This window comes from Kribbella sp. CWNU-51 (assembly GCF_054073265.1).
This window is the reverse complement of sequence record NZ_JBSXMZ010000004.1, coordinates 115,344-173,014: the sequence shown is the minus strand read 5'-3', so window position 1 is coordinate 173,014 and position 57,671 is coordinate 115,344. Positions and strand designations below refer to the sequence as shown.

48 protein-coding genes (2 of these 48 cut by a window edge) are annotated in these 57,671 nt (G+C 68.9%); 33 read left to right on the top strand and 15 right to left on the bottom strand.

What is annotated here, in order from left to right:
* Together ACXC9Q_RS02855 and ACXC9Q_RS02850 are read left to right on the top strand one after the other, a co-directional pair.
* On the top strand, positions 1 to 463 hold the 3' portion of the coding sequence (locus tag ACXC9Q_RS02855; protein WP_457054895.1) for a hypothetical protein. 269 nt of this gene lie to the left of the window's left edge; the window shows 463 of its 732 coding nt (coding positions 270-732); its start codon lies off the left edge, out of view; it ends in the stop codon at positions 461 to 463.
* Between the two features lie 15 nt (positions 464 to 478).
* Entirely contained in the window at positions 479 to 2,164 is a 1,686-nt protein-coding gene (locus ACXC9Q_RS02850; RefSeq protein WP_457054894.1) for a S8 family peptidase, read from the top strand.
* A gap of 4 nt (positions 2,165 to 2,168) precedes the next feature.
* Here ACXC9Q_RS02850 and ACXC9Q_RS02845 read toward each other — a convergent pair whose 3' ends face one another.
* From ACXC9Q_RS02845 to ACXC9Q_RS02835, 3 genes are all read right to left on the bottom strand, one after another.
* Positions 2,169 to 2,300, bottom strand: coding sequence for a hypothetical protein (locus ACXC9Q_RS02845; protein ID WP_457054893.1), 132 nt, complete (start codon positions 2,298 to 2,300; stop codon positions 2,169 to 2,171).
* 56 nt (positions 2,301 to 2,356) lie between these two features.
* Positions 2,357 to 4,897, bottom strand: coding sequence for an ATP-dependent helicase HrpB (hrpB, locus tag ACXC9Q_RS02840; RefSeq protein ID WP_457054892.1), 2,541 nt, complete (start codon positions 4,895 to 4,897; stop codon positions 2,357 to 2,359).
* Between the two features lie 166 nt (positions 4,898 to 5,063).
* Positions 5,064 to 5,768, bottom strand: coding sequence for an NUDIX hydrolase (locus tag ACXC9Q_RS02835; RefSeq protein ID WP_457054891.1), 705 nt, complete (start codon positions 5,766 to 5,768; stop codon positions 5,064 to 5,066).
* 75 nt (positions 5,769 to 5,843) lie between these two features.
* On the opposite strand from ACXC9Q_RS02835, the gene nadC reads away from it, so the two are divergent.
* The 3 genes from nadC to nadB all read left to right on the top strand — a co-directional run bounded on the left by nadC (position 5,844) and on the right by nadB (position 9,277).
* The gene (nadC, locus tag ACXC9Q_RS02830) at positions 5,844 to 6,716 is read left to right on the top strand and encodes a carboxylating nicotinate-nucleotide diphosphorylase (protein ID WP_457054890.1); all 873 of its coding nucleotides are present in this window, start codon (positions 5,844 to 5,846) and stop codon (positions 6,714 to 6,716) included.
* Between the two features lie 78 nt (positions 6,717 to 6,794).
* Positions 6,795 to 7,769, top strand: coding sequence for a quinolinate synthase NadA (gene nadA, locus ACXC9Q_RS02825; RefSeq protein ID WP_457054889.1), 975 nt, complete (start codon positions 6,795 to 6,797; stop codon positions 7,767 to 7,769).
* Complete coding sequence (gene nadB / locus ACXC9Q_RS02820; RefSeq protein WP_457054888.1) at positions 7,766 to 9,277, top strand: L-aspartate oxidase; 1,512 nt, start codon at positions 7,766 to 7,768, stop codon at positions 9,275 to 9,277. The genes nadA and nadB overlap by 4 nt, the downstream gene beginning before the upstream one ends.
* A gap of 423 nt (positions 9,278 to 9,700) precedes the next feature.
* Here the strand turns inward: nadB and ACXC9Q_RS02815 are convergent, their stop codons facing one another.
* The 3 genes from ACXC9Q_RS02815 to ACXC9Q_RS02805 all read right to left on the bottom strand — a co-directional run bounded on the left by ACXC9Q_RS02815 (position 9,701) and on the right by ACXC9Q_RS02805 (position 11,083).
* Positions 9,701 to 10,030, bottom strand: coding sequence for a cupin domain-containing protein (locus ACXC9Q_RS02815; protein WP_457054887.1), 330 nt, complete (start codon positions 10,028 to 10,030; stop codon positions 9,701 to 9,703).
* Between the two features lie 268 nt (positions 10,031 to 10,298).
* Positions 10,299 to 10,538 (bottom strand): hypothetical protein, encoded by a 240-nt coding sequence (locus ACXC9Q_RS02810; RefSeq protein WP_457054886.1) that lies wholly within the window; start codon positions 10,536 to 10,538, stop codon positions 10,299 to 10,301.
* 422 nt (positions 10,539 to 10,960) lie between these two features.
* Positions 10,961 to 11,083, bottom strand: coding sequence for a hypothetical protein (locus tag ACXC9Q_RS02805; RefSeq protein ID WP_457054885.1), 123 nt, complete (start codon positions 11,081 to 11,083; stop codon positions 10,961 to 10,963).
* A 36-nt stretch (positions 11,084 to 11,119) separates the two neighbouring features.
* Here ACXC9Q_RS02805 and ACXC9Q_RS02800 point away from each other — a divergent pair, with 36 nt between their 5' ends.
* A complete protein-coding gene (locus ACXC9Q_RS02800; protein WP_457054884.1) occupies positions 11,120 to 11,464 on the top strand; it encodes a VOC family protein in 345 nt (114 codons plus the stop codon).
* Between the two features lie 136 nt (positions 11,465 to 11,600).
* The gene (locus tag ACXC9Q_RS02795) at positions 11,601 to 11,996 is read left to right on the top strand and encodes a nuclear transport factor 2 family protein (protein WP_457054883.1); all 396 of its coding nucleotides are present in this window, start codon (positions 11,601 to 11,603) and stop codon (positions 11,994 to 11,996) included.
* 3 nt (positions 11,997 to 11,999) lie between these two features.
* Here ACXC9Q_RS02795 and ACXC9Q_RS02790 read toward each other — a convergent pair whose 3' ends face one another.
* From ACXC9Q_RS02790 to ACXC9Q_RS02775, 4 genes are all read right to left on the bottom strand, one after another.
* Positions 12,000 to 12,182, bottom strand: a complete 183-nt coding sequence (locus ACXC9Q_RS02790; protein ID WP_457054882.1) for a hypothetical protein — start codon at positions 12,180 to 12,182, stop codon at positions 12,000 to 12,002.
* A gap of 316 nt (positions 12,183 to 12,498) precedes the next feature.
* The gene (locus ACXC9Q_RS02785; protein ID WP_457054881.1) at positions 12,499 to 13,134 is read right to left on the bottom strand and encodes a hypothetical protein; all 636 of its coding nucleotides are present in this window, start codon (positions 13,132 to 13,134) and stop codon (positions 12,499 to 12,501) included.
* 5 nt (positions 13,135 to 13,139) lie between these two features.
* Positions 13,140 to 13,592 (bottom strand): hypothetical protein, encoded by a 453-nt coding sequence (locus ACXC9Q_RS02780; protein WP_457054880.1) that lies wholly within the window; start codon positions 13,590 to 13,592, stop codon positions 13,140 to 13,142.
* A 584-nt stretch (positions 13,593 to 14,176) separates the two neighbouring features.
* Positions 14,177 to 15,037 carry an MBL fold metallo-hydrolase gene (locus ACXC9Q_RS02775; RefSeq protein WP_457054879.1) on the bottom strand — a complete coding sequence of 287 codons (861 nt, stop codon included), beginning with the start codon at positions 15,035 to 15,037 and terminating at the stop codon, positions 14,177 to 14,179.
* 367 nt (positions 15,038 to 15,404) lie between these two features.
* On the opposite strand from ACXC9Q_RS02775, the gene ACXC9Q_RS02770 reads away from it, so the two are divergent.
* A complete protein-coding gene (locus ACXC9Q_RS02770) occupies positions 15,405 to 16,010 on the top strand; it encodes an ankyrin repeat domain-containing protein (protein ID WP_457054878.1) in 606 nt (201 codons plus the stop codon).
* Positions 16,011 to 16,487: 477 nt separating this feature from the next.
* Entirely contained in the window at positions 16,488 to 21,500 is a 5,013-nt protein-coding gene (locus tag ACXC9Q_RS02765; protein WP_457054877.1) for an eCIS core domain-containing protein, read from the top strand.
* 77 nt (positions 21,501 to 21,577) lie between these two features.
* Here the strand turns inward: ACXC9Q_RS02765 and ACXC9Q_RS02760 are convergent, their stop codons facing one another.
* On the bottom strand, positions 21,578 to 22,384 hold the full coding sequence (locus ACXC9Q_RS02760; protein WP_457054876.1) for an AfsR/SARP family transcriptional regulator: 807 nt from the start codon (positions 22,382 to 22,384) through the stop codon (positions 21,578 to 21,580).
* Positions 22,385 to 22,398: 14 nt separating this feature from the next.
* Complete coding sequence (locus tag ACXC9Q_RS02755; RefSeq protein WP_457054875.1) at positions 22,399 to 23,649, bottom strand: prolipoprotein diacylglyceryl transferase family protein; 1,251 nt, start codon at positions 23,647 to 23,649, stop codon at positions 22,399 to 22,401.
* A 121-nt stretch (positions 23,650 to 23,770) separates the two neighbouring features.
* Between ACXC9Q_RS02755 and ACXC9Q_RS02750 the strand changes: the two genes are divergently transcribed.
* Genes ACXC9Q_RS02750 through ACXC9Q_RS02650 form a run of 21 tightly spaced genes read left to right on the top strand, consistent with a single transcriptional unit; the run spans position 23,771 to position 51,718 of the window.
* The gene (locus ACXC9Q_RS02750; RefSeq protein ID WP_457054874.1) at positions 23,771 to 24,385 is read left to right on the top strand and encodes a DUF4255 domain-containing protein; all 615 of its coding nucleotides are present in this window, start codon (positions 23,771 to 23,773) and stop codon (positions 24,383 to 24,385) included.
* Positions 24,382 to 25,275 carry a hypothetical protein gene (locus tag ACXC9Q_RS02745; RefSeq protein ID WP_457054873.1) on the top strand — a complete coding sequence of 298 codons (894 nt, stop codon included), beginning with the start codon at positions 24,382 to 24,384 and terminating at the stop codon, positions 25,273 to 25,275. The genes ACXC9Q_RS02750 and ACXC9Q_RS02745 overlap by 4 nt, the downstream gene beginning before the upstream one ends.
* Positions 25,276 to 25,326: 51 nt before the next feature.
* The gene (locus ACXC9Q_RS02740) at positions 25,327 to 27,222 is read left to right on the top strand and encodes a phage tail sheath family protein (RefSeq protein ID WP_457054872.1); all 1,896 of its coding nucleotides are present in this window, start codon (positions 25,327 to 25,329) and stop codon (positions 27,220 to 27,222) included.
* 28 nt (positions 27,223 to 27,250) lie between these two features.
* The gene (locus ACXC9Q_RS02735; RefSeq protein ID WP_449833530.1) at positions 27,251 to 27,712 is read left to right on the top strand and encodes a phage tail protein; all 462 of its coding nucleotides are present in this window, start codon (positions 27,251 to 27,253) and stop codon (positions 27,710 to 27,712) included.
* On the top strand, positions 27,685 to 29,703 hold the full coding sequence (locus ACXC9Q_RS02730; RefSeq protein ID WP_457054871.1) for a hypothetical protein: 2,019 nt from the start codon (positions 27,685 to 27,687) through the stop codon (positions 29,701 to 29,703). Before ACXC9Q_RS02735 ends, ACXC9Q_RS02730 begins: the two co-directional genes overlap by 28 nt.
* Positions 29,703 to 31,169 (top strand): eCIS core domain-containing protein, encoded by a 1,467-nt coding sequence (locus tag ACXC9Q_RS02725; RefSeq protein ID WP_457054870.1) that lies wholly within the window; start codon positions 29,703 to 29,705, stop codon positions 31,167 to 31,169. Before ACXC9Q_RS02730 ends, ACXC9Q_RS02725 begins: the two co-directional genes overlap by 1 nt.
* Positions 31,166 to 31,726: a HEAT repeat domain-containing protein gene (locus ACXC9Q_RS02720; RefSeq protein WP_457054869.1), complete on the top strand. Its 561-nt coding sequence runs from the start codon at positions 31,166 to 31,168 to the stop codon at positions 31,724 to 31,726. The genes ACXC9Q_RS02725 and ACXC9Q_RS02720 overlap by 4 nt, the downstream gene beginning before the upstream one ends.
* A gap of 35 nt (positions 31,727 to 31,761) precedes the next feature.
* Positions 31,762 to 32,241 (top strand): phage tail protein, encoded by a 480-nt coding sequence (locus ACXC9Q_RS02715; protein ID WP_457054868.1) that lies wholly within the window; start codon positions 31,762 to 31,764, stop codon positions 32,239 to 32,241.
* Positions 32,238 to 33,593 carry a CIS tube protein gene (locus ACXC9Q_RS02710; RefSeq protein ID WP_457054867.1) on the top strand — a complete coding sequence of 452 codons (1,356 nt, stop codon included), beginning with the start codon at positions 32,238 to 32,240 and terminating at the stop codon, positions 33,591 to 33,593. The genes ACXC9Q_RS02715 and ACXC9Q_RS02710 overlap by 4 nt, the downstream gene beginning before the upstream one ends.
* On the top strand, positions 33,590 to 33,754 hold the full coding sequence (locus tag ACXC9Q_RS02705) for a hypothetical protein (RefSeq protein ID WP_457054866.1): 165 nt from the start codon (positions 33,590 to 33,592) through the stop codon (positions 33,752 to 33,754). The genes ACXC9Q_RS02710 and ACXC9Q_RS02705 overlap by 4 nt, the downstream gene beginning before the upstream one ends.
* Positions 33,747 to 34,838: a phage late control D family protein gene (locus ACXC9Q_RS02700; protein ID WP_457054865.1), complete on the top strand. Its 1,092-nt coding sequence runs from the start codon at positions 33,747 to 33,749 to the stop codon at positions 34,836 to 34,838. Before ACXC9Q_RS02705 ends, ACXC9Q_RS02700 begins: the two co-directional genes overlap by 8 nt.
* A 16-nt stretch (positions 34,839 to 34,854) precedes the next feature.
* On the top strand, positions 34,855 to 35,559 hold the full coding sequence (locus ACXC9Q_RS02695; RefSeq protein WP_457054864.1) for a phage baseplate assembly protein V: 705 nt from the start codon (positions 34,855 to 34,857) through the stop codon (positions 35,557 to 35,559).
* A complete protein-coding gene (locus ACXC9Q_RS02690; RefSeq protein ID WP_457054863.1) occupies positions 35,556 to 37,235 on the top strand; it encodes a hypothetical protein in 1,680 nt (559 codons plus the stop codon). The genes ACXC9Q_RS02695 and ACXC9Q_RS02690 overlap by 4 nt, the downstream gene beginning before the upstream one ends.
* Positions 37,232 to 37,639 (top strand): GPW/gp25 family protein, encoded by a 408-nt coding sequence (locus ACXC9Q_RS02685; protein WP_457054862.1) that lies wholly within the window; start codon positions 37,232 to 37,234, stop codon positions 37,637 to 37,639. The genes ACXC9Q_RS02690 and ACXC9Q_RS02685 overlap by 4 nt, the downstream gene beginning before the upstream one ends.
* Positions 37,640 to 37,643: 4 nt before the next feature.
* On the top strand, positions 37,644 to 39,836 hold the full coding sequence (locus ACXC9Q_RS02680) for a putative baseplate assembly protein (RefSeq protein ID WP_457054861.1): 2,193 nt from the start codon (positions 37,644 to 37,646) through the stop codon (positions 39,834 to 39,836).
* Positions 39,833 to 42,046 carry a phage tail protein gene (locus ACXC9Q_RS02675; protein WP_457054860.1) on the top strand — a complete coding sequence of 738 codons (2,214 nt, stop codon included), beginning with the start codon at positions 39,833 to 39,835 and terminating at the stop codon, positions 42,044 to 42,046. The genes ACXC9Q_RS02680 and ACXC9Q_RS02675 overlap by 4 nt, the downstream gene beginning before the upstream one ends.
* 8 nt (positions 42,047 to 42,054) lie before the next feature.
* Positions 42,055 to 43,755, top strand: a complete 1,701-nt coding sequence (locus ACXC9Q_RS02670; protein ID WP_457054859.1) for a hypothetical protein — start codon at positions 42,055 to 42,057, stop codon at positions 43,753 to 43,755.
* On the top strand, positions 43,748 to 45,703 hold the full coding sequence (locus ACXC9Q_RS02665; RefSeq protein ID WP_457054858.1) for an ATP-binding protein: 1,956 nt from the start codon (positions 43,748 to 43,750) through the stop codon (positions 45,701 to 45,703). Before ACXC9Q_RS02670 ends, ACXC9Q_RS02665 begins: the two co-directional genes overlap by 8 nt.
* A 1-nt stretch (position 45,704) precedes the next feature.
* Positions 45,705 to 47,141, top strand: coding sequence for a hypothetical protein (locus ACXC9Q_RS02660; RefSeq protein WP_457054857.1), 1,437 nt, complete (start codon positions 45,705 to 45,707; stop codon positions 47,139 to 47,141).
* Between the two features lie 28 nt (positions 47,142 to 47,169).
* Entirely contained in the window at positions 47,170 to 48,444 is a 1,275-nt protein-coding gene (locus tag ACXC9Q_RS02655) for a hypothetical protein (protein ID WP_457054856.1), read from the top strand.
* A gap of 22 nt (positions 48,445 to 48,466) precedes the next feature.
* Positions 48,467 to 51,718 (top strand): hypothetical protein, encoded by a 3,252-nt coding sequence (locus ACXC9Q_RS02650; protein ID WP_457054855.1) that lies wholly within the window; start codon positions 48,467 to 48,469, stop codon positions 51,716 to 51,718.
* A 49-nt stretch (positions 51,719 to 51,767) separates the two neighbouring features.
* On the opposite strand, the gene ACXC9Q_RS02645 is transcribed toward ACXC9Q_RS02650, so the two are convergent.
* Together ACXC9Q_RS02645 and ACXC9Q_RS02640 are read right to left on the bottom strand one after the other, a co-directional pair.
* The gene (locus ACXC9Q_RS02645; RefSeq protein ID WP_457054854.1) at positions 51,768 to 52,760 is read right to left on the bottom strand and encodes a hypothetical protein; all 993 of its coding nucleotides are present in this window, start codon (positions 52,758 to 52,760) and stop codon (positions 51,768 to 51,770) included.
* Positions 52,761 to 52,775: 15 nt separating this feature from the next.
* A complete protein-coding gene (locus ACXC9Q_RS02640; protein WP_457054853.1) occupies positions 52,776 to 53,963 on the bottom strand; it encodes an alkaline phosphatase D family protein in 1,188 nt (395 codons plus the stop codon).
* Positions 53,964 to 54,758: 795 nt separating this feature from the next.
* Here ACXC9Q_RS02640 and ACXC9Q_RS02635 point away from each other — a divergent pair.
* Together ACXC9Q_RS02635 and ACXC9Q_RS02630 are read left to right on the top strand one after the other, a co-directional pair.
* Positions 54,759 to 55,757 (top strand): hypothetical protein, encoded by a 999-nt coding sequence (locus tag ACXC9Q_RS02635; protein ID WP_457054852.1) that lies wholly within the window; start codon positions 54,759 to 54,761, stop codon positions 55,755 to 55,757.
* 71 nt (positions 55,758 to 55,828) lie between these two features.
* Positions 55,829 to 55,993 (top strand): hypothetical protein, encoded by a 165-nt coding sequence (locus ACXC9Q_RS02630; RefSeq protein ID WP_457054851.1) that lies wholly within the window; start codon positions 55,829 to 55,831, stop codon positions 55,991 to 55,993.
* 17 nt (positions 55,994 to 56,010) lie between these two features.
* Here ACXC9Q_RS02630 and ACXC9Q_RS02625 read toward each other — a convergent pair whose 3' ends face one another.
* Positions 56,011 to 57,072: an RNA polymerase subunit sigma-70 gene (locus ACXC9Q_RS02625; RefSeq protein ID WP_457054850.1), complete on the bottom strand. Its 1,062-nt coding sequence runs from the start codon at positions 57,070 to 57,072 to the stop codon at positions 56,011 to 56,013.
* Positions 57,073 to 57,201: 129 nt separating this feature from the next.
* On the opposite strand from ACXC9Q_RS02625, the gene ACXC9Q_RS02620 reads away from it, so the two are divergent.
* On the top strand, positions 57,202 to 57,671 hold the 5' portion of the coding sequence (locus ACXC9Q_RS02620; RefSeq protein WP_457054849.1) for a dihydrofolate reductase family protein. The gene runs 103 nt beyond the window's last position; 470 of the gene's 573 nt are visible here — the first part of the coding sequence; its start codon is at positions 57,202 to 57,204; the stop codon falls past the right edge of the window.

Below are 57,671 nucleotides of genomic sequence, written 5' to 3'. Positions count from 1 at the left end.
CGGCGACGAGGAGCTGAAGATCGAGGCGGACTGGGCGGGCGACAAGCGGTCGCTCGCCACGGCGATGACCGTGCAATGGACGGACTCGCGGCTGTCGGCCGCGCAGGCCGATGCCGGACTGGTCCCCGACCTGTTCAGCAAGGAACAACTCGACTTCCTCGGCAAGTGCGGCGAGGGCCGGGTCAACCTCGCGGCCGTCAGCATGCTGCCGCCGATCGCCGCTACCCGGTACGAGAAGTTCACCATCGACGGCCTGACGTCAGAGGTGCGGGCCGAACGCTGGCAGGTCGACGCCGGGCTCGACTTCCTCGAGCTGTCGATCGTCGCCAAGCCGAAGAAGGCCGTCGACGCTCAGGCCGCGCTGACTGCCTTCGTGCAGCAAAAGCAGCTACCGATGGACGACAGCCAGGTCAGCAAGACCCAGCGGGTCCTCGATCATCTGATCGCCAAATCGACGATCTGACCTGGACGCGCGCACATGAGCGAGAACCAGCAGGTCCCGGGTCCGGCCTTCCAGGCCTTCGCCGTCAAGACCACCGCTCGCGCGGCGCAACAGAAGGTCGATCGAGCGATCAGCGACGTCCTCGGCGACGACTGGCATGCCACGAACTATGGAGATCGCAAGAACCAGTTCGAAGTGATCGCCGAGAAGGGTGCGCTGACGCCCAGAGAAGCCTGGGACCGGACGTACCAGCTTCGCGCGCACAAAGGCATCGCGAGCGCCGAGCCATTGTTCAAGGCCTGGGTCACGGACCGTCCGGAGTGGGGCTTCGACGGCGACGAGCAACCGGCCGCCGCGTTCGGTCTACCGAGCTTTGCCTGTGGCAGCGGTCAGGACTTCGCCAAAGCCAAGGCGCACGAGTGGAGCATCGAGCTGGCCAATGTCCCCCAGGCCTGGCAGAACCACTTCGCCGGCGCCCAGCCGGGAGAAGGAGTGATCATCGGCCACCCGGACACCGGCTACCGTCGCCACCCGGAGATCGCGGGCAACCTGCTGACCGGCGTGGGCCGCGACCTCGTCGACAACGACGACGACCCGCAGGACGAACTGAAGAAGACCTTCCCCTGGCAGAACGGCGGGCACGGCACCGGAACGGCGAGCGTGATCGTCAGTCCACGAGGCGCCGCCGACGCGAATCCGCAGAACGCGGTCAGCGGTACGGCGCCACACGCCAAGTTGGTCCCGTTCCGGGTCTCGGACAGCGTGGTCGTCGTTGACACACTCAACCTCGCCCGGGCGATCGAGCTGGCCACGGACCGGGGTGTCGACGTCATCTCCATCAGCATGGGCGGCGTCGGCAGCGATCGCCTGCATGACGCCGTGGTCTACGCGACCAGCAGAGGTGTCATCGTGCTCGCCGCCGCAGGCAACTGCGTGCGCTTCGTCGTGTTCCCCGCGGCGTACGACGAGGTCGTCGCCGTCGCCGCGTGCGATGCCGAGCGCGGCACGTGGAAGGGTTCGTCACGAGGACGCGCGGTGGACATCACCGCCCCCGGCGACCGGGTGTGGCACGCCACTGCGAATGCCAACGACGCCCTCAACAACGTGAGCCAGGGCTCGGGAACGTCGTACGCCGTTGCCACCGTCGCGGGGATCGCTGCCCTGTGGCTCGCCAAACACGGGCGGAACACGATCATCAGCGCGTGCGGCGGCAAGGAGCGGATCGCATCGACGTTCTCGCAACTGGTGCGAGACACCGCAACCCCGGTCCCGAGCTGGCCATCCGGGGAGTTCGGCGGCGGACTCGTGAACGCCGACGCTCTGCTCTCCGCACAGCTGCCGAACGGCCGGACCGTACCGACCCTCGCGCCGACCGCCACCCAACACGTGCCGTTGGGACGCGGCGGCCTCACCACCTTCGGCCATCTCTTCGAGAGCACCGTCCGCAGCGCCCAACCACTTATCGCAGCTGCACCAGGCCCAGCGAACGGCCTCGACGACGGGTTGGCGGAGCTCTTGCGGACCACCGCGGACAAGGTACCGGCCGACCTCGGCCAGGTCGGCCAGGAGCTCGCCTTCTACCTGGCGACCGACCCCGAGCTCTACCGCCGGTTCGAAGACGCCGTCTCCCCCGAGCAAGACGATGACGCCGTCGACGACGTTCGCAAGCAACTGCTCAAGAGAGGCGTCTCGGACGCCTTACAGGTCAAGCTGTCGCGATAAGAGCTCAGATCGGCAGCAACCGGGAGGCTCGCCGCGGCGCTGGACCGGCCGCCCAGTCCGATCGGACGTCGACCAGTTCCGCCGTACGACGCGACGGCGCGATCCCCAGCTCCCGGGCCAGCAAGTCGGCCAGCATTTCCCCTGCACCCTCCTCCGTCGCGTGCGCCTGTCAAGAGGCGACCCCAGCTCGGTTCACTGGCGAGGCTTTGGTCGCTTGGTCGGGATGGCGGTGAGTGGATCTTCCGGCCACGGATGGCGGGGGTAGCGCGCTCGCAGGTCGGCTCGGACCTGGGGATAGCCCTGCTTCCAGAAAGAGGCGAGGTCGCTCGTGATCGCAACCGGGCGCCGTGCGGGCGACAGTAGGTGCAGGATGACTGGGACACGACCGTCCGCGACGGCCGGAGTGGCAGTCCAGCCGAATACCTCCTGCAGCTTCACGGCGAGCACCGGCGGCTCGACACCGTTGTACGCGAGTCGCACCTCGGAGCCCGATGGGACCCGGAGCCGTTCCGGTGCGAGTTCGCCGAACCGGGTTGCTGCGGGCCATGGCAGCAGTCGCCGGAGCGCCGAAGCCACGTCAATGTGGGCAAGATCGCGCGAGCCTCGCACCGAGGCGAGCTCGGTACCCAGCCATTCGTCGAGATCGGCCAGGAGTGCTTCGTCATCGACCGCAGGCCATGGGGCTCCGACGTGGGCATGGCAGAACGCGAGCCGCTCCCGCAAGGCGAGTGCGGCCTCCGACCAGCGCAGTACGGACAGACCGCTGTGCCGGATACCGTCGCGGACGGCCGCTTGGACGAGTAGCGGGTCGGGCTTTGCCAGCGGGACGTCGTTGAGCACGATCGCGCCGAGTGCCTCGACGCGCCGCGTCACGATCCGGCCGTCGTCCCAGCGGATCTGGTCGGTGGTCGAGACGAGGTCGCCGGCGATGTCTCGCGCGGTCTGCTCATCGATCGGCGCCGCGGAACGGATCCTGGCGTCGGCGCGACCGGGTGCCCGGTCAGCAGCCGCGATCGCCAGCCAGGTCGTGGTCCGCAACGGCGACTGCGGATCCAGCGCAGCACCCGTACCACCAGACATCTGGTACGTCGCCGAGTCGGCCCCCCGGACCCGCGCAATCCGATCCGGATACGCCAGCCCCACCACAACCCCCACCGCAAGATCATCCGGTAGTACGCGCGTCCCCCCACGAACCGCCCGCCGCACTCCATCGCCACCCAACGGGTCGCCGGTCGTCGTGCCTCGGCCGAGGCGCTTCGTTTCTTCTCGCCAGCGGGCCGTGGCTCCGCGGTCCTCGCCACGGCGGAGGGCTCGCCAGCGGGCCGGTAGATCATCGCCGAAGTCGCGACCGAAGTCGTCCGAGAGCATCGCGACGACCTCGCGCGCCCGGTCAGCGCCGACCCGCGGCGTGCCATCCAGCAACGCACGAGCCAACCGAGGATGCGCCCCGATCGCCGCCATCCGCCGTCCCCGTTCGGTGATCCGGCCACCGTCGTCAACGGCATCGAGGCGGCGCAGCAATTCGGCGGCCGCGTTCATCGCCACCACCGGCGGCGCCTCCAGCAGCGTCAGACCGGCACCAGCAGGCGCACCCCACGCCGCCAGGTCGAGGGCGAAGCCTGCCAGATCGGCGATCGCGATCTCCGGCGCCGGATGATCGTCGAGATGCGAGTGGTCGGTGGCAGACCAGCACCGATAGACCCGGCCAGGCGCCTCCCGCCCGGCGCGACCCGCTCGCTGGTCGGCCGACGATCTCGAAACCCGGCAGGTGACCAACGCACCGAGGCCACGCGATTGATCGGTCCGCGGCTCCCGGGCAAGACCCGAGTCGACCACAACCCTGACTCCAGGCACCGTCAGCGAACTCTCCGCAACCGACGTCGTGACCACGATCCGACGAGTGGCGGCCGGCCTCAACGCGCGGTCCTGTTCAGCCCTGGACTGGCGACCGAACAACGGCAGAACATTCAGACCGGCCAACCGGCGAGTCACACCGTTGATCTCGGCCTCCCCCGGGACGAACACGAGGATGTCGCCGTCGTTCTCGGTCAGTGCACGCCGAACGACGGCCGCGATGTGATCCAGCAGTCGCGGGTCGACCCGCCCACCGGGAAGCAGTGGCACGGGGACCGGTGGTGAGGCCCATTCGATCGCCACGTCGAACAGCGCCGCGGATGCGGTGATCACTGGGGCCGGAATGTCGGTGCCCAAGGCGCGACTCAGCCTGTTCGTGTCCGCCGTGGCCGAGGTCGCAACGATCGCCAGGTCTTCCCGAAGATTCGCCCGGATGTCGACGCAGAACGCGAGCAGCAGATCGGCATCGAGGTGTCGCTCGTGGCACTCGTCGATCACGATCGCGGCGACACCCGGCAGCTCCGGGTTCTGCTGCAGACGTCGTACGAGGAGCCCTGTCGTCACCACCTCGATACGGAGTCCTTTGCCGCCGCTGCGTTCACCGCGCATCGCGTAGCCGATCCGCTGCCCGAGCGGTTCGCCGACCAGCATCGCCAGCCGGGCCGCCGCCGCGCGGGTTGCCATCCTTCGCGGCTCGGCGACGATGATCCTGCCCCCGAGCGCGTCGCCCAGCGCAAGCGGCAACAGCGAGGTCTTCCCCGATCCGGGCGGCGCAACCAACACCGCAGTACCGCGCGAACGCACCGCATCGACCGTGGCAGGCAGAACCGCCCGGACAGGCAGATCCGCCCCCGGCACCGACGACTCAGGCAGCAACACGCCCCGACGCTAACCGACACCACCACAGATCCTCGACAACCCGGTCCACAGCCTCATGAACAACCCATTCTCTGGACACCGACTGGACCAGGCGGGAACGACTGCTCCGCGCGGACATCGTGGCGCGGACCGACCAGCTCTTATGCCGACGAATGACCGCAGCTGGTCAGCGTGGTGGGCGGAGTACTGCGAACGGGTCCGTGACGGTCAGCTCGCGGGCCACGAACGTGTAGACGGTCGCTGGACGGCCGCCGCTCTGGCCGGGGCTGGCTCGCCGCTCGGTCGGGTCGATCACGTGCCGCCGAGTCAGAACGCGGGTGAGATTGGTGGCGCCGAGCTCATAGCCCAGTGCGGCGCCGAAGAGATCACGCAGCTCGGCAATGGTGAACTCCAAGGGAGCCAGCGCGAACCCGATGTTCGTGTACGACAGCTTCGCGCGCAGCCGCCCGACCGCGGCATCGATGAAGTAGTGATGGTCGAACGCGGTCCGCGGCAGGTCGTCAACCGGGTGCCAGAGCGTGTCGGACGGAAGCTCCGGCCGTACGTCGGACGGAACCAGGCCGAGATAGCCCGTTGCCAGTACGCGGGCCCGCGGATCACGATCGATCGCACTGTGGGTGGCCAGCTGCTCCAGGTGCGCTACGTCGCGGACGTCGACCTTCGCCGCAAGGTGCCCGGTAATAGCCTCCCGGAGGCGCTCTGCGGGCTCGACCCCTCCGCCGGGAAGAGCCCAGCGGCCGCGGTGCGGACTCCGTGCGCGTTTCCACAGCAGGACGCACAACCTGCCGTCGCGGACGGACAGAACCACGGCGAGCACTTCGTGCGGGTAACTGGGGAAGTTAACCGGATCACCTTTCTTGGCTGCGGGCACGACGACGATGGTAGCGTGCACCTAGTTATCGCCTGATAGGCGAAAACACCCAGAGACGGAAGGTCGGAGCAACACATGCAACTGACGACGGAGACGGTCCGGACCGCGGTGCTGGCTGCACTGGCCGAGGATCGGTCGGCAGACGACATCACCACACGGTGGAGCGTCCCAGCGGCGCTACAAGTCGAGGCGACGATGATCGCCAAGCAGCCGGGACGCGTAGGCGGTCTGCCTGCTGTACAAGGCGTGTACGCCGCCATCGATCCTACCGTCACGGTGCGGCCGGCTGTTGCCGATGGCGATCCGGTTCTCCCGGGACAGCCGCTGGCCTGGATCAGTGGTGCGGCGCACTCGATCATCACCGGCGAGCGGGTGGCGCTGAACTTCGTCCAGCGGATGTCGGGCATCGCAACCCTGACGTCGGCCTTCGTAGCTGCGATCGGAGCGCGCCCGGTCCGGCTGCTCGACACCCGCAAGACCGCGCCCGGTCTCCGGGCCATGGACAAGTACGCCGTGAGTTGCGGCGGTGGAACGAACCACAGGCTCGACCTGGCCGCCATGGTGCTGCTCAAGGAGAACCATCTCGCTGCGGCCGGCGGCGTCCTGGCGGCCGTTCGCCGGGTCCGAGACGGCATGACCGCGGAAGGCAGAGGTAGGGCGATCGAGGTCGAAGTCACCACTGTGGAGGAAGCCCGCGAAGCGCTGGACTGCCAGGTCGAGTGGATCCTGCTGGACAACATGTCCGCCGAGGAGATGGCCGTGGTCGTCGAGCGGCGCAACACCTCCGGGTCTACATCCCAACTCGAGGCCTCCGGCACGATCACCTTGGACACCGTCGCCGCCGTCGCCGCCACCGGTGTCGATGCCGTCTCGGTCGGCGCCCTCACCCACTCCCCTGCCGCACTCGACATCAGCCTGCTGGTCACTCGCGACCACGACCTCAACTGAGCGCCGGCACGGCGCCGGCGGGGTCGTCACCCTCAGTTATCGCCTATCAAGCGAAATCTCCCGAGAGAAGGACCTGTTGTGACCGTTGGGACAGCAATCAGCTGGCAGGAAGAGGTACGCCGCCTCGCCCAGGAGCGGGACGCGGTCGTACTCGCCCACAACTACCAGGAACCGGCGATCCAAGACGTCTCCGACCACGTCGGCGACTCGCTCGCGCTGTCTCGCATCGCGGCCAGTACCGACGCGTCCACGATCGTCTTCTGCGGCGTGCACTTCATGGCGGAGACCGCCAAACTGCTCAGCCCGGACAAGACCGTGCTGATCCCCACCGCCCGGGCCGGCTGCTCCCTGGCGGACACTATCGACGCCGACCAGTTACGGGCCTGGAAGGCCGAGCACCCCGGCGCCGCTGTTGTTGCCTACGTCAACACCAGCGCGGCGGTGAAGGCCGAGGCCGACATCTGCTGCACCTCCTCCAACGCGGTGGAGGTGGTGAACTCGATCCCGGCGGACCAGCCGATCCTGTTCCTGCCCGACCAGTTCCTCGGAGCGCATGTCCGGCGGCAGACCGGCCGGGACAACATCGAGGTGTGGATGGGCGAGTGCCACGTGCATGCCGGCATCAGCGCGGCCGACCTGCGCGCCCAGGTCGCGGCCGATCCCGCGGCCGAGGTCCTCGTCCATCCCGAGTGCGGCTGCGCGTCGTCCGCGATCTGGCTCGCCGGCGTGGGTGATCTGCCGGCCCATCGGACCCACATCCTCTCCACTGCCGGCATGCTGGACACCGCTCGCGACCTGACCGCGAAGACCGCCCTGGTCGCGACGGAGATCGGCATGCTCCATCAGCTGCGCAAGGTCAACCAGCAGACGACGTTCCTGCCGGTGAACCCCAAGGCCTCGTGCCGATTCATGAAGATGATCACCCCGGAACTCCTCGTGCAGTGCCTGCGTGACGGACGCGACGAGATCCACCTGGCGCCCGAGATCGTCGACCGAGCCCGGCGCTCGGTCGAACGGATGGTTGCCATCGGCAAACCTGCAGGTGCTCGATGACGCGCACCGTCGACGTGATCGTCATCGGCGCCGGCGTGGCAGGCCTGTCAACCGCGCTCGGTCTCGCCGCGACCCGCGAGGTGCTCCTCCTCAGCGCCGGCGACGGCAGCACGCCCTGGGCACAGGGCGGCGTCTCGGCCGCGTACGGCGAGGACGATCCGCTCGACCACGCGCGCGACACCGACGTCGCCGGCGCCGGATTCTGCGATCCCCGCAACGTTCGGGCGCTGGTCGAGGAAGGACCCCAGCGACTTGCCGAACTCATCGCTCAAGGGGCTCGCTTCGACCGGAACGACGACGGATCGCTGTCGAGAACCCTGGAGGGCGGCCACAGTCGTCCCCGGATCGTGCACGCCGGCGGTGACGCCACCGGCGCGGAGGTTCATCGCGCACTCCGCAGCGCCCTGCAGCGAACCAGCGTTCAGACGATGACCGGACGGACCGTCGGCCTGCTCCAGTCGGACTCCGGAAGCGTCGTCGGCGTGCTCGTCGAGACCGGCGCTCAGGTCGAGCAGATCGACGCGCGCGCCGTAGTACTGGCAACCGGCGGTATCGGCAACGCGTACCTGGCGAGCACCAATCCGTCGACGGTGCGCGGTGACGGCATCGCCCTGGCGCTGCTGGCCGGCGCGTCGCTGGTGGATATGGAGTTCGTCCAGTTCCATCCGACCGCGCTCTACACCGGCGAGACCAGCGGGCAGTTGCCCTTGGTCACCGAAGCCGTCCGGGGTGAAGGCGCCGTACTGCGCGACGTCCATGGCCGCAGCATCATGGCCGGACGGCACCCGCGAGCCGATCTGGCTCCGCGGGACATCGTCGCACGGGCGATCGAGTCGACGATGCGCCGCGACGGATCCGACCACGTCTGGTTGGATGCTACTGGTGTCGCCCCCGACGTACTCCGACGGCGATTCCCGACCGTACTGGCCTCCTGCGCACGCATCGGCGTCGACCTGCTGTCCGAGCAGATTCCGGTCGCGCCGGCCGAGCACTTCCTGTGCGGTGGCGTTCGGACCAACCGCAACGGCGCAACCGACGTACCAGGCCTGTATGCCGTCGGCGAGGTCGCCGCAACCGGCGTCCACGGGGCCAATCGGCTCGCCTCCAACAGCCTGCTGGAGGGACTGGTCTTCGGGCGGCGCGTCGCAACGGCCCTGACCCTCGACCTCCCCGCGCAGGACCTCGGTCGCAGGCAGGAGCTCGCGCTGGGCGAGGATCGCGAACCGGAGCGGATCCGCACGATCCTGACCAGGTACGCCGGTATCCGTCGCGACGGCGCAGGTCTGAACGCCGCCGCGGACGAGCTCGAGACCCTAGGCGCCGGACCGCTCGCGACGGCGGCGCGATCTGTCATCGTGGCAGCGACAGCACGACAGGACAGCCGCGGCTGCCACTGGCGCTCCGACCATCCCCACTCCGACGGGCGCTGGGACGAGCACATCGTCGTACGGCTCGACAAAGATGGCTGCCCGACCACCCGGCAACTTCTCCACTCAGCCACGCAGTGACGAGGCACCGGCCTTCGGGTTCGATGGAAGGCCGGTGCGAGTTCGTGCGTCAGATCGGCAGCGGATCGTAGTTGGCCGGACACTCAACGAGCCCGTCGTCTACCACGTCGAAGGCGGGCCCGATCACTTCCGGCGTCGCGGCACCAAGCTCAACGTCTGACAACTACGTGCTGTCCGCAAGTTGAGCGCGGCCGACCGATGGTGAAAAGCGGCTACGCGGTTCGACCGATGCGGTCCGTATCGATGTCCAGGTATGTGGCTAAGCTGCGTGTCCCGCCTCGGACACTGAAACAGATGATTCAGTTGTAGTCGGCGGCACGGGTCGTGCCGCCTGTGGTGTTTGCGGCCGGCGGGCCGCTCGCACATGGAATCAGTTGCCGTCAGCAATCGCACGATCCGCACTCGGGCTCAGCGCGAGAGGAATCAGTGCAGTGCGACCGTGAGCAGTAGGACGGACGACTCCAACGCTTCGACGTCGTGCCGCTGCGGCGGCACCGCGACCAGATCACCTGGACCGAGCTCGACCTCCGCGTCACCCGCACGGACCCGGACACGGCCACGTAGGCAGAGCAGCGAGGCATCCCCGGGACTCTTGTGCTCTCCCATCACCCGACCTGCGGCAAGCGCCGTGAGCGTCTGCCGGAGACGGGCACCGGGCCTGCTGTAGACCGTGACCGAGCTGCGCCCACTCTCGGCCGACGCTGCCTTGGCAAGCCGCTCGGTAGCCAAATCGTCGATCGACGAGACATCCATCCGTCGATGATCGCACGGCGAGAGCCTGAACGGCGGTGCACAAGGTCACGGCCGTCGAGCATAGGTCAGCAGAGCTCGCCGGGTGCGGCCCTGAACAACCTCGCCCTCGCCCATCGTGCCCACCGAGGGCTGGAACCCGCGCTCGAACTGGCCAACACCGCCCGTCCAGAGGTGTGGAAACTCGTCCGCTGGTAACGGCAAGAGACTCGGGCTCTACAGAACGGGTCTCTGCGTGGAACCTCGGACGTGCCCATCACTCGCAAGGCGATCAGCAGAGCGTGGCGGCCGTGCACAGTTCTAGCGAACACTCGGCCGCGGGCTCGGGCACGGCGCGCAAACCCCTCGCCGTCACGAACCGCGACGCCACAACCCGGCTCGGAGTACGCAGGCGAGCAGTACGGCGACCGACTTCGACGATCAGTCCCTCGATCGGGCGGCCATCGATCGGCTCGTCGACCATCCCCGGCGCGGTGCCGTTGGTCTCGGCGGCGGTACCGGGGCCGCGCACCGTTGCGGAACCGCGACCCTCAGCCGGCCTCCGAGCCGGATGCTGAGTTCAGGATGCGTATCCGCTACTGCCTCGGCGACGAGGGCGAGAACGACACCGGTCACCCGCACCTGCCGGGTGGAGGCAGCCCGGCAGACGGCGGCAAGATCGAGGTCAGCGGTGGCGACGTCGCGCCGTGTCGACGTGGTCCACTGCCCGCCCGCTCCCCCGTCGGCGACCAAGTGCCCGAGCCCTTCGATCGTTCCGGTGTCAACCGAACATGTCCTCGAGCAGGAGCCGGCGGGCTCGGAACTTTCGATCCGGGGACGGAGTAGGTTCTGGGCTTGGATCGCCGCACCGTTGCCATCGGCAACGGCATGGTGCAGGAGAAGAATCATCGCCGTCCGGCCAATCGCGGCCGGGTGAGCCGGCATCGCGCACCATCACGATCTGCCATAGCCGCCGGTCTCGAGCATCGGGGTGCCGGCAAGCTCGGCGACGATCCGCGGCAGCGTGTCGCCGGCCCCGACGAGGTCAGTTCGCAAGTTCTGGGTACCGGCGATCACGACGAGTCATTCAGCCGGGCGAGAAAGGCGACACCGATGGCGATCAACGCAGTACTGGCAGTGATACCGGTCGCGCAATTCGACACAGCATGCGACTGGTACGCGTCGTTCTTCGGGCGTCCAGCCGATCAGCGACCGATGGACTCCTTGGCCGAATGGCATCTGATCGACGCCGGCATCGTTCAGGTCTTCCACGATCCAGGCAAGGCAGGCCGTACGACGGTCAATTTCCTCGTCGACGACCTGGACGAGCGAGTGGGCCGGCTGACCGCGACGGACATCGCCACCAGCGATCCCCTGGTAGTGGCGAGCGGCCGCCAACGACTCGTCACGTGCACCGACCCCGAGGGAAACCAACTCGGCCTCCTCGAGACCACCTGACCCCCCAGCCGGATGGCGGCGCATCCGCCGCGGCCCGCCGAGGAGCACCATGGATCCTGCGCGACCCCGGATCGCGACAGATCTGGCTGCCTACATTTTGCGTTCTCCGCAGAGATGAGCGAACTAAGGTGGGCCAATGGACCAGCAGACCGCTCAGGACTGGCTCGACCAGTACGTCGAGGCGTGGATGTCCTACGATCCGGGCGACATTTCAAGGCTGTTCAGCGAGAACATCGCCTACCGCTACCACCCGTATGACGAGCCGATCGCCGGTCGGGACGCAGTCGTCGCATCCTGGCTCGGACAGAGCGCGTCGGGCGACGCCTCCACCCGCGACGCGCCCGGCACCTACGAGGCCGAGTACTCTCCGGTCGCGGTCGACGGTGACACCGTGGTGGCCACAGGCACTTCGCGGTACCGCGAGGTGCCTGACGGACCCATCGTCCGCACCTACAAGAACTGCTTCATCATGCGCTTCGACGGCGAAGGACGCTGCCGTGAGTTCACCGAGTACTACATCCGCCGCCCATGAACGCTACGGGCAACGACCGCTCGGCAACTCGGTGAATGAGGTGGCGACTACGACATCAGGCATCAACGGGCTTAGCTCTCCAGGCCGATGGTCGTAGTCGACCGCCAGCCGAAGCGCGTCGTGGCTCGTTCCGAGGCCGCTGAGCTCGACGGTGCCGACGTTACGGCCGGCGTCGTCGGCGAACATCAGCTTGGCGTGCGACGTGACTCCGGCAGCAGTCGGGGCGAACCTGACGAGGACCGCACAGCTGTTGCCAGGAGCAATCGACTTCGCCTTGCAGGTGTCGCCGTCGAGGCGGAAGGAGGCTCGCTGGTCACGTCGGCTACGCGCACCGAGCCGATCTGCAGCGACTGGGTTCCCGTGTTCGTGACGGAGACCGCCTGCGCCCGGCCCGGCATGTCGACCGGCTGGTTGGTGAAGACCGGCGTACTGGCGCTGAACACCGCCGCACAGGCTCACCGTGAAGGCGTTCCAGCACGTTCCAGGCCGGCATCTGCTGCGCTCAGGGACGGGGCGGTCCTTTGAGTTCGAGGTTCAGGGACCATCTACGGCCTGGGTCGGCGGGTGGCGTGGGAGTGGCCGGGGGTGGTGCGGCGGGAGTGGGGCCCGGTTCGGAGAGGGTTATGAGGTCCCTGTCCAGGTAGTCGCGCGCCTGACGGTATTCGAGGACGGTCCAGGTTGCCGGGAGCACCGTCAGCGCGGTGCCGGCGAGGAGCGACACGGAGACCGCGATCAAGACCTCCGTGACGGTGAAGTCGCGCCATCGACCGCCTGGATCGAACAACGCGACGCTGGACAGGAGGACGGCAAGCGTTGTGTATACGATTGCCCGGTGCAACGGACCGGCCACCTCGAGCAGCCGATCGATCTGGTCTCGCGCCGCCTCCGCACGTCGGAGGCGTGTTGAGTCGTCCTTCGCCCGTGCGAGCAGACGCGACGTTGTGTCGATCGCGTTCGTCAGGTATCCACCAAGCAGGCTCGTGGAGGGCAGCAAGAACACGAGCACTGTCATGGCCGCCGTAAACGTATCGCCTGCCGCGCCGGAGACGTCCGCGTGGCCCGACAGCAAGACCAGACCGACGATGGCAACTGGCGCAACGAATCCGTCAAGATGCAGCAGGATCCACCGTCCAGACATCGCGGCTATCCCTCCAGTATGCAGGAGTAGTAGCACTCCCGGTCGAGCGTTCCACCGAACGTGCACGCCTGAGAGCAAATTGCGTGGGTCCCACCAAGAATCTGAGCCGCCGCGTCCAACCTGCCCGGCTCGAACGCCTCTGCAACCACGTTCGCCGCGAACTGCGCGCCCGCCACCGGTAGCCCGAACCTCTCCAGGTACGAGAACACCTCGGTCGACGCGCGCGCCGCTTCGCTCAGCCAGTACGTCGACTCCCGGCCCGTACTGCGCCACAGGCCGACTGAGACAGCGTGGATCGACCACAGAGCCTCATGCCCGCTCAACGTTACGAGAACACTGAGCCCCGCCCTCGGAAACCGCTGGGCCACTCCTGGCTCCAGCAGTCCCGCGAACAACGGCCGCGCCTCGATCAACTCGCGCGGATCGAACCACGCGCTCTCAAACGCTCCGCCACTCATCAGTCGCCCCCTTCGCGGCGGTGACTACACCGCCGATCCTCCCCACAAGTCAGTATGGCGCTAGACCGCGAGGAGGAGGCAACGGTCAGCGGAACAGCTCGATGATGGGTTTCATAGTCGGTCGGGTGCTGCCGTCGAGCGTGTTGCAGGCGCCTACAGCTTGTGCGCCGCCCGACAAGGCGGCCGCACCGAACAGACCGCAACTGTAGTTCTTGTCAGTGGCCAGCCCTGCGGCGACGCTCCAGCGCGTTCCGTCCCAGTGCTCCAGGTGCGGCCGGTGGGTTCCGAATCCCTCGGTACCGATCGCCCAGAAGTCGTTCGACGCGAATGGTGCAACGGCGGCTTGGCCGACCGTCAGCGTCGACCGAAGCTCCGGAATGTTGTCATCGGCACCGAAATGAACCTCCGCAGTACGATCTCGCCGACGCGACCGCCACCATCGGTCTCATCGCCGGGCTTGTTGCTCGGAGCTCAGGGCGAGCGATTCCGACGATGCCTGCTGACGAGTCGGTGGCCCCGGTGGTTGTGAACACAGGGCCATCAACTCGGCCGAGTGCCGGCCGCCGTCGTGACCGGTCGGCGGGTTAGTCCTCGGCCTCTCGCTTGGCCGCCTTCGCGCCGCCCAAGAGTGAGCCGGGGTTGGCTCGGTCGGGGTAGAGCTCGATCATCGCGTCGAACAGCTCCTGCGCGGTGTCTGTTGTCTCATCGAGACGGATGAAGTCACGCAGGTACTGCCGGGTCTCCACGATGTGGCGCGGGTTGTCGTCGTGGTCTGGGATCTTGTGACCAGCGACGACCGCGTGGGGGTCGAGAGCCTCGAGTTTGTCCAGCGCTGCGCTCCACTCGAGCCGGGACTGCGCCGTGGTCTCACTTAGATAGGGATGGATCCCGTTGTAGACGACGTCGCCGGCCACGACCAGCCCGATCGAAGGCACGTGCAAGCTCGTCGAGTCCGCGACATCGGTGAAGCCGGTCTCGACCGGCATCAGCGGCCATCCCTCGAGCTCGAAGGATGGGCCGTCCAGGATGTCGGGTACACCCGGGTCTTCCGGGATTTCCCCCACTCTGCTGAACAGCTGCTTGTCTGCATCGACCCTCTTGTGAATCCGATCCACCACTGAAGCAGTCGCCACTGCTTTGACATCCGGGAACCGGCGCTTGAGGATGCTGATGCTGAAGTAGTGGTCTCCATGACCGTGAGTGATGTAGATGTGAGTCAGGTTCTTCCCAGTCGCCTCGATCTGGTCGGCCAGCTGGGTGGACTGCTCAACGGTGAGGAAGGTGTCGACCAGCACCGCGTCCCGTTCGCCGTAGATCAAGATCGCGGAGTTGGCGACCCACATCAATGACGCATATTCGGATGGGACGTCGGGATTGAGGCCAGGACGCTTGACAGTGAAGATCGTGTACTCGAGCTTGGATTTGTCGTTGTTGGACCGGGACATCATGAGCTCCTCGTCTGGTGTGGTGGTGCCACGAGAGTGCTCTTACGCCGGGCCTCATCGCACCCGTGGAGAACACTGGTACGTCGGATGCCCTGGCGACCCTTGTCGGCGACCTCGGCACCCACCGCGTGAAGAACCGCACCCACCTGTCCAAGCTGCGAGCCAACAGCCGCTGTGAGCCCTGCGCCGCCTCGCGCTGTGACAGCGCCACCCGGTGTCGCACCGCATCACCCCGATCCAGGTCGCCTCCCACCCGATCAGCTTCGGCTCCGGAGAATGGACCTGCGTGGTCGGGGGAGTTCGAAGGCGGCGGCCGGATGGCCGAGATCGCCAAGCTCCTGGCCGCCTGATCGAGGTAGCGTGCCTCATGCCCGCCATCGAAGACCTCGCCGGGTTGCTGGTGGCCATCGCGGCAGGCGATCGCACAGTCGTCACGGCGTCGCTCGACGCGGCACCACGGCTGGCGACGGCGCGGCTGGCGCGCCGCGACGAGCGCTTCATCGCCGAGTGTCAGGCCCAGGTCTACGAAGGCGACACAGCGCTGCATGCCGCGGCGTTCGCGTACGACGTCGAGCTCGCCGAAGGTCTGGTGGTGCGCGGCGCCGACATCCGCGCCCGCAACCGTCGGGGCGCCGAACCTCTGCATGCGGCCGTCAGCGGTGGACCCGGCGCAACGAATTGGAATCCGATCCGTCAGAGGGCGGCCATCGAGTACCTCATCGAGGCGGGCGCCGACCCGAACGCTGCCGCGCTGGGTGGGACCACGCCCTTGCATCGAGCGGTCCGAAACCGGTGCTCAGCCGCTGTCGAGACACTCCTACGCTTGGGCGCGAATCCTCGCTTGGCGAACGACCGCGGCTCGACTCCGGCCTACCTCGCACGCCGAGCAACGGGCCGCGGCGGCGTGGGCTCCGAGGCGGCCAAGCTCGAACAGCGGGTCATCATCCAACTCCTCGACGACGCCACAGCCTGAGCTTCCGGCAGGTCCGCCGGGCGCCCGGCTCGACCGCGGCGTCCAGAGCGCCGAGTACGCCGAGACGCGCGAGGATCGCCGCCTTGTTTCTCGGGTGTCGAGTGGAACCGTTGCATCTCTGCAGAGCGTGGTCCCACGGATACGCCCAACGACCCTCGGTGGCTCTTCTGCGCACCAAGGGTCGTTGCTCGCGGCACCTTACCACCAACATCCGCTTCGTGCCGCTCGGCTGCGCCCGGGGAATGCCCGGGCTGATCACGGGTCCGCTGCTGGTTGCGGCCCGGGCTGGCGAACCAGGCGCCGGACCCACTGGGCGACAAGGCGCAAGGTCCGAATCGGCAAATCTGCTGGCCCGGTCGGCGCTGGTCGGGGCGTGCCCGTCCTTCGAGGACGCGCGACGGAAACGGTGCGGTGACGGTCTGCCCGGAGCATGGCCGGCATGTACGTCCGTACTCCTGGCCTGTGTAGGGCGGTGACATGCTGATAGGTCCAGCGAGGGCGACCGCCGGCCAGAACGTGGACGGCGAGCCGGACCGGCTCCGGGCATCCGACCGGGCCCGGCAGCCCCCGCAGTCGCCGGCGATGAGCGGCCTGGTCCGGACCAAGCTCCGAGTGGGCGGCACCGGGGACCCGCAGGAGACCGAGGCTGACCGGATGGCCGACCAGGTCACCCGGGAGCTCGGACCGGACGTCACGACGGCGCCGCCCGGTTCAGCCGGTGGCGTCCCGCCGGCCGAGCCGCCGACCGGCCGTGGATCACCACCCGCACCGGCGGCGATGACCGGATTGGCCGCGCCCGGCCAGCCACTTCCGGGACGGCTGGCCCAGATTCTCGGCGTGCGGCTGGGCCGGGACCTGTCCGATGTCCGGGTGCACACCGACGACGATGCCGCCTCAGCGGCGAACCGCTTGGGCGCAAGGGCTTTCGCCGCCGGGCCGCACCTCGGCTTCGCGCCCGGCGAGTACGACCCGGGCAGCCCCGCCGGGCAGCGGCTGCTGGCGCACGAGCTGGCGCACGTCGTCCAGAGCGGTCCGGTGGGAGATCTCGTCCGGCGCCAGCCCGACCCGAACACCCGCGAGTCCTCGTTCGACCCGACTCCGGCGCTCGCCCCGCCAGAACCCGTGGTCTACGGGCCTGAGTACGTCCAGGACATCGACGTCACCTCGCCCACGCTGCCCGGTCAGCGGGCCGAGCAGCAGACACTGCGCGTGCACGTCGTGGTGGACGAAAAGGACCGCCGCGACATCGCCACCTGGATCGTCCCGATCAGCCGGCTGAGGCAGCCGCCCACCGGCCCGATCTCGCCGGGGACTGCGGTCACGACGATCGACGGGGCGAAGCTGACCGCACTCGCCAGCACGCCTACCCACGTGATCACGGCGGAGTACACGAAGTTCGCCGTCGGGGCCGCGAGCACGTCCGTGCTGAAGCTCTCCGACGGAACGGTGATCGTCATCGACGCAGGGGTGAACACGTCGGGAATGCGCGACAGCGCGGGAAAGGCCGTCACCGAGGCCGCCTTCGCGGAGGCGATCGTCGAGCGCGTGGCCGCGGCCATCGGCCCGGATGCGGTGATCCGTGAGCTGCTCATCTCGCACGCGCACAGCGATCACGTCAATGTGGTCCCGCGGCTGCTGCGCCGTTTCGCGGTCGATGTCATCCGGTTCAACGATGTGATGCGCCGGTGGGCGACCGACCTGCGCGCCGAGATGCAAGAGGCCCAGAGGACACGGCTCGCCGAGGCGGAGGCCAGGTTCACGGAGCGGATGGCGGGACAACGAGCGGTCTGGGAGCTCGGTCAGGGGGCCGGCTTCGCGCCGGACGCGCGCGACGTCGCGTGGCGCAACTACGTCCGGCAGGAGTTCCTCAAGACCCCTCAGGGCAAGGCGGCGATCGAGAGGGTTCTCGTTCAGGTCAAGGGAGGGACCCTGGACGTCGTCGATTTCGACCTCGACACCGGCGCCGGCCGGGGCCGGCCGACCCCGTACACGGCCGAGGACCCGTACACCGTCACCGAGACCGCCCGCGAACCCCACGCCAAGGTCCCGCGGGTCACCGTCGACGAGACCGGGCAGCCCGGCGGGACGATCAAGGACCAGGACATCGACAAGTACGCCTCCTCCTTCGTCGTGTCGGTCAAGGGCGGGATGACGGTCCTGGTCATCCCGGACCTGCGGGCCAAGGACCTGGCGAAGGTCAAGGAGCGCTTCGCCACGGCGATGGAGCACGTCAACCGCACCTATCAGCTGTGGGACGCCACCCACCACCTGCAGAAGGGCTGGTACAACATCGAGGGCCGCCTCGCCGCCAGCCAGCTGGAGGTCCTGGCGGACTTCCTGATGACCTTCCGATCTCCCGTCGGCGCCGACGCGGTGGTGGTCTCCGCGGAGCTGGACCTCACCCGCGCCAAGGCGGCCACGCTGGTGGACCCCGTCGTCCTGCGCTTCCTGCGCAGCCTCGGCTACGAAGCCTATGTCGCGGCGTCCGCACGGGACATCCAGGCCGTCGACATCACCACCGCTCAAGGCGAGAAGATGACCGGGATCCTCAACACGAAGGCCCCCGGCCAGGGCGATCCGCAGCTGTCGCTGCGGCGGGCACGGCTGGCCCTGGAGAAACTGGCCGCCGAGCGGAAGACGACGGCAGCATCATTGGAAGGGTCGGCTGACCCGAGCGAGCGCGCCACGCTCGAACGGCGCAGCACCGACCTCGCCACGCAGGAGGCCGAGCTCAAGGCTCTGGTCAAGGACACCATGACCGAGCTCGAGCAGCGGATGAGGACCGCAGAACCGACCACGGCCAGCCTGTCCGAGCCACCTCCCGACTTCCCCAAGCAGCGAGCGATGGACGAGTGGCTGGCCAGGCACGACTTCGACCTGCCGGTGGTTCGCAGCATGCACCTCACCGAGATGGCGCTCGTGGTGCTCGATCGCGCCCCCGACCTGTCCGCAGCGCCGCCGGGGTCGCCCGGCGCACGGGCGCGGGAGTTGGCCGCCGTCCGCAGCCGGATCAACGAGATCGGGTTGCGCCTGCGCGATGGTGTCCCGCACATCGAGGTGCAGGCCGAGTTGCTGGTGGAGTACGAGCGTTACCGGATCCTGCTGGAGAACGAGCTGAATCCGCCCGACGTGGCGCAGAAGCCCATGGCCGGCGTGACGCGTGACCTGTTGACGTCCGACCTGCAGGCAGTCAAAGAACGCATCGCCACGCTGACCGAGTCGCCACCCACCACTGAGTACGCACGCGTCCCACGCACCGGCGAGCTGCTCGCCCGGCATGTCTCCGTCGTCCGACCGCTCGACCCCACCGGCGGACCCAAGCCCGAGTCACCGACGATGCGCGGCGCCCGCCAGGTCGCCGAGGGGGTTGGCCGCGCCGGTGGTCTCGTCATGGTCGCCACCACGATCACCGGCGAGAGCGACCTGCTCGCCCGCTGGGGGAAGGGCAAGGCGAACAGTGCCGAGGTCGCCGCCGGGACCCTCAAGAACGCTGCCTCGGCCACTGTCGGCGTGCTCATGCTGCGTGGGATGAACGTGCACCCGGGCGTTTTCGTCGTGCTCGCGGTGATCGAGGTCGGCGAGGCGATGCTCCGCGACTACGAGACTCAGGAGCAGCACGACATCGCGGTCATCCAGGCAAGGGCGTCGGCAGAGGTGAATCTGGGGTGCCTGGCCGTGGGCTCGGTGCTGATGGCGATCCCCACCCCGGTCACGTTCATCGGTGGCCTGGTCCTCACGACCGTCGGTCCGCTGCTGCTCAAGGCACTCGGCGTCGATGAATGGATCGCCAACTGGGCCGAGCGCTCGGGTTCGTTCAACCCTCCGGAGGTGGTGGAGGTCCTCCAGACCCTGCGCAAACTGCTGCTCGGCTACCGGGTGGTGATCGGCTCGATCGAGCTCGCGCGGCGGGCCCAGGATCCAGCGGACCCGACCTTCGCCCGGCTACCCGACGCCAAGCAACGCGCCGAACAACTCCAGCATGACGAGAGCGTGAAGGCGATTCTGCTCGAGGACAAGATCCTCGACGAGTTCCAGACCGCGTACCGCGACGCGCGTACGAACTATGCGGGCCTGAAGGACCTCGACGACTACCGTGCCCAGTTCTACGCGCTGCGCCAGCAGGCCGGCCTGTCCCGAGCCGGCGACGCCTTCCGGCAACTCTACCGGCGAGCGCCGACCGCGGATCAGATGTTCCGCGCCCTCGACGCGGAGATGTCGATCGATGCCCTGACCGTCGAGGAGGTCGCGGACATGCCGCAGTGGAGCCACCTGGACATCGAACTAGGCGAGCTCAGCACGCTCATCGACGCGGCCACCGGCGAGGAGGGCCACGCCAAGGCCCGGGACAAAGACCGCCGGGTCCAGGCGATGATCGACAATGCGCGATACCGGCTCGACCCTGCGGCGCACTCGGTCGAACGGGCCAAGGCCCTGATCTCCCCCACCTCGGTGGCCGGGGCGGCGTACCCGACGCGGTTGCTGGACCGCGAGGCGCGGTTGCAGGGCCTGCGCAGGCGTTACCTCGAGCGGACGCCCGCCCTGGTCGGCCAGCAGCTCACGCTCGCCGGGAAGCCTCCGCTGGTCAACCCCTACCCGCTCACCCCGGACTGGGCCGTGACCGCCACCGAGGAGACGATCGCCATGTACACGCGCGCCGTCGAGAACGGCGACGGGCCTCCTCTCGACCTCGTCCGTGGGATGGCGCTCACGTCCCAGGGCGCCGAGGACTACCGTGCCTACGTGGCCGCGCACAGCGCCTACCGCACCTTCCTGAGCTGGCTGCAGACCGTCGAGCAGATGATCGACGGACAGCTGAGCCAGGCGGACCGGATCGTCGCCGCCGAGCCGCCCGACCAGCGCCCGGCGCTGGCCACCCGGACGTCGAATGCCCGCAACGCGATGCGAGCCGCCCGCAGCCTGCGCTACGCCAAGCGCGGCATCGTCTACCTCTCCGAGCTCACCGATCTGCGCACCAGCGTATGGAAGGAGGAGATCAAGGCGATCAGCCCGCTGTTCGGTGGGGACCCGGTGAAGCCGCTGTCGGACGCCGAGGAGGCCGCCCTGGTCACCCAGCGGGATGTGTTCGAGTCCGATCTCCAGGTGCGCCCACCGCTGTCGCGGCGGCTGTCCATCGTGCGAAGCCCGGCCGCGGTCGACGGGCAGGGCAACCTGGCCAACATCTTCCGGCTCACCGGCGACGTGCCGCTCAATCTGTACTACGCGACCAAGCCGACAGCTCCGGCCACTCCCGCGATGAACGCCGTGGTGGGCGTGGTCGCCGCGCCCCAGTTCGGCGGCGCGAACAACCAGTACAGCTCGATCATCGAGGTATACCCGCTCAACGACGCAGCGATCACCCTGCTCAGGGGCGACCGCGGGTTCCTTGTGAACCGGTGGAACCTGTCTGCGATCAAAGCCTCTGAGCTTCCGGCGACCACTCCGGCAGTCGGTGCGAGCACGGCCGGTCAGACCCCGGTGGCGGCCCCCTGAGCATCACGGCGGCCGGCGATCAACATGCACCCGCGACTACCGAACGCCGGACCTCCGCGGGTTCGGATCGGCATCGTTCATCTGACTGCTGCTACCTCGCGGCAGGGGGTGGAGATCGGGCGGAGGAGCGAGCGTGATTCTTCCGGCAGCCAATGTGACACCAGCGTGCAGATCCGTTCGGACGGGCGCAGGCCCAGCTCCCGCATCATCAGGTCGGCGAAGCGGTGGTACTGACTGAGCGCGTCGGCCACGTTGCCCTCGGCCAGGTGGGCGATCATCACGGTCCGGTGCGCGCTCTCCCGCAGCGGGTCCATCGCGATCCCGCGCAGCCCGATCTGGATCGCCTCGGCCATCCGGCCCTGGTCGATCAGCTCGCGTGCACACTGTTCGAAGGTATGCAGCCGCAACTGCCGGACCCGTTCCCGCTCGGTGACCAGCCAGTCGTCGTACCAGTCGGGCAGCAGGTCGTCGTGCAGTACCGCGCTCGCCTCGACGTCGTCGATCAACTCGAGGGTGCGGGCACCCGAGGTCAGCTCACGAAGGCCGTCCTGGGCGTCGACCCAGACCGACGACATCAACGTGACATGGCTCTTCGACGGCCGGACCAGCTCGCTGTGGATCCGGCGAACCCGCCAGAGCGACGATCTCAGGTTGGCCTTGGCCCGTTCACCCGACGCGTCCGGCCAGAGCTGGCCGGCCGCGAACGTCCGTTCCACCGGTGCCCCCGTGAGCGCCAGGAAGGCGAGCAGCCGCTGCCCGGCCGGCTGCACCTCCATCACGGCGCCGTCCACCTGCAACTCGAAGCCGTCCAGCAGTTTGAGCCGGACCGTCGGCCGCGCCGTGACCGGAGCCACGGCAGTCGTCCCCGGAGCTGTGGTGGTCATCTCCCTAACCCCCCTCAACCAGGACCGAAGTACCCCTTGGCGTACGGAGTCCCATCGATCACGGTTTGATCCATGATCCGCCGGTTTCGCCCCGACTGCACGGGTTCGGCGGCTTTCTCCAGACCGAGTCGCGCACCGTCGATACCGAAGTGCACGGCCCATTCCCCAGGTCGTACGTCGAGACCTGCCAGTGCATCGCCGACGGCCACCAGTTCAGCTTGCGTCCACTCCTGCGACGACAGCGACACGTGGACGTCGGCGAGTTCGTCGTACTGCGTTTCGCCCGGCAGCAGACGGCTCACGGCCACCCGCACCCCGGCCCGCGTCGAATCGAGGACCGGCCGCTCTGACAACCCCGGTGTCTTGGACAGCCGCTCGATCAACGCCCAGGTCTCATCGAGGGCATCAGACCGCAGCAGCGGACTCCGACGCCGCGACCGCAGCAGAACGAGACCCGCTACGGCCGCCGGAACCAGTACCGCTCCCGTGGCGATCAGGGCCTGCTCGCCGACGCCCGGAATCACTCGCGCCGCCAGGAACCCAGCGCCCACCGCCTGGATCACACACAGCCAGCGTTGTCGGCTGAGCCCGGCCACCATCGGCCGATCGTCACCTCGCAGCCCTTCGGTTCCGAACCGGACGACGGCGTACGACAACAGGAACCAGACCGTGGCCACCCCCGGCCGCCCGCCCGCGACGGCCAATGCCACTCCCCCGATGACCAGGAGCGCGGCCGCCTCGATCAACTGCACCGGCAGCAGCCGGACCCCGGTCAGCCTCGCTGGAAGTCCCGCCTCGGCCGGGTACGTCGTACCGAGGCCGGCCGGCACCCCGTAACAGCACCCGACCGAGAAGCACCCGATGCGCCCGGCGGCCAAGAACACCGTGAGACCACAGGCCAGCACATCGAGCCCCCGCAGTACGTCGACGCCCGCAGCCCAGCAGAACGCTGCGACCACGAACCCGGCGACCCACACATGCTCGAGCAGGACGAGAGATTCGCGGCCCGTGATCGCACGCCGGGCAAGTCCCCACAGGAAGAACGACGCTGCCGCCGCCCCACTGAGCCCGAACACCACGATCGGATGTACGTCGGCACGCATGCCGGCCACCAGTGCGACCAGCAGTGCGCCGTAGTACCCGGCGATCCCGATCGACCGGAACAGCGGCACGCGCCGGCCACCGAGCCGCAGTACGGCCGGATCCGTGCCCGCGGACAGCCGGCGCGCACCGATCCCGGTCGCGTTGCGCAGACCCCCGGTCACTGTTCGACCATGGCGCCGTGGCGTCACGGGACCGTCACCCCGCGACCCCTTCACGAGCCCGCCGAGCACACCGGACCACGGGTGACGGTGCCGTGACGGAGGCCGCGAACACTCCACGGTCATGGCCGGTTTCGCATCCGTCGCCGCCGTGGCCCTGAGCGTTCGTGAGCAGCTCAACCGCTGCTACGACGACCTGGTCGCGGCGGACCCCGACGCGTTCCGGGCGAAGCCGGTGGCGCGGCTCGTGCAGACGACGGACTTCGGGCGGATCGGCGGCGACGCCGACAACCCGATCCGGTTCCCGACCCTGTCGATCTTCGTCTGGCGGGTCGACGTCAACCGGACCATGCGCAGTCCGTGGTCCGCGGTCGCGGCGCAGGACCGGACCATCCATCTCCCGCTTGACGTGCACCTTCTGCTGACTGCGTGGGACAGCGAGGCCGAAGCCGAGCTGCGGATCCTCGGCGCGACCATGCAGTGCCTCGAGACCCGCCCGGTCATCGCCGGCCCACGCCTGCACCCGTCGGGGAAGTGGCGGCCGGGCGAGGCGGTGCAGATCGTGAACGAGGACCTGGTCGTCGAGGACGTACTGCGGACGTTCGAAACGCTGCCCGTCGACTACCGGCTGAGTGTCTCCTACCTCGCCCGTATCGCGCGGATAGACGCTCCGTCGGATCCGGACCATCCGGACGTGCTGACCGCCATCCGCGGACTCGTGCCTTCGGTAGAGCCATGACCAGTACGGCGAACCTGTTCACGCCGGCCGGGTACGAGGAGGCGGTCCACCGGCTGGCGATCGGTGTCGAGCTCGTCGACGCGCTCGACGCCCTGGCGACGTACGGCGCTGGGCGGTACCAGCGGATGGCCGCCGTACTCGACGAACGGCATCCTTCGCCGTTGCACAGTTGGCGGCGCTGGCCTCCGGGGCAGGTGCTGGACGACGTCCTCACCGGCTTCGACCGGCACCGCAGCGGAAGGTTCGCCCGCCTGTACAGCACGCCACCGGCTCCGCACGACGAGGACGTGACCGTGCGCGTCGTCGAGCCACGCCTCACCGCGGGCCGGTTCTTCGTCCCTCGCCGGCTACGGCTGCGCCTGCACGACGACCCGGTGCCCGATCCCCCTCCGGATCCAGGGTCGAAGCGCATCTTCCGGGTCGGCGTCTTTCCCGGCGCCGGCGCCTACCCGAGCAGTGGCGGCAGCATCCTCCGCGGCCGGGTCGTCCGGCCCGGAGCCGACGGCGCCCTCCGGCCGGTCCGCTGGGTCCGCGCGGTCGCTCGCGACGAACACGACGACCTCGGCTGGGCGCACGGCGACGATCGGGGCGAGTTCGTGCTGGTGATCGGCAGCTCGGCCGGCGCGGCCACGATGCCCGTCGATCCGCTGCCGGTCGAGCTGACCGTGACCGTGCCGCCGGCGGCTGCGGTCGATCCGGCCGACGTACTGCTCAAGGTCGTCGATCCGCTCTGGGATCTGCCCGTGCAGACCGCCATCGCCACCGACGACCCGCTGACCGAGCCCGTCCTGACCGGCCGCAGCCCGTGGCCAGGCCCGGAGTTCGGCCCATTCGCCGTCAACGTACCCCTCGGCCGCGAGAGCTCGGTCTCGATCGAGCTTCCCGCCTGACACCACCCGTGACACCACACCGCACGACGAGCTTCGACAGGAGTCCAGCGAATGCCTGAGTATCTGTCCCCCGGCGTCTACGTCGAGGAAACGACGTTCCGGTCGAAGTCGATCGAGGGAGTTGCGACCAGCACCACCGGCTTCGCCGGGATCACCCGTTACGGACCGGTCCAGTACGTCGACGGCGACCGGCCCGGCCCCCGCAGCACCGAGGCCAGGCTCGTCACCAGCTTCACCGAGTTCGAGCGTGTGTACGGCGGCCTCGAACAGATCGTCCCGGCCGACGGATCGCCCGGCCGCGAGTCGTTCGTGGCGCACGCGGCGCGGGCCTTCTTCCTCAACGGCGGCCGCAGGCTCTACGTGAGCCGCGTCTTCGCACCGACCGGGACCGACCCGAACCTCGACCTCGGACTCGGCCGACTGGCACTCCCGTTCGGCGTCGGTGATGTAGCGACCTGGCGGGCCCGGTGGCCTGGCCAGTACGGCAACACGCTCGTCACTGTGCGCACGGTCCGCAAGCGCAACTGTGCGTTCCAGCACCCGGCCTTCGGGACACAGGCCACCGCACTGACCCGTGGTGCCGTTGTGGAGATCACCGAACCGCCGGCGGTTCCACCGGATGCCGACGCCGATCTCGTCCCGGCCTCGCTCGCCGCGGTCGACGAGGACCCCGCGGTCCGGGACAGCGCCGGCCGTGCGAAGCAGATCTTCCGTACGTCGGCCGGCACGGTCCCGACCACGGCAGTCACGATCATCAAGGAGGTCGTACTGCAGGTCTTGGTGCAGCCCGACACCGAGCGGATCGACGCCTACAGCGACCTGGCCACGCATCCCGCGCAACGCCGCTGGATCGGCCACATCCTGCAATCCGACGACCCCGAGGACGAGAACGCGATCGTGTATCTCGACACCGAGGCGCCTGACGACCCGGCCGCACCGGCCGACCTGACCCGCGCGATCGACCTGATGGTGGCGCTGCAGACGCCGCTCGAAGGTGTCCGCCTCGAAGGCGGCAACGACGGCGCCGTCCCCGGTCCCGACGACCTCCTCGGTCAGGACGCCTCGCCCGACGTCGTGACCCAGAAGGCCACCGGCCTCGGAGCGCTGGCCGAGCTCGACGACATCGCGATCGTCGCACTGCCCGACGGCGGTACCTACGACGACGTGGACGTGTGCCAGGCAGCCGCCTCCGCACTGATCGCGCACGCCGAGCGGATGAAGTACCGGATCGCCGTCGTCGACGCACCGCGCGGCAGTTCGATGACCGAGGTCCGCACCTTCCGGGGCAAGTTCGACACCACCCGCGCCGCGATGTACCACCCGTGGATCGAGGTGTTCGATCCGCTGCAGCGCATCGCGCAGGGCGCGCCGCCGCGCCGGATCCTGTTGCCGCCGTCCGGTTTCGTGACCGGGATCTACGCCCGGACCGATGTCACCCGCGGCGTCTTCAAGGCCCCGGCGAACGAGGTCGTGCAGGGACTGACCCGCTTCGAGGCGAACATCAACACCGCGCGGAACGACGTACTGAACCCGGAGGGCATCAACGCACTGCGGTTCTTCGCCGGTCGCGGCAACCGGGTCTGGGGTGCCCGCACGATGACATCGGACCCCGAGTGGACGTACGTCAACGTCCGCCGGCTGTTCAACTTCCTCGAGCACTCGATCGACCGGGCGATGCAGTACGCCGTGTTCGAGCCGAACAGCGAGCGGCTCTGGGCGAGCATCCGGCAGTCCGTCGAGGACTTCCTCTACGTGCAGTGGCTGGCCGGCGCGCTGCTCGGCAGCAAGCCCGACGAGGCGTTCTTCGTCCGCTGCGACCGCACCACCATGACCCAGAACGATCTCGACAACGGCCGGCTGATCTGCCTGATCGGCGTCGCACCGACCAAGCCGGCAGAGTTCGTCATCTTCCGGATCGGCCAGTTCACCGCCGACGCCCGCGCCTGATCCGAGCAGCCTCGACCGAGGAGGACCCATGCCGACCCAGCGAGACAACCCCTACCCTGCCTTCAACTTCCTGCTGTCGCTCGGCGGCGACAGCGGCAACGGCGACGAGGGCACCATCGTCGGTGGCTTCTCCGACGTCACCGGCCTCAAGTTCAGCGTCCAGTTCGCCGACTACCGCAACGGCAACGAGAAGGTGAACACGGTCCGGAAGGTGCAGAACACGTTCACCGTCGACGACGTGACCTGCAAGCGCGGCGTGATCGGCAGCCGGGACCTGTTCGCCTGGCTGGAGGACGTCAGCCGCGGCACCGTCGACGCCCGCACCGTGACCGTCTCCTTGCTCGACGAGTCGCGCAACACCGTGTGCACCTGGAAGCTGCTGAACACCCAACCGAAGAGCTGGTCCGGCCCGGCCCTGGCCGGCAAGGGCGGAACCGACGTGGCGATGGAAGAGCTTGTGCTGTGCTGTCAGGGCATCGAGTTCAGCTGACCACGGACTTCGTCCCGGGGGCGCCCGGCGTCTATCTCACGACGCCACGTCCGCCCGACGTGCTCACCGCCGTACGGCGTGATGTGGCGGCGTTCGCCGGCGTCAGTCCACGCGGGCCGGCGTGGTTGCCACTCGGGCGACCGGACGACGACGTGGACGTGGCGGCTTGGCTGCAGATCACACCGGTCGCTCGGTCCGTTCCGGTGGCAGTCGACAGCTGGGACGAGTACCGCACGGTGTTCGGGGGCTTCAACGGTCCGGGGCGACTGCCGTACGCGGTCAGTTCCTTCTTCGCCGCGGGCGGCACCCGGGCGTACGTCGTACGAATCGTGCACGACGAGACCTACGACGGCCTGCAAGGGCGGGCCGCGGGATCGCTCGGACTGCAGACGACGGACGGGTCGGTGGTGAACCTGCTCGCTCGGTCCGAAGGGAGTTGGGGCAACGCGCTCAAGGTCACGCTGCGGGCGCGGACGCGGCCGCTTGCCGTGTACTCGGCCACCGCGACCGAGGTGGTCGTTGACCAGTCGGCTGCGGTGACCGCCGGCGCGTTGTTGCGGTTGACCAGGCCGGGCGACGAGCAACTGCTGCGCTTCATCGATCGGGCCGAGTTGCGTCCCGATCCGCAAGGGCCGGCGCAGCGACTTCATCTCGTCCTCGACGGCGCGCTGCCCGGCGCGCCGATCCTCGTCGAGGTCGTGGAACTGAGCCTCGAGGTCGTCGACCTCGACCCGGCGCAGGCGCGGATCGAGACGATCGACGCGATCGGTCTGCGCCCTGATCATCCGCGGTGGCTGGCGCGGGTGCTGATCGGTGAGTCAACGCTCTTGTGGCCCGACCCGGCGTGGGCGGCGAAGACGCTGGCTCCCCCGGATCCCTCCCTCGCGCCGGTGCCCGGCGGCACGTTCACCGGCGGTCTCGATCGCTGGCAGAACATCGTGTCCGAGGACTTCTGGGATCCACTCTGGGTTCCTGGGGACGAGCGGCCGGGCTCCGGCGTCCACAGCCTCGCCGAGGTCGACGACATCGGTCTGCTGGTCGCGCCAGATCTGTACGACCCGGCGCCGTTGACGCCGGTCGTCGACGTCCGTGATCCGGTCTCGCTCGCCGGGCCCGAGTTCCAGCTCTGCGTCCGGCCTGATCCGCCGCCGGAGCCGACGCCCCGGCCGCCCGGCCTCGACGGGCTGCGGCTCGATCCGCTGGTTCCTTCCGAGCTCGATCGGATCACCACAGCGCAGTCCGAACTGGTGCGCTTCGCGGATCAGCGACGCGAGTTCACCGTGCTGCTCGACGTACCACTGGGGTTGCCGCCGAGCCGGATCCTCCAGTGGCGCACGGCTTTCGACTCACCGTACGCGGCGTCGTACCACCCATGGCTCGACGTGGCCGCGCCGGACGACGACCGGGATGACCTCGTGCGGTTGAATCCCGCGGTCTTCGCTGCCGGGATCATCGCGGACCGCGAACGGCGGCTGGGTATTCCCCGCGGCCCGGCCAACCAGGTGGCCGTCGGCGCGGTGCGTGTGTCGACGCAGGTGCCGGACGAGGTGCACGACGAGTTGCACCCGGCCGGGATCAACGTGTTCCTGCTCGAGCGGGACGGCATCCGGCTGTCGGCCGCCCGCACGCTCAGCGTGCGACCGGAGCTGCGGCAGCTGTCGGTCGCGCGACTGCTGACGGTCCTGCGGCTGACGCTCGAACGTGAACTCGCCTGGGTCGTGTTCGAACCCAACGGTGAGGAGTTGTGGGGCCGGATCAGGCGCGCTGTGACCGGTCTGCTGAACCGGTTCTTCCTGGCCGGCGCGTTCGCCGGCGCGAAACCGAGCGAGGGGTTCTTCGTGCGCTGCGACCGTACGACGATGTCCCAGAACGACCTCGACAACGGGCGGCTGATCTGCCTGATCGGTGTCGCACCGGCCGAGCCGCTCGAGTTCATCGTCCTGCAGCTGATGCACGAACCGGACGCGTCGGTGCGAGTCGAGGCACGCTGATGTTCGACTTTGCCCGGTGGCAGGCGAGCTTCGCCCGCGACCTGCGCCATGTCGTTGTCCATGACAACCAACAGTCCGCCGCGCTGACCACCGCGAACAACGCGTACGGCGTCACCACCGACGGCGACGTGTTCCTCGGCCACACCCCCGCGGGTGATCTCGGCCGCGAGGTTGTGCTTGCCCACGAACTGGCGCACGCAGTGGGAGCCGGGACCGAGGAAGGCGCCGAGCGAGCGGGGGCCGAGGCTCGGGCGCGTTTGCACGGACGTGGCGGGCCGGCTCCCGTCCTACCTGGTTCGCCAAGCCGGTCGTTGGCCTTGCACTCGTGTTCGCGAGGACCATCCAAGGCACAACGGGCGCTCAACGGAGAGATCCCCTTCACGGCCGACCTCGCCAGGGACGCACTGTCGGAGTACCGGGCGCTCAGCGACGCGGACCGGCAAAGTGCGGTCGACAAGTACTACCCGAGCGGCGCGATCCAGAACCTGATGGGTGCACTGCCTGCCGACGATGCGTCCGGCCCTTACAACGACGTCGTTCAAGACATTCTGCGTCGGGTGCAGCGTGCCGCCGCAGTCACGTCGGCTCAGGCGTCGGGCCTTGCGACCGAGAGCAACATGGTGGTGGCTCAATCCGCTCACATGGAAGCCGAGAATCTGGCTCTGGCTCAGGCCGCTACCGGAGTGGCAACCCCGACCCAAGCACAGGTGAGCGCGCAGCAGGCGACCCAGGTCGCACAGACCTCGATCCCGCCGTCGACCTCTGTGCTCACGCCGGTGCAGGTGCTCGCCCACACTGCCGCCGCGATCGCCGCGGTCGCCTCCGTGGTCTCGTACGCCGCCGCGCACCACCCGGACCTGCACCTGACCGCGGCCGACTTCAAGGTCGACGTGGTGGGGCTGGAGAACCGCGGCGCGGGCGTGATCGCGTACGGCGAAGTGGAGGCCGGCCGCAACGTCGCGGTCGTCGGCCGGACGTTCACCAGGTTCGTCCAGGCGAACCCGGCCTACGCTCTGAGTGTGGTGGTCCACGAGTTGCACGGGCACCCGGAGTACGGGCCGTACGGTACGCCGGGGACCGAGTACGGCCTGGAACTGTACGACCGGGCCGCCCGGCTGATGACCGGGTACGTCCAGCCGACCGGCGCCGCGCGGACCAGCGAGATCGATGCCTACGGCTACCAAGAGACCGAGATCTACTCGTTGCTGCGGTCCCTGCCGTACCACACGCCGCTGGCCGCGAAGGACGCCGCGCTCCAGGCCGGGTACGTCGATCCCGAGCCGACCGTGGTCGGACGGCTCCAGCTCATCCAGTCGCAGTGGGAGGCACGGGTCGCGAAGGCACTGGTCCGCGGCATGTACGAACGCTTCCGGCTCGACCCGCGACTCACTCCCGCCGCCCTCGCCGCCTTCAAACGCTCGGTGACCACGGTCTTCGGCGCCGACGCGAAGGACATCCTGAAATGACGGACGACTACCCCCACCTCCTCGACGCCGTACTCAGTCCCCTGGGCGAACCCGCGGCCCGACGGGAACGCGAGCGCGCGCTGACCCTGCTCCTGCGCGACCACCCGGACCGCGCCCGCGCCGACCTCCTCGACGCCATCCGCTCCCATCCCACGGGCCCCCAGGTCCCCGCCATCCTCGAAGTCCTGCCTTTCTTCGGCGGCTCCGACACCGTCCGCGTCCTCGAGTCCTTGCTCACCAGCGAAGACCCCGACATCCCCGGCTACGCCGGCATCGCGCTGGGCCGGATCAACGATCCGGAGACGAAGCCGGCCATCGAGCGCGCCCTCTCCTCCCCCTCCCCCCAAGCCACCGCCGCTGCCGCCGACGCCGCAGCCACCACCGCGGACCCGTCCCACTGCTCCATCCTCCGCACCCGACTGACCGACCAGTCCCCACTGGTCCGCTACCACGTCGTCCACGCCCTGATCAGCCTGAACTGCTTGACGTCCGAAGAACGCAGCACTCTCGCCGGCACCGAGCCCGACCCCGAGGTGGCCGGACTGCTCCGGTGGTGACGGTCGTGTGACGGGGGTGGCTGAGAGTTCGGGGTATGGCGGACCTGTTGCTGACGACGTTCCGGTTCGAGGTGGAGTTCAACCGGGTGACCGGGGACGGTCCGCAGAGTCTTGGCGATGGTGGGTTTCAGGAGGTCAACGGGCTCGAGATCGAGCTGGATGTCAAGGATCTCGATGTCGGCGGGCAGAACGCGTCGGTGGTGCGCCGGGTCGGGCGGGCGAAGTACTCGCGGTTGATCTGCAAGCGGGGGATGTTCGGTCCGGCCGGCGGGGACGCCGTACCCGAGTTGTGGCAATGGTTCCAGGACGTCGTGGCCGGGGTGCGTCCGGTACGGCGGTACGACGGCACCGTGATCGTGCAGGACCAGCTCCGCCGGCCGATGGCGAGCTGGCAGTTCTTCCGGGCCCTGCCGGTGAAGATCGTCGGACCGCAACTCAATGCCAAGACCGGTGAGGTTGCAATCGAGGAGCTGCAGATCGCGCACGAGGGGCTGCTGCTGGCGGGTACGACATGACCGCCCAGCCGGCCGAGGACAAGGCCCCGAAGGGCGCGGTCCTCGATGTCCTCGACAAGAAGGGCAAGACCACCAAGACGATCCCGGTGCAGTTCAACCCCGCGTCGCTGCGGCTCACCATGTCCAACAACGTCGACGGCGGCACCGCCCGGGGCCGGCAGGCCCAGCAGTACAACGGAAGCGGCAGCACGCAGTTGCACGTCGAGCTCGAGTTCGACACCGCCGACGAGGGTACGACGAACGCACCGGTCGACGTCCGGACGAGGACCGCCGAGGTCGAGCAGTTCGTGCTGCCCAGCGACAAGGGCTCCAAACAGGCGCCGCCGCGCGTGCAGTTCCGCTGGGGGTCGATCGCGATCGCCGGTGTGATGACAAGCCTGGTCGAGGAGCTCGACTTCTTCTCGGCGGACGGCATACCGCTGCGGGCGAAGGCGACGATCGACATCAAGCAGCAGGATCCCAAGTTCGAGGCGCTGGCGGCGGGTGCCGGTGCGAACCCGGACAGCGGCGCGGACGCGGCCGGTGAGTCGACCTCGGATGCGACCGGCAACGGTCCGGGGACGACCACGAGCGGACCGCCGTCAGGTCCGGACGCCCGGACGGCAGAGGCCCTCGACGGTGAGAGTGCGGCCGATTTCCTCGCCCGCAACGACCAACCACCCGAGGCGTGGCGGGCCATCGCGGGGCTCGTCGGTGACGCGCTGGCGCTCGCGGCCGGCACATCGATCGACTTCTCCGCGTCGCTCGACGTCGGCGTGGGCATCGGCGTCTCGGTGGGGTTCGAGGCCGGTCTCGACGTCTCCGTCGGTGCGCAGGCGGGCCTCGACTCCGCCGCGGCGCAGGGCGTGTCAGCAGGGATTGCGCTGGCCGCGGCCGGCGGTCTCAGCGCCGCCATCGAGCAAACCGCGATCGACCAAACGACAGCCGTGGCCAACGAAAGCAGAGCAGCCTTCGGCACACCGGTCGCAACCCTGAGCGTCAGTGCCCCGAGTACCAGTCCGGCAACAGCAGCTCAGATCACACCGTCCGCTCAGCAGACACCCGCACCTCGCCCGTTGCCACCGCGGGCCGATCCCCGCGCAACGTCCTACGGCCGTGGGGTTCCGCTGCGCGACCGGGTCACGCCCGACGCGGCGCTTCCAGGCGCCCTCGGGTGGACGGTGATCGCGCCGCTGCGAGCACCGGCGTACACCGCAGCGTCCAGCGGGACCGACTGCGGATGCGGATGCGGTGGTGCGCGGAGCGCGCCGAAGCAACCATCCACCGGATCGACCTCGATGGTTGTGGCGCCGCGGCGGCAGCCGATCGGGATGTGGGGCCGGTCCCGGCCGCGGAAGGGGTGTTGCGGATGAGTATCCACATCGGCGAGATCACGTCCGAGGTCGACGCCACGACCGCTGAGCCGGCCGCTGCCGAGGCGACGACGAGCGTCTGGCAGGAGCGGGTCCGGATCGACGCGATGCTGGAACGGCTCGCCGCCGACCGGCTCCGAACGGCGACCGGCGATGAGTGACTTCTCCGCGCACCCGTTCTCGTCGGCGGCCCCGGTGTTCTCGGTGGCCGGACAGACCGAGGGACGGCTGGCGCGCGACCTGCTCCGGCTGGACGTTCGCGAGGGCATCCTCGGTCTGCGCACGATGGTCGCCCACTTCAGCGCGATCGCGCCCGATGCCGACGGTTCGACCGAACAGTTGTCGTACCTCGACGGCCAGGTGGTCGATCTCGGTACCGCGCTGACCGTGACGATCGGGCCGGCCGCCGGTGAGCGCAAGATCTTCCGCGGCACCGTGTCCGCGCTCGAGGTGTGCTTCGAGGAGGGAGCGGTTCCGTACGTGAGCGTCTTCGCCGAAGACACCCTGATGCGGCTGCGGATGACCACCCGGACCGCGACGTACGCCGAAAGCTCGGACGCCGACGTGGTCACGGCCGTCGCGGCAGAGCACGGTCTCGATGCCAAGACGGACGTGGACGGCCCGACGTACGCCGTGATCCAGCAGTGGGAACAGTCGGATCTGGCCTTCCTCCGCGACCGGGCGCAGCGGATCAACGCCGAGCTGTGGGTCGACTCCGAGGACGTCATCCACCTGGCCGGACGGGAACGCCGGCCGGGCGTCGAGCTGACGCTTGTCCAAGGCAACGAACTGATCGGCCTGAGTGCCCGTGCCGACGCTGCTCACCAGCGCCCGACGGTCGAGGTGCGCGGCTGGGACCACGACGCGGTCAAGGCGGTCGCGCATACGTCGGACCGCGCGGTCGTCGCCGCCGAGATCACCTCCGGCCGCAGCGGCGCCGAGATCGTGTCGAACGTCTTCAACCGATCATCGATCAGCAGGGCGAGGCGGGACGTCCTGGACCAAGCCACCGCCGACGCCTACGCCGACGCCGAGATGCTGCGCCGGGCGCGGTCCTTCGTGACAGTCAACGGCACGACGTCGGGAACGCCGGACCTGGTCCCCGGCGCGAAGCTGGATCTTCGCCGAGTGGGCCGGCCGTTCGAGGGCAGTGGCTACCGCGTCGTCCACGCCCACCACAGCTACGACCTGACCACCGGCTACCGGACTCGCTTCCGGGCCGAGCGGCCGGCGATTGCGGCCTGAGGCGAGGGACACGGTCATGACACTTCCAGGCGAACACTCCAGCCCCGGACCCGAGGGCCCGCTGCTGCCGGGCCTATACCCCGCGACAGTGCACGCACTCGACGGCGATCCGCTCCACCTGCAACGCGTCCAGGTCGCGCTGGACTGGCTGGACAGCGCGGACGGCAGCGGTCCGCCGCTGGCCTGGGCCGTCGTCGTGAGCCCGTACGCGGACAGCGACCACGGCCAGCAGATGCTGCCAGAGATCGGATCCACCGTGGTGGTGGGGTTCCAGGGTGGCCACGCCGATCACCCGTACCTGCTCGGCGGCACGTGGAACGGTTCCGCGAAGATGCCCGCGGATCCGACCGCTGACAACAACCTGCGGCTGGTTCAGACCCGCTCGGGCAGCCGGCTCGAGTTCGATGACACCAAAGGCGCGGCAGCGGTCCGGCTCTCCGCGGCGGGCACCGCCGACAACCAGTCGAAGCACTCGATAGTGCTCGACGATGCGGGTGGCACGATCACGATCCACTCCGCCAGCGGAGCGACGGTCACGTTGACGGCCGAGGGCGGCGTACGGATCGAGGCGGCCGCGACGGTCGACATCAGCGCCGCGGCGGTGAGTGTGGACGCGGCGGTGAGCGACTTCAGCGGGATCGTCACGTGCGACACCTTGATCGCGACCGGCGGCGGCGTCGTCTCGCCGTCGTACACGCCTGGCGCGGGGAACGTCTGGTGAGCACGCAGGTCGTATCCGGCGAAACCGGAACGTGCGCGCCGCCGAAGGACTGGCAACTGGTGGCGCCGTGGTACCGCTGGGCCCGGATCGGCGAGACGGATCCCGACGCGCCCGCGCGGGGGCTGCGGCCCGCATTGCACAAGTACGGCACGACGGACTTCGTACGACGCTTCCTCGACGATCCCCAACTATCGGTCGTGTTCGACGACACCGACCGGGTACAGCGCGTAGAACTGGTGAGCAAGCCGAAGCTGCCCGGCGACAGCCGATCGCGTCTGCTGTCCGGCCGCAAGCTCGTCGCGGGTCCGACGCGCAAGCTGTTCCTGCCCGCGCACCAACGCCACTACCTGGTCGCCTTCGGACTGCACTGCGACACCCCTGGCTACCCGCGGGTCGACCCAGACCGCGTTGCCACGGCGGGTTTCGTCGTACGGCGACATCGCGTTGTACTGCCACCCGGGCAAGAGGCGACCGCGGCGACGCTGTTGCGTGAACTCGCTGCGGCGCGCGCGGTCGCCCAGACCAAGGCCGGGTATGAGGTGGCTCGTGATCAACGGCGGCGGCTGCACCCGTTCCGGTTCTCGAACGGTCATCAGGTCGACGCGGCGGAGCGTCGTACCGAGATCTTGCAGCGAGTCGAGCTCGCACGACGCAAGCTGCGGGTATGGGCGGAGCAGAACGGAGTCGAACGAAAGACCGAGGGCTGGGTGCCGACGGAAGGACGCTTCGGCGCGTGGATTCCGATCGAGGACACGCCGGACGAACTGATCGAGCGCAGCTACCCGCTCCGGCTGCTGACCGCGCCGCCCGGGCGGCCCGAGCATGCTGCCGCGCTGGGCACGATCTACTGGGGATCGGTGCCGATCGGTGGTGACGAGGTGGCCGCCGACGGCTCGGCACGGTTCAGCGACAACTACGACTACGAGATCCGCGGCTGGGTTCGGCAGGACTGCGGTGATTGCCCAGGGCACCTGGTCTGGTCTGAGCCGTCGGAGAGCTACGGTCTGGCCTCGTTCCACGATCCGGCCGGCTGTGCCCAGCACCCGATCGAGGTCCGGCTGCCCGATCTGCGTCAACTCGAAGGCTCGAACGCGACGCCCTCGGTCCGGGTCTCGTCCCCGCCGGGCAGCGGGCTGTCGGTCCCGCATACCGGCGACCTGCCGGTCGAGGACAGCGGATCGGTCAACGAGAACGAGCAGATCTGCTTCTTCTCGATCTCGCTGTTCACGATCGTGGCGTTCTTCCTGTTCAACCTCTTCCTGCCAATCCTGCTGTTCGCCCTCGGCTTGTGGTGGATGCTCAAGCTGAAGTTCTGCCTGCCGCCCAGCATCGAGCTCGCCGGTGACCTGTCGACCGAGCTCTCGATCGTCCCCGGCGGCATCTCCGCGTCGGCCGGTCTGGACATCGACATCCTCCCGGGACTCGACCAGAACACCATCAAGAACTCGTTGCGCGACGGGCTGAACGGCATCCTGGACACGCCACCCGTGCCACCCGGTGGGCTCCCGTCCGGAGTGGACCTCGGCACGGTGCTGACCGGGCAGTTCACCAACGACCCGATCCTGGAACTCCTTGCTGTGCAGGGATACTCCGACCCGGTCGGATCCGGCCCGGACTTCCACCAGACGTTGAACTACACCGTCCAGGTCGGCCGCGACGAGGTGATCCACCCATGAGTGTGACCTCTCCTACCGCGACCGACCGGCTTGGCACCGGCTGGGATCTGTCGCTCGCGCCGGACCCGGTGCGCGGCGCCCTGGGCTACCGCTCCGGACCGGAGAAGGTCCGGCAGGCGATCCAGGTGATCCTGCTGACCGAGCCCGGCGAACGCGTGATGCGGCCCGACTTCGGTTGCGGCCTGCGCAGGTATCTGATGGAGCCGAACACGATCGCCGTCCGCGCCTCGCTGCAGCGCGCCGTCGCGACCGCGATCGAGACGTGGGAGCCGCGCGTACGCCTGCTCGACGTGTCTGTGACGCCGGCCGAGGATCCTGCGGTGGCGGTGATCTCCATCCGGTACGAGCACCGCCGGGACGGAACTCTCGGCCTGCTCGTCCAGGCCCTGCCGCTGGGAGGTTGAGCCGATGCCCTTGCGTACGCCGATCCTCGACGACCGCTCGTTCGCCCAGTTGCGCGACGAGCTGATCGCCCGGATTCCCGTCTACGCACCGCAGTGGACCGATCACCAGCCCAGCGATCCCGGGATCACGCTCATCGAGCTGTTCGCATTCCTCGGTGAGAACCTGTTGTACCGGTTCAACCAGATCCCGGACGCGACCCGCCAGGCGTTCCTCGACCTGCTCCAGATCCCGCTGCGCCCGGCGGCGGCCGCGTCGACCATCGTTGCCTTTAGCACCGATCAGCCCGGTGGCGTGCTGGCGCCGGACGGCACGGTCCTGACCGCGGGCAAGGTGCCGTTCACGATGCTCGACGAGTGCAGCGTGTGGCCGCTCACCGCACGCTCGGCGATCCGCGCCCGGGTGAGCGAGCAGCTCGACGTCGACACACTGGAGTACCTGGCCCGCTCCAGCGCCGCGCAGGGCGCCTCGATCGACGACGTACTGCGCTACCGAACGGTCTTCGGTGCGACCGATCCGGGGCGGCCGGGCGGCGACCGGCTCGACCCGGCCGGATCCGTCGACGGCACGCTGTACATCGCGCTCGTCACCCCAGTACCTCCGGATCCGACGGCACTCGCCGGCCGCGAGCTCAGCATCGGTTTCGTCCCCTCGCTCGAGGTCCCGACGATGGCCGACGCGCAGCCTTGTCCCGGCGAAGGCGAAGCCCCACCAGCACCACCGATGCGGTGGCAGGTGTGCACGACGGACCCCGTGCCGGACGCGCCCCTGCCGGACAGCGCCGACCCGATCTGGCTCGACCTCCCGGTGGGCGGTGACACGACGTCGGGCCTGCTCACCTCCGGCGTCGTCCGGCTGAGGTTCCCGTCCGATCCCGCGCAGCTCGCCCGGATCGGCGTGTATCTCCCGCCGGACCCCGACGCGCTCGGTTCCGGTGACCAACCGCCGTTGATCGAGGACGAGGAACTCGACGCGCAACTGATCGGCTGGTTGCGGGTGTTCCGTCCCGACGGCACCTCGATCGGCGCGATGGAATGGGTCGGCGTCAACGCTGCCAGGGTCGAGCAGACGGAGGCGGCGCGGGCCGAGTTCCTCGGCACCGGCACCGGGGACCCCGGGCAGGAGTACCGGCTCGTCCACGGTCAGGTGATCGGCACGATCACCCTCGACGTCGAGGAGCAGGGCCAGGGGCGCTGGGTACCGTGGACACAGGTCGACGACTTCCGCTCCGCCGGGCCGGACGACCGGGTCTTCACCGTCGATGCCGAGGCCGGCGTGGTCCGGTTCGGCGAGGTCCATCGCGGTCGGGCGCCGCAGATCGGTGAGCGCATCCGGGTCCGCGGCTACACGTACGGCGGAGGTGCCGCAGGCAACGTCGGCCCGGGCGCTCTCTCGGCCGCTCCACACGTCGCCAAGGTGACCTTGACCAATCCGCTGCCGGCTGTTGGCGGTGCCGAGCCGCAGAGCATCGCCGAGGCGATCGACCAGATCCCGGCCGAACTGGCTCGCCGAGATCGTGCCGTCACCGTGTCCGATTTCCGCGAACTGGCCGAGACCACACCGGGCGCCGGCATCATCCGCGCCGAGGCTCTCCGCCTGTTCGATCCACAGCGACCGGCGCAGGAATCACCCGGGGTCGTCAGCGTTGTGGTCTGGCCCGAGCACGACCGGTTGAACCCGGACGCACCGCGCCCGGATCGGGGCGTACTCGAACAGGTCTGCCGGTACCTGGATCCGCGGCGTCTGATCACCACGGAGGTGTACGTCATCCCGCCGACCTATCGACGGATCGCTGTGTCGGTGGGCATCGCCGTACGTCCTGGGTACGGCGCCGAGGGGGTCCGCCGGTGGGTCGACACGGTGTTGCGCCAGTACGTCTCGCCCGTGCCGCCGTACGGACCGGAGGGTCGTGGGTGGCCGCTCGGCCGGCCGGTGTTCGGACCCGAACTCGAAGCGGCCGCGTTGCAGGTCGAGGGCCTGGAGTTCCTCACCGGGCTACGGCTGTCGGAGGACGTCGACGGCGAGTTCGTCGAGCGTACGACGCCTGTTCGCGTCGACCTCGCCGCGTGGGAGGTGCCGGAGCTCGCCGCGCTCACCGTCACCACTGGCGATCCCGTTGCCCCCGGCAACGTCGAGTCGCCGGCGCCGCCGGCCGGCCCGCCGGTGCCGGTCCGCTCACCGCGTGAGGTATGCCGATGACCGAGCGGTCGGCCAGCGGAGTCAGCACCTGCGACCAGTGGGTGCGAGGCCGGCATGACGCCACGGCGGTGGAGACCGTCGACGACGGGTCGGGCGTCGCGCTCACTCTGACCTGGCAGGACGCCGTACCACGGCCGTGGGATCCGGGCACGGCCTGCTCGGCGCGTGGCTCGGCCGTCGATCGACTGTGCAGGGTGTATCGGCTCGACCGCCAGAGCGTAGCCCGGTTGACGGTCGGCGATACACGAGCCGGATTGGACTACGCCAGGCTGCCGGCCGAGGTCGAGATCATCGGGGTCCGTGACGACGGTGGTGTCGGTGGGTCGTTCACGCCCCGGCCCGAGCCGTCGCTGCTCGACGCTGCGGGGATCGCGATCGATGACGACGACCGGCTCTTCCTCGCCGACTCTGGACGTCAGGAGATCGTCGTTCTCGATCTGTGGAGCCGGCGGTTGCTGCGGCGGATCCCGATCAGCGCATCCGCGTCGCCTCAGCGGCGGCCCATCGCACTCGGGGCTCGAGGGCGGGACGTGGTCGCGGTAGTCGCTCAGCCCGCCGGACTCCTCGCCCTCAGCGCGCATCGGGGGCCGCGCGACCTTCCGCTGCCGGACTCGCCCGCGGACAGTGCTCCGGCACGGGTGACGGTCATGCCGACCGGCGAGGCGATCACCTTGTGGCACGACTCCGCGGGTCACTCGTGGCTCGTCGGCGGAAGGCGTGCACCACTTCCGGCGGACGGCGCGTGTGAGCTCGTGAGCCTCGACGACACCGTCGTACTGGCGCCTGCCGGGTCAGGTCCGGACGGTGCGGCCAGCCTGCACCGCGTGATCGTCACCGAGACCGGGTGGATCCGGGCGCAGCCGCTGGATGCCCGCGGGTACGACGGCCGTGGGCTGGTCGCGCTCGTCGGTGGCCGGATCGGGTACTGGACCGAGCACGGCTTCCGGCTCGCCGTACCCGGGCGGGTTCGGTACGCGCACACGGGTGGGTGGCTGAGCTACCGCTTCGACAGTGGGCAGCCCGGCAACCGGTGGGGCCGGATCTTCCTGGACGCCTGCGTTCCGGACGGCACGGACCTCCGGGTGTCGACCCTGAGCAGTGACGACGAGTACGAGACGGCAGTGCCACCGGTCCTGCCGGAACCGGCCGACTGCTTGCCGATAGCAACGACCAGTGCGCAGCCGCTTCCGCCGGCAACGATCGCGGTCAGTGCCGCGTCTCCGGTCCACCAGCGTGCGGACGAGCCTTCCCCGTGGTGGCGGCTTCCAGGCGGTACAACATGCTCCGTGCACGAGGCGCCGGTCGTGTCGGCACCAGGGCGCTACCTGTGGGTGGCACTCGCGCTGGCCGGGAACTCACGCCGTACGCCGTCGGTGCGCGCGGTACGGATCGAGCGGCAGGCCCACACGTTGGCCCGCCGGTTGCCCGCCGTATTGATCGGCGATTCCACCCAAGCCGCGTTCCTGGATCGATTCCTCGCTCTGTTCGACGGTTTCCTGTACGACCTCCAGGCTCGCTCCGATCGGCGCGACCTGCTGGTCGATCCGGCGTCGACGCCGGTGGAGGCGCTGCCGTGGCTGGCGTCGTTCGTCGGTCTGCTGCTCGACGACCGATGGGCCGAGGCCGCTCGTCGTCAGCTGATCGCGGAGGTGGCGACGCTCTACCGGCGGCGCGGGACTCTCGGGTCGCTGCGGCGCTACCTGGAAATCTATCTCGCCGGCGATCGGGCCGGCCGACGGACTCGCCCAGGTCTCTCGCCGGTTCTGATCGAGCACTACCGGCTGCGCGGACTCGGCCCGGATCTCGGAGCCGATCCGGTGGGCAGTGGACGGTCGGTCCTTGGTGCCGGTCTCCGAGTCGGCGCGCCACAGGACGACTCTGGCGCTACAACAGCTCCGGACTCCAGCGCGCACCGCTTCACGGTGGTGATCCCGCGTCCACTCGATGCCGAACAGCAGGCGGCCGTCCGGCAGGTGCTCGACACGGAGCGACCGGCACATACGGCGTACGAACTCTGCACGGTCGACGCGGGGATGCGGCTCGGTCGCGGGCTGCATCTCGCGCTGACGAGCGTGATCGGTCCGACCGGCGGACTGCGGCCGGCGTACGTCGGGGCCGGGGCGACCGACCGTGACCTGATCCTTGGCGGCCCGACGACCGGGTTGGCGGTCGAGGGTTCTCGGCTCGACGCCGGTGCACGGGTCGGTTAGGGGTCACGATGTATCGGGCGAAGGTCGACACGATCCAGCTGCGGTGCCGGGCGGACCGGATCGCCACGGCGTGGGAGGTCGACCGTGCGCTGCGCATGGAGTTGACCGCGCCGAACGGATTGCTGGTTTCGGAGTTCGACAGGTTGACGGAGCTGTTCGGTTCGGCCGAACACATCTGCGTTCGCCGACTGGCCGTCGTACTCCGCCTTCGGGTTTCCCGGGCGACCGGGGTCTCCGGGATCCGGCGCGCCTGGCTGGCGGCCGCGCACCAGGCGGTCCGCTCGCTTCCGGCGTCCGGTGTACGTCGCGTCCGGGACGGCGTGCTCGTCAGCGCGGACGGCGAGGTGGTGATCTACGAGCGTCACGTCGACGCGATCACGGACCTGGTGGTGAGCCTGTCCGGCTCCGGCGTCGCCCTCAGCCGGACCCGTGGACAGGACCTGGAGCGGGCGCTTGATGTGGAGCAGGCGCCACCTGCAGGTCTCACGCAGGACACCGGTCTCGGGCAGGACCCGGATCGTGCCTGGGACGCGGATCGGGCCTGGGAGGTGGATCGGGCCTGGGAGGTGGATCGGGCCTGGGAGGTGGATCGGGCCTGGGACGCGGATCGGGCGCGGGAGGTGGATCGAAGGCGGGATCCGGGTCTGCGGCGGGACCTGGAGCGGACGCGGGATGGCGAGCGAGTCCGGGACAGCGAGCCGGCGTGGGACACGCGGCGCGGGCGGGATGTCGAGCGGACGTGGGCTGTCCAGCGAGCGTTCGATCTCCAGCGGGCGTGGGCGTGGGAGCAGTGCGGTCTGTACTCCGGTTCGCTCCCCCGATCCGCGGCAGCTCGGGCCGAGGTCATCACACGCGTGCTGACCATCGCACCGGACCTGATCCCAACTGTCCTCGAACGCGTCGACGCATCGTTGCCACTGACACCGATGCAGTGGGTGGCACTCGCCCTCGCCTGGACCCGATCGCAGGGATCGATCCAGCGGACAGCGACCGCGGGCACAATCGTTGCTGATAGCCCCATTGTTCACGCCGCACTTCGATCTCCCGTGGGTCGCGCGTTGGCCGCACACCAGGAGACCGTTGCGCGCCTGCCGCGACCTGAGCGGCGACTGCTCGCCCGCCTGGCGCTCGCCGCCGCGGTTCCGCACCACAGCCGAGACGCAGCGGTCGACGTCGTCGCCGAGGCCCTGTCGATGGACCCGGACGCCCCGGCGACCATCGCCAACCTTCAGCCCACCGCACCCATTCAGCCTCAGAGCCGTGAGCTGCACTACACCGAGTACGGCGGCCTTGTGTTCCTCGCACTCGCAATTGATCCGGTGGTCACCGATATCGTGGTCGACGACCTACCCGACGTACTCGCCCGCCTGTGCGGACGACTCACCACGGTCCCGCCCTCGGATCCCGTCGTCCTGGCCCTCGCCGGCATCGAACCAACCAAGTCGCCCGCTGCACGCGACGATGAACTCGACGTCCTCGTCGAGGACCGGATCCGAAGCTGGACTCAGGCAACACTCCAACTCGACCCGGCGGACGACGACCTGGACTGGGTGTGGAGGCGTCGGGCCGGTATCGAGATCTCGCCGGGATACATCGAGGTCGAGTTCTCGCATGACGACGTCGATCTGCGGATCCGGCGAGCCTTACTGGACGCGGATCCCGGGTGGCTTTGGTGGCGTGGCGCAGTCCTGAGGTACCGCTATGTCTGAGCTCGTCCGCGACCTGCTGACGGCCCGGGCCGGCGCCCTGACTGCGAAGATCGCCGTGCGCTGCACGGACGACGACCTACGGACCGACCTCGCGACCCTCTCGAACGAACTGCTGGCAGAAAGCCGCCGATCGACGCCGGGCCAGGCCCCACACGACCCCGGCGACCCAACCGACCGGCTGACGCGACTCGTCGATGCCCTTGACCTGACGCCGTTCGCGGTGGATCTGCTCATCCTGACCGGCCTACCGGACGAGCACGAACTCCTCACTCGCTGGGCCCGCTTGACCCACCCCACCCGCCTGCCATACGTCACGCCGTCCGCCATCGCTGCCGTCCTCGAGCTGGACTCCACCGGCAGGCGCCACCTGCGCGCCGAACTGGACGGCGGACCGCTCCGGAGCACCGGACTCGTGACCGGTGACCCGACCGAACCACTTCCTGGCCGCAGCCTATTCCTTCCGACCGGGCTGTGGAGCGCGTTACGTGGCATCGACACCTGGCCAGATCGCATCGATCTCGACCTGACGCCTGGTGCGCTGTCCATCGACACGGCAGTCGCTGCACGCCTCATCGACGTGCTGTCCGGCAGTCGTCGCAGACAAGTCCTGATCGCGGTGACCGGTTCCGAGGACAGACTGGCACCGGAACGCGCCGGCTTCGTCATGCAACTCGCGAGGCAGGCAGGGCGCAACGTCGTACCGATCGACGCGGTCCGCACTCCGCTCGATCCGCGACTGGCCCAGACCTGGTCGTTGCATGCCGTCGTCCACGACGCGATCCCCCTGGTGTACGGCGGCACCGGCACCGCACCGCTCCCGCAGCACCCCGGACAAGTGATCGTGTGCCCAGCCGCCGGCGAACGCGCACCACACGACGCCCGCCCGCTCGTGACCGCCCGGCTCGACTCCCCCGGCGTCGCCGAATCCGTGGCCCTCTGGGAGGCGCTGCTTCCCGGCTCGAACGGTACCGCCAGAAGTCTGGCGGGCCTGGTCCGGGTCGATTGGCTGAGCGCTCGACGAGCCGTGGCCGACGCCCGTCTGGGCAGCCGATCCGCCGTGCCGGACGCAGACCGCGTCCTCGCCGGCCTCCGGCAGCGGATCGACGCCGAGCTCCCGTTCAGCGTGCGGCTGGAGAAGCCGGGCGCACGATGGCACGACCTCGTGCTGACCCCGGCCCAAGGCTTGTTGCTACAGGCAATCACAGGCCGCGTGGCCGGACAGGTGACGGTGCTGCACGACTGGGGTCTCGGTGCAACGGTGCACGGCGGTCAAGGCGTCCGAGCCCTTCTGACCGGACCGCCGGGGACCGGGAAATCGCTGGCCGCCAGGGTGATCGCGGCCGAGCTCGATCTGGACCTGATGGTGGTCGACCTCGGTGCCCTGATGAGCAAGTGGCTGGGCGAGACGGAGAAGAACCTCGGCGCGGTCTTCGACGCGGCCCGGCAGGCGCGCGCCGTGCTGTTCTTCGACGAGGCGGACGCGGTGTTCGGCCGGCGGACCGAGATCTCCGACGCGCAGTCGCGCTGGGCCAACCTGCAGACGGCGTACGTGCTGGCCCGGATGGACCGGTTCGACGGTTTAGTGCTGCTGGCAACGAACTTGCGCTCCGCGATCGACGACGCTTTCGTCCGCCGGCTGGACGTGATCGTGGAGTTCGACGAGCCCGACCGGGATCAGCGGCTGCTGCTCTGGCAACGGCACCTGCCGCCGACGGCACCGCTCGCCGACGACGTCGACCTGCCCGGACTCGCGGCCCTCTACGAGGTCACCGGCGGGCTGATCCGGAACGCCGTACTGGCAGCGGCGTTCGCGGCCGCGGCGGCCTGCCACCCGATCGACCAAGCCGCCTTGGTGCAGGCCGTCCGGCACGAGTACGAGAAGGCCGGCCGCTCCTTCCCCGGCACACCCCGGCGAACCGCCGGAACCCGACAGCAGATGCGAGGCTGAGATGGCACAGGACCTGAAGACCCGAGCTGAAAACCAACTCACCTTGAACCAGGCGGCAGCCGCCGGAGCCGCGGCCGCCCTCGTCGCCGCCCGCGCAGAGGTCGACCAGCGAGTGACAGACCCGTCAAGCCTCACGCCCGACCAGTGGGCCGGCTCGGTCGGTGCACACCAGCATGCCGAACTCGCCCGCGTCGCGCTCGCCGCCGAGCTTGCCACCCAGGCGACGATCCGGTCGGCGCTCGCCAACGTGACCAGCCCGGCGGACACCGCGACGTACCAGGCAGAGCTCCGCGCATCGATGCTGCGTCAGGCGAACATCCGGGTCAGCCTGCGACAGGGCCGCGAACGTGAACTGACCGGTGCCGCGGTCGTGCGCGCCCTCGGCGAGGTGATGGACGCCGCCGGCGCACGCGTCGGGGCCTCCATCACGGCCGTTGCCCAAGGCACCGCCGACCAGTCCGCAGTCCGTACGGCGCGCGACGCCCTGCTACTGCCACCACTCGACACCATGGTCGCCGACGCCACGGCGCTCCGCTCGAGTACGACGTTCACCGACGCACGGGACCGGTTGGCCGCATTGATCCCCGATGCGCTGCTCACCCGCGCCCGGCAGCGATACGCCGAATCCACCTCGCTCGCAGCCGAGGCGGCCGAGTTCCTCGGCACGGCCCGGGCAGCGGAGAACCGCGTGCTCGGTGAGCTGACTCCGATCAGCGCAGTGACCACCACCGAGCAAGCGTTCCGGACGGCGCTCGCCGCGCTCACCGGCTACGTCGCGGCGGCCGCCTCCGAGCTGGCCGATGCCCGGGCCAGACTCGACGCGGTCAAGGCCACGCCCGACCTGACTCCAGCGCAGGTCGCCGCACTTGACCCAGCGGGGCGGGCGGACGCGATCGCCGCGGCCGAGTCCGAGCACGAGCTCGCGGACGCGGTCGCCGAGATCGCCGTACTGCAGCAAGCGCTGGACGACGCCGTACTCAACGCCCGGATCGACGATCCCGACTCCGATCCGGAGACGAACGCCGACGTGATCGCGGCGCATGCGGCGCTGGACGCGCAGGCTCCACAGCAGGCCCTCACCGATGCGCGGGCGAAGTACGACCAGGCCGCTCGCGACGCGCTCGACGCGTGGGAGGTCGAGGTTCCGGACGAACTGTGGGACGCACTGACGTCGTTCGAGGCCGCCGGCGACGTACTCGACCGGCTCGCCTCCCAGCCCACCCGCGATGCGCTGCTCACCACCCTCGACACCGCGCAGGACGCGTACGCCGATGCACTCGACGAAGCCGACGTCCAGCTGCGCCGGCTGCAGGTGGCGAACCTCGAGACCGGCGACCGGGGTGCCCGCGTGCGGGCGCTCGGCGAACTCTCCGACGACCGCACCAGCCAGTACGCCCGCGGCGACGGTCCTTCCGGCCGGACGGCCGACCAGCTCTGACACCCGCGAAGCCGCCGAGGAGTGTGCCGTGGCCAGTCCCGATCTGATCCTGACAACGCCCACCTGCGAGGACGTGACGTTGCCGATCAACCCGTTCGTCTCCAACCGCTACCACTTCGGCATGCTCCTGGGTGTCGCCGACCTGGACCAAGATCAGGGCTATCACCGCGGCAAGACCTGGCTGCACGCGGCCTGGTTGCACGGCTACGGCACGGTCTGGGGGCTCCGGGCCGAACTGCGTACGGGGACCAATGAGCTTGCGGTCCAGCCGGGCCTGGCGGTCGACCAGCGCGGCCGGGAGCTGTACGTCGCCGATACGCTCTGCGTCGACCTCGGCATGTGGTACGACGCCAACCGGCCCGACGATCTGGTGGTCACCGACGACGGAGCCGGCGGTGTCATCTTCGAGCTCGAGCTGGCACTCTGTTCCCAGCGCTGCCTCGACCGCCCCGTGCCCGCGATCGCCGACAGCTGCGAGGGCGCATCCACGGACACCGCATACTCGCGCGCCGTCGAACAAGGGCTCCCCGTCCTGCGTCCGCGTCCCGACCCCACCACGACGCCACCCACCTTCTACCCACGGGTCCACCAGTTGCTCGGCCTCGCGGACGCCGCCGACCCATTCGTGGTCCAAGCGCTGGCCGACATCGCGGACGCCGACCCCGCGGACCGGCTCGCCCTCTCGCGGCAGAAGCTCGCCGCGATGCTGGCAGCCGACGCCATCGACCGCCGCCCGGCCGCGGGGTTGGGCGACTGGTTCCCCGAACCCGAGCCCGCCTGCATCGCCTTGGCAAACCTCAAAGTGCACCTGGCCCCGGAAGGGACGGGCTGGCACGTGGTCGAGGACGGCACCGATCCGACCAGGATCGACAATCTCGCCCGTCCGGCCGTCGCGCCGACCGGCCTGCTCCAGGATCTGCTCGTACCACCAGCGGGCCAGGCAGCACGATTGTCCGGCCGGCTCGGCACGACTGCCGACGTACCAGGGCCACGGCTGGACGACGACAGCTCCACACTCTCCGGCCGGACGCTGACGCTGCAGTTCAGTGGCGAGGTGAAACCGGCGACCGTACGACCGGAGGCGTTCACGGTGACCGCCCTCCGGCCCAGCGGTTGGGAGGCCGTCCAGGTCGCCGGCGCGGAGGCGTCGGGCAGCACGGTGACGGTCACGCTCGGATCCGCCGTCCGGGCCCGGCCGGTCCGGGTGATCGTCGAGGGCGCCGGCCCGCGACCGCTCCTCGGCGCGGACGACCAGCCACTCAACGGCGGCAGCGACGCCGCACTGATGATCCACGGCGCATGACCGCCACCGGGAGGAACCAGCCATGACCGTGCAGAACATGCAGAACGCCACCGTTGTCGACCAGGGGTTCACTCAGGAGGGCATCACTGTCGTCGACCCGGCCGGTCCACTCACCCGTACCTGGTACTTCGACGGCCGGTTCCTGCGCGCCGACGGTTTCCGCGCGGACCAGGCGTACGAGCGGTCATTGGCCAGTCTTGTTGCTCAAGGCAACGGGACTGGCGTGGTCCACGGGCTCGAGGTGGCGCTCGGGACCGGCGACCAGCTTCGGGTGGAGGCAGGCCTCGCGCTGGCGCCGTCGGGCCGGGTGGTGCTGCTCACCCGGCAGATCGAGCTTCCGGCCGCCACGCTGATCGCCCGGGCTCAGGGCGCACTCGACCCGTCGAACGCTCCAACCGGCAACACCGCGTTCGGGCCTTGCGCTCCCCAGGACCTCAGCGGCGACGTACCGGTGCTGCCGGCCACGACGTTGTGGGTACTCACGGTTGCCGCGACCGAGGCCCTGTGCGGCGAGGAGGAGCGATTCGGCCAGCTCTGCGCCGACGCGTGTGCCACCGAGACGGACCGGTCGCAACTCGTCGAAGGCGCGATCTTCCGGCTGCACCCAGTGACATTGCAGCTACCCAGTTCGGTCACGGTGGCGATGACGGCCGCTCACCTGCGGTCGCGGGTCGCCGCAGCCTGGTTCGCGGCCGAACGTCAGGCGATCTCCTCGATCGTGTCCGGAGCCGGACTGCACCTGCCGGTGTGGTGCCAAGGCGCGGACGCGGTCGGCGGCGAGGAGGTGGCTCTCGCCGTACTGCAGCGCGAGGGGTCGGTGACGCAGTGGGTCGACGACTGGACCGCGCGCCGGGAACTGCAGGAGACGACGCCGCGTCGGTACTGGCAGCAACGGATCGCGATGCGTCCGGTCAGCATTGCCAGCGCACAGCTCTCGCAGTTCCAGTGCCAGCTCACCGATCTGTCCCTCGCCGCCAAGTCGACGGCCACGGGCAGCACGTTGCTCGATGCCGGGATCGTGGAACTGCCACCGGCCGGGTACCTGCAGGTCGACCCGGCCGGCGACGTCGAGGCTCAGCTCAGAGCGCGGTTCGGGGCCGGTGTGGACCTACGCCTGTGCGTCGGACGATCCGACGTCGTCCCCGGGCTGGTGGACGAGGCACGGCACCGCGACCGGATCAGTCTGACGCAAGGGCTCGACGATCCAGGCGCGAAGGAAGAGGTCGACATTCTTGTCCCCGACGGGAAGCTGGACCCGACTCCGGTCGAGGCGAGTGCGCTCGTCGGTACGGCGAAGACGCTGCCGGCCGTCCGCGACGGTGAGAGTGGATCGGCGATCTCGCTCGCCACGATGGCGCGGGACGGCAGCAGCCTGGGCTGGACGTGGTGTGCCGCCGGCACCGGCCAGTTGCCTGCGGCAAGAATGCCGGACCCGCTGACGAGGCTCGCCCGCGGACAGACCCTACGGCAGCGCCGGCTGGCCGCCGTCGACGCCGCGATCCGCGCGATGATCACGCCGGACGATCGAGCGGCCGGCACCGACCGCTCGATCTCGGTCTGGGCGCAGATCATCACCTCGGCCCGGGTGGACACCCTGCGGCCCGGCGACACGACCGATCTCCGGTTCCGCCTGACGTATGCGGCAGCCGTGGACGACGTCTCGGTCCTCGATGCCCGGTTCAGCGGCGAGTTGCGCGTCGTCGAGCGGGTCACCGGCGAAGCCAACGGTGCGCCGACCGTGCAGCTGACCACGATCCTGGACGGACTCACAGACAGGTTCGTCGTCGACAACGGCAAGCCGAAGTCCGATGTGATTCCTATCCGGTCCCTGACCGTCTACTGGCTCTTCGGTGTCGACGACAACGGTGCCGACCAGCTCCAGGTCGGCTTCATCCAGGACCGGTCCGGTTTGCTGCTCGCGGCAACGAGTGGCGGCGTACCGCGCACGATCCAGGCTGTGCTGAGCGCGATCCTCGTCCTGGCTACACCCGTTCCCGGTCACCCCGCGCCGCCGGTCCTACCGTTCGTGGTCGCGCCGGCCGACGCGAAGGGACCGGAGTGGACGTCGGGCGTGCGTGGTGTGTTCGGCCGGATCTTCGATCGGCTCACCAGCTCCGGTCTGCTGGGCTCCGGCGTACTCTCGTCGGCCGGGCCGATCCTCGCGGCCGGCGGACCGTCGGTGACACCGATCGGCACACTCGAGCTCACCGACACCGCCGGCGCGGCGACACCGGGGTCGCCGACCCGGACGCAAGCCGACACAGCGATCGATCTCCTGGCCGCCGCGCTGGCCGCCGCGGGACGAGATCCGGCCTTCGCCGTCAGCGCCCGCACACTGTTGTACGGCGCACCCGGCAACGCTGTCGCTCCCATCCGGGCGACCCGCGACTGGGTGCTGTTCCACCGCCGGTCGACAATCACCTGTCAAGGCGACCAGGTCGCGCCACCGGTCGTGCGCAACCTGCGGTTGTTCAACGCCAACGTCGGGTCACAGGACCAGCTGAACGTGATCCTCGAACGGTTGACGAACGGCGATCCGGTCGTCGACGACGGCTTCGTTCCCGTCATCGACGTCGCGTTCACCGAGAACTCGGCATCGATCGTCTCCTCGGTTCCGGCGTTGCGGATCGCGTGGCAGTCCACATCGCGACCACCCGACCTCGGCTTCCTCGTCGCGGCCGGCGGCAGCGAAGGTCAGCTCGTCGCCGGGGCCCGGATCAACGCGTTGCGTACCGCGTTGTCCGGACTCGTCACGACCGACAAGGCAGAGGTGCGGTTCCTCTCCGCCGTTCCGCCCGAGTTCACCGCGATCGGCGTCGATGGCGTGCTGCTGACCGCCGGGGTGTTGCCGGGTGTGACGCCCCCCGAAGCCAAGACCGCCTGCGTCCGACTGCTGCGCGTGGAGCGCTCGAATGCGGCCCGGCTGATCAAGGCACTGCGGTCCTTGCAGGCAGATCCAGGTGTCCCGCTCGAAGAGCTGATCAACCGCCTGGACATCGCAGTGGACGGCGTCACGGCGAACTTCACCGACGATGCCTTGGACAACACCACGGAACTGCGCACCTGGTGGAAGGGGTCCGCGTCTTTGGCGACCACCGTTCTGCTCCCGCAGGACCTCGGCGACGGCACCGATTCCCTCGACGCCCGCCTCGCCCGCGCCAAGGCCGCACTCGCCGCACTCGACCTCGACCTCAACGACCGCCTACAGATCCAGATCCAGATCCCACCCTGCGGCGTAACCGCGATGATCACTATCGACGACCTCTTCAACTGATCCGGCCGATGGCTGGAAGGCGAGGTCAGTTGCGAAGGACGTGAGTAGCCTATTGGCGTCGGAAGAGGTCTCGGGTGAAGTTGGATGCCTGGACGAACAAGGGCGGTGCCGGGGTACGGATCACATCCGAGATGTCGGGAGCTTCGGTCTGCGAGGAAGTCGCTCTCTTGCTTGCTGTTGCCTTCTTGGCCGTCGTGGCCTTCTTGGCCGCGGTTCCCTTCTTCGCCGCAGCGCGCTTGCGAGTCGGTGGCTTGGCTTCCGACTCCGCGAGGTCGCGGCCGTAGGTGAAGTACCGGGTTTGCAGCGCCTCGAGGTTCAGCGCCTCGACGCTGGCCTGCCACCACTTGGCTGTCTGCCAGAATGCCTCCGGCGAACTGGCAGCACTGTCCAGCCCGGGGCACAAGTCGTACCCAGCGGCGCCGATGAGTGATTCGATCACTGCCGCGGATGGGATTCCATGCCCGCTCAGGATCGGATTGCCGGACGCGCCGGCGCCCCAGACGAACCCGAGCCACTCCAGAATCAGGCTCGGTACGTCGACCACGACGCGTTGCTCGGCGAACTGACCGAGTATCGACTTCTGGTTCTCCACATCGCCCCGCCACTTGCTCGGATCCACGGGGACTCTGATCAGGGCGACGTTAGGGTACAGCTCGGGATCGCCGTACCGATCGAGCGTCGCGCCTTGTACGCCGTTGTACATCGACGGCATGTGGAATCCTTCTTGCGGGTCCAGCGATGTCTCCAGCAGGCGGCTGTCGCCGATCTTCGCATGAAGCGTGGAGATCAGCGCGGCGTGCGACCAGTGACTCGGGGTCATGTCGTGCCGCAAGTGGGACTGGGCGACTCTCAGCCGGAAGTCGTAGATGCTGGTGCCACCGACGAGTAGCAACCAGGTTGCCTTCGGCTCCTTCTTCGGATCGTGGCCCAGGGCATCCAGTTGATGTTGCACCCATTGGAGGTTGTCCTCGTCCGCGGCGCGGGCCGCCCACTGGAATTGCTCGACCGGGTCGAGGGCTGAGGAGCCGCGAACAGTAAGCATGGGGTCTCCCTGGCATCAGATGCGGCGCAGCTTGAAGCGCGGCGCGTGGATCGGGTTCATGGATCGGCCTGGTTCGTTGATCATCCAGTACTGGGTGTCCACGTCCAGGCCTGTCTGGGTCCGGCTGAACTTCAGCAATGCGACGTGATCCCCCATCTTGCCGGGGTCTCTGATCGGCCACTGCATAGCGGTGTCCAACAGGTCCGCCGTACCTTCCACGTGGAAGTAGCGATCCGGCGTGTTGGCCTCGGACCGCGAGCTCAGGGCGACCAGGGACGTCGGAGACGAGATCACCTCGTACAACTTGCTCCACGGCCGATCCTGGTTCCCGGTCCAGTGCGTTGCGGAGATGACGCGCCCGTAGTGGACGTCGCCGGTCAGCGCCAGCGGTTGGCGACCATGGCTGGACAGCTTGAGCAGACCCCGCATGATGTGGGGATAATCCGTCAGGTTCGCCAGATTCAGATCCATGTACTTCTCGAACAGCCCCTTCGCCGGCTGGAACAGCGACGGTCCGGTGATCAGAACCGGTAGCAGGTCCGTGCTCGCGATGACCTCATCCGTCCAGGCATCGAACCGGAGGAGATCGTCGGCGAGGGTACTACTCCCCGGGGCGCCGCGTTTGCTGACCGTCCGGAACGTCCGATTGTCGAGCAGGAAGAACGACAGCGGCGGCACGTCGATGCGATATGAGTACCTGCCGGTCTCCGCAAGCTGGAATGCGTCGAACATCGCGCGCGCCGCCCGCTCCCAGTTGTTGCGGCTGGCATCGAACATCGTCGCCGGCCAGCCGATGCTCGGCTGCGGATAGTTGTTCCAGTACTCGTGATCGTCGGGGACCGACGCCACCGGAGCCGCACGCAGGATCTGCGCGAATCCCGTGCCCTGCCAGTTCTTCCGGTACTTGACCTCGAAGGCTTGGGCGAGTGCCGCCTGGGTGTACAAGGTCTGGGCCTTGAGGTACGGGTTGTCCAGGTACACCTGATCCCCCATCGGGATCACCAGGTCTGGTCGCGTGGCATCGTCCCTGCTCAACGACGCCACCAGGGCGCCGGCCTTGCCGACGGAGTCGCCGGGTTCGTAGAAGCACGACACCGCCAGGACATTGAACGTCTCGCCGAGTCCCGTCGGCAGTTGATCAGGAACCGCCCGCGTCGTCAGCGGCGGACTCTCGGCGCGACGACCCGGCCAAACTGCTGTCACCTGAACAGTGTCTGGGAGCGGATGATCCAGCTGGTCGTCATCCGAGACAGGCAACTCGAACACTCCGGTCTGGGTGACCACGTCTGGCAGCGCAACCTTGGTCAAAGCCCTGACCTGGCGGATATCACCGGCTCGAACCGGGTTTCCGTTCAGCGTCCACTCGAGACTGTCCGGCGCCTCGGCATCGAAAACACCGACCCACACCCGGTGGCACCCACGAGTTGCCGGCGCGAGTGCGTGCAGATCCAGAGTGCCGTACACGAGTCCCCCCTCGCGTCTCTGATACCAGCTCAGCATGGCACCGCAGGCGGGCCACCGGAATAGCTCAACGTCTAGGATTCGGAAGGTCGACCTGCAAATCCAGACCTCCGACGGCATCGACGACCTGTGAGCCTGCCAAGCTGACCTTGATCTCTATCGACTCCGGCACCATTGTTGCCTCCCCCAGCTGAGACTTCGCCCGGCCAAGTCCACCCGCAACTGATTGGTTGCTCGCGGCAACCTTCAGAGTGAGCGTCGCCGATCGTCCGGAACGAACATGCGTATTCCGGACGCCGTACCGTCGGCGGGGTCAGCCGGGGCGACATCGGGCCCGAGGGTCGAGGCGACGACCAGAGCGGTTGAGTCGCAGCAGCTGCCGGAGATGACGCTGGCGTCATTATCTCGTGGTGTGTCCGTGACACCGGGTCTACGTGAATCTTCGTCAGTTTATGGACGAGAGTTATCCACAGATTGCGAAGACCGGCCGTTCCAGTGCCCGAAAGTCCATATGTTCTTGGGCAAAGGAGGTGCTCGATGAGTGCTGGCAAGGACAGAGACGGCCGCCGGGGCGGCCGCGGAGACAGAAGTCGACACAATGACATCGGCGGCGATCGGCCGCATCCGGAGCTGAGGCCGCTGACTATGACCCAGGCCGGCCGATTGGTCCGCCTGGCCGAGGCTGCGGTCGCCGAACGCGGTTTACCGATGCGATACGACGGCGCAGCCGCGCTGGTGTCGATCGAAGACGACGGCGCTCCGGTGGACGACGGTGCATTCGCCGGGCTCGTGAATCTCGCACGCGTCGTCGGCGGGTTGCCACGACAGCAGTGGCGCTACGCGGTGGCTGCCCATTTCGACCAGATGCTCTTTCCGGGCGGACGGCCGAGGCTTCCGGAGAACCTGGAGGACGAGCTGTACCTTCGCCTGGTCAGCGCATCAGCGATCGAGCCCGGCTGGACAGACCGGGTGCCAGAGTTCGTGCCAGGTGTACTCACCGCGCCGGCGACCTACGCCGGTACAGCCGTCGCAATGCATTTCGACATCGACAACCTCGGCGTACCGTGGGCGGAACTCACCCGGATGGGCCTGGCGAACCTGCGCCGCCTCGAGGACACGGTCGAGCTCGTGCGACAGCCCGGTGACAACGGCGCCGAGGTCGCCATGCTCACCGGCGGCATGTTCACCGCCTCGCGGGCGCTGGTTCTCGACACCGTGCTGCGCGAATCGCTGCGAGTCGAGAATCCTCCGTTCGGTTGCCTCGTGGCCATTCCGGCCCGGGACATGCTGCTCATTCACGTGGTGCGAGATCAGGCGGTGGTCAACGCATTCGGTATGGTCGCCAGACTCGCCAATTGCTTCTTCGCCGACTCGCCAGGATCGTTGAGTCCGCACGTCTACTACGTGACGGGCAACGAGTGGCAACAGGTGACCGATTACAGTACCGGCACCGCGCGTCTCCAGGCTGGCGGTCGCTTCTCAGAAACCCTGCGCCGCCTCGACTCTGAACCAAGCGGGACGCCGCACGTCACCTGATCAATGGGTCTGGCAGTCGGTGAGTTTCCCGGACTCGCCCGGGTGCGCCCCTTCGCTACGGAGGAAGAGGGATGACGAAGGACGGCCGCCCGTTTCGGGGCGCCCGGGCGCTGGCCAGCGAGCCGGCCGCCGTACTGCTCGACGAGCCGTTCTCGTCGCCTGACACCGCCCTGCGTCGCAACCCCAGTCCGAGCCTTCCCAATGCAGCCGAGCGCATCCTGCGCGGCCAGTCGTGACCGATCCTTGGCTCCTGTTAGGGATCGTCCCAACCGTCGTCACCGGGTTCTCCATCTTCTGACCCACGTACGGCGGGCAGTGTTCGGGGCAGCCCGCATCTGGCCAGGAACATCTTCTCGAACCGGGTCAGGGCGCTGATCTGCTCGCCAACCAGTGTGATCACGAACAGGCCGGTGCCGTGGAAGCTACCGTCGGCGCCGCGAACATAGGTACCGAACGCCGGCTGGCCGTTGGCGCGGGTGGGCACCACGCGGTACTGGCGATTCGCGGTGAACAGCAGCCGCCAGAACTCGGCGACGATCTGCTTGCCCTCGTACTCGAACGGCATCGGCGGCATCGAGAGGAACACGTCGTCGGTGAGTAGCGCGATAACCCCGTCGACGTCGCTCGCCTCGTACGCCCGGACGAACTGTGCGACGAGCCTGGCTTCAGCGGGTGATCCAGGTTGTGGTGCCACCTGCCGCTCGGCCACGCCGCCGGGCTCCTTCACCAGCGCCGCCCGCGCTCGTTTGAGGGCGCTCGTCACCGACTCTGTCGTGGTCTGCAGCATGTCGGCCACGTCATGAGCCCGATAGCCAAGGACGTCACGGAGGACGAGTACGGCGAGCTGGCGGGGTGGCAGCAACTGCAAGGCGGTCACGAACGCGAGCGAGATCGACTCGATCTGCTCGTACCGCGCCTCCGGGCCGGGCGCCATGCCGACACCAGCTGACAAGTGTTCGGGTAGCGGTTCGAGCCAAACGACCTCGCCGATCCGCGTCGCGGCCGGTGGTTGCACTCCAGGCACGTCCCACTCCTTTGCCGGCCGACGGCGGATCGCCCGCCGCGCGTTCAGGCAGCGGTTGGTTGCGATCGTGTAGAGCCACGTGCGGACTGACGAGCGGGCCTCGAAGCCGGGCATTGCCTGCCAGGCGGCCAGCAGGGTCTCCTGCACCGTGTCCTCGGCGTCCTGCAGCGAGCCAAGCATCCGGTAACAGTGCACCAGGAGCTCCCGCCGATACGGCTCGCTGAGCTCCCGGAACGCATCACCGTCCCCGGCCTGCGCTCGTACCAACAAGTCGTCCTCGACCGGTCGCATGCGTCAACCACCTCCTTCGCCGATACAGACACCGCCGGAGACGAGAACTGGGCGGTGCCCCGCCGCCCAGTTTCGGATCCGCCTGGTGCCTACCTCAACCGTCCGTACCGAAAACGACAGGAGACTTCGATGGGACGCATCGTGATCAGCACCAACGCCACTCTGGACGGGATCAGCCAGGATCCGACCGGCGAAGAGGGTTTCGAGTTCGGGGGGTGGTTCCTCCGGATCCCCGACGCCGACCGCGAGGCCTGGGCCAAGGTGGAGTTCGAGGAGGCACTGAACACGGCAGCACTGCTGGTCGGTGGCCGCAGCTACGAGTGGTTCGCGCAGCGATGGGTCGGACGTCCGGGCGACTGGGCAGCCGCGCTGGACCGGATACCCAAGTACGTCGTCCGTTCCACCGCCGGACGGGCGGACTGGGGCCCGACGACCGTCCTCACCGGTGACATCGCCGCTGAGATCGCGAGCCTGCGGCAACGGGTCGACGGCGACATCGTCGTGTATGCCAGTTACCAGCTCGTGCGCACGATCGCCGAGCACGACCTGATCGATGAGGTGCGGCTGATCGTCTTCCCGCACATCGTGGGCTCGGGCGC

What these genes read in the sequence shown, in the direction of transcription:
- ACXC9Q_RS02770 (WP_457054878.1), top strand. Translation starts at nt 15,405, where the DNA reads ATGCCCGCCATCGAAGACCTCGCCGGGTTGCTGGTGGCCATCGCGGCA.
- nadB (WP_457054888.1), top strand. Translation starts at nt 7,766, where the DNA reads ATGACGCGCACCGTCGACGTGATCGTCATCGGCGCCGGCGTGGCAGGC.
- ACXC9Q_RS02795 (WP_457054883.1), top strand. Translation starts at nt 11,601, where the DNA reads ATGGACCAGCAGACCGCTCAGGACTGGCTCGACCAGTACGTCGAGGCG.
- ACXC9Q_RS02715 (WP_457054868.1), top strand. Translation starts at nt 31,762, where the DNA reads ATGGCGGACCTGTTGCTGACGACGTTCCGGTTCGAGGTGGAGTTCAAC.
- ACXC9Q_RS02750 (WP_457054874.1), top strand. Translation starts at nt 23,771, where the DNA reads ATGGCCGGTTTCGCATCCGTCGCCGCCGTGGCCCTGAGCGTTCGTGAG.
- ACXC9Q_RS02675 (WP_457054860.1), top strand. Translation starts at nt 39,833, where the DNA reads ATGACCGAGCGGTCGGCCAGCGGAGTCAGCACCTGCGACCAGTGGGTG.
- ACXC9Q_RS02780 (WP_457054880.1), bottom strand. Translation starts at nt 13,592, where the DNA reads ATGAGTGGCGGAGCGTTTGAGAGCGCGTGGTTCGATCCGCGCGAGTTG.
- ACXC9Q_RS02685 (WP_457054862.1), top strand. Translation starts at nt 37,232, where the DNA reads ATGAGTGTGACCTCTCCTACCGCGACCGACCGGCTTGGCACCGGCTGG.
- ACXC9Q_RS02790 (WP_457054882.1), bottom strand. Translation starts at nt 12,182, where the DNA reads ATGTTCGCCGACGACGCCGGCCGTAACGTCGGCACCGTCGAGCTCAGC.
- ACXC9Q_RS02700 (WP_457054865.1), top strand. Translation starts at nt 33,747, where the DNA reads ATGAGTGACTTCTCCGCGCACCCGTTCTCGTCGGCGGCCCCGGTGTTC.
- ACXC9Q_RS02765 (WP_457054877.1), top strand. Translation starts at nt 16,488, where the DNA reads ATGCTGATAGGTCCAGCGAGGGCGACCGCCGGCCAGAACGTGGACGGC.
- ACXC9Q_RS02705 (WP_457054866.1), top strand. Translation starts at nt 33,590, where the DNA reads ATGAGTATCCACATCGGCGAGATCACGTCCGAGGTCGACGCCACGACC.
- ACXC9Q_RS02845 (WP_457054893.1), bottom strand. Translation starts at nt 2,300, where the DNA reads ATGCTGGCCGACTTGCTGGCCCGGGAGCTGGGGATCGCGCCGTCGCGT.
- ACXC9Q_RS02775 (WP_457054879.1), bottom strand. Translation starts at nt 15,037, where the DNA reads ATGTCCCGGTCCAACAACGACAAATCCAAGCTCGAGTACACGATCTTC.
- ACXC9Q_RS02735 (WP_449833530.1), top strand. Translation starts at nt 27,251, where the DNA reads ATGCCGACCCAGCGAGACAACCCCTACCCTGCCTTCAACTTCCTGCTG.
- nadC (WP_457054890.1), top strand. Translation starts at nt 5,844, where the DNA reads ATGCAACTGACGACGGAGACGGTCCGGACCGCGGTGCTGGCTGCACTG.
- ACXC9Q_RS02695 (WP_457054864.1), top strand. Translation starts at nt 34,855, where the DNA reads ATGACACTTCCAGGCGAACACTCCAGCCCCGGACCCGAGGGCCCGCTG.
- ACXC9Q_RS02650 (WP_457054855.1), top strand. Translation starts at nt 48,467, where the DNA reads ATGACCGTGCAGAACATGCAGAACGCCACCGTTGTCGACCAGGGGTTC.
- ACXC9Q_RS02680 (WP_457054861.1), top strand. Translation starts at nt 37,644, where the DNA reads ATGCCCTTGCGTACGCCGATCCTCGACGACCGCTCGTTCGCCCAGTTG.
- ACXC9Q_RS02720 (WP_457054869.1), top strand. Translation starts at nt 31,166, where the DNA reads ATGACGGACGACTACCCCCACCTCCTCGACGCCGTACTCAGTCCCCTG.
- ACXC9Q_RS02745 (WP_457054873.1), top strand. Translation starts at nt 24,382, where the DNA reads ATGACCAGTACGGCGAACCTGTTCACGCCGGCCGGGTACGAGGAGGCG.
- ACXC9Q_RS02665 (WP_457054858.1), top strand. Translation starts at nt 43,748, where the DNA reads ATGTCTGAGCTCGTCCGCGACCTGCTGACGGCCCGGGCCGGCGCCCTG.
- ACXC9Q_RS02740 (WP_457054872.1), top strand. Translation starts at nt 25,327, where the DNA reads ATGCCTGAGTATCTGTCCCCCGGCGTCTACGTCGAGGAAACGACGTTC.
- ACXC9Q_RS02800 (WP_457054884.1), top strand. Translation starts at nt 11,120, where the DNA reads ATGGCGATCAACGCAGTACTGGCAGTGATACCGGTCGCGCAATTCGAC.
- ACXC9Q_RS02625 (WP_457054850.1), bottom strand. Translation starts at nt 57,072, where the DNA reads ATGCGACCGGTCGAGGACGACTTGTTGGTACGAGCGCAGGCCGGGGAC.
- ACXC9Q_RS02725 (WP_457054870.1), top strand. Translation starts at nt 29,703, where the DNA reads ATGTTCGACTTTGCCCGGTGGCAGGCGAGCTTCGCCCGCGACCTGCGC.
- ACXC9Q_RS02630 (WP_457054851.1), top strand. Translation starts at nt 55,829, where the DNA reads ATGACGAAGGACGGCCGCCCGTTTCGGGGCGCCCGGGCGCTGGCCAGC.
- ACXC9Q_RS02850 (WP_457054894.1), top strand. Translation starts at nt 479, where the DNA reads ATGAGCGAGAACCAGCAGGTCCCGGGTCCGGCCTTCCAGGCCTTCGCC.
- ACXC9Q_RS02635 (WP_457054852.1), top strand. Translation starts at nt 54,759, where the DNA reads ATGAGTGCTGGCAAGGACAGAGACGGCCGCCGGGGCGGCCGCGGAGAC.
- ACXC9Q_RS02815 (WP_457054887.1), bottom strand. Translation starts at nt 10,030, where the DNA reads ATGGATGTCTCGTCGATCGACGATTTGGCTACCGAGCGGCTTGCCAAG.
- ACXC9Q_RS02710 (WP_457054867.1), top strand. Translation starts at nt 32,238, where the DNA reads ATGACCGCCCAGCCGGCCGAGGACAAGGCCCCGAAGGGCGCGGTCCTC.
- ACXC9Q_RS02645 (WP_457054854.1), bottom strand. Translation starts at nt 52,760, where the DNA reads ATGCTTACTGTTCGCGGCTCCTCAGCCCTCGACCCGGTCGAGCAATTC.
- ACXC9Q_RS02785 (WP_457054881.1), bottom strand. Translation starts at nt 13,134, where the DNA reads ATGTCTGGACGGTGGATCCTGCTGCATCTTGACGGATTCGTTGCGCCA.
- ACXC9Q_RS02760 (WP_457054876.1), bottom strand. Translation starts at nt 22,384, where the DNA reads ATGACCACCACAGCTCCGGGGACGACTGCCGTGGCTCCGGTCACGGCG.
- ACXC9Q_RS02670 (WP_457054859.1), top strand. Translation starts at nt 42,055, where the DNA reads ATGTATCGGGCGAAGGTCGACACGATCCAGCTGCGGTGCCGGGCGGAC.
- ACXC9Q_RS02660 (WP_457054857.1), top strand. Translation starts at nt 45,705, where the DNA reads ATGGCACAGGACCTGAAGACCCGAGCTGAAAACCAACTCACCTTGAAC.